Here is a 57,671-nt window from a genome sequence, read left to right as displayed (position 1 = left end):
CGGGCGGCCCAGCACGTTCGCCCGGCCGGCGCCGAGCACCCGCGCGGCCTCGCTGTTGACCACGGCCGGACGCAGATCCACATCGACCATGACGACACCCCAGGACGCGTCGTCGAAGAGCGCCTCGCTCAGTGCGATGGACCGCTCCAGATCGATCTGGGCATGGACCTCGCTGAACGCGCAGTACACCCCGGCCGGCTTCCCGTCGGCGCCGAGCACCCGCGCGGACTGCGTGCGCACCAGCACCCGGCCCCCGTCCTTGCGCAACAGCGCGAACTCGTGGACCTGCCGCCCCGGCACGGCCATCGCGGCCATCAGCCGCTCCTGCACCTCGTCCGCGTCGGCCCGGCGGACCGCCCACCCGGCGAACCCGCGCCGGCCCACGGCCTCCTCGGCGGTCCAGCCCAGAATGCGCTCCGCCTCGCGGTTCCAGTGCGTGACGGTCCCTTCGGCGTCGAACGCGCACAACGCCGCGTCCATCCCGTCGAGCAACGCCGCGAGCAGGTCGGCACCGGGCGGCCCCGTGGCCCCGGCCCCGGGCTCCGGCTCCCCGGACCCGAGCGCGTCGGTGATCTCACTCCTGGAAGCACTCATCCCGGCACCCCTTGCAGGACGTGTCCACGTGTACTGACGCACCTAGGCCCATTGAACTTCAACGTGACACAGGACACACACCGTTCCCCGAAATCGCCCCCACCCCGAGAAAGTGAGCCTCCTAATTCGCTTGAACCGTGCCGCAGCGCTTCTTAAGGTGTGGGCACACGCGAAAGGAGGTGATCCGAAAACATGGTTTCTTTTCGGACTCGTGAGGTGACTGCGGGCTAACGGCCTGCCGTCGCACTCTGTGCACCTCGGCAGGCCACCTGCCGAAACCCAAGCAGTCACCCGACCCGTGGGCCGCCGGTAAGTCCGGCCGGCTCCCTCCGTCCGGACGGAGGGACCAAGGCCCACGGGTCGTCTGCGTCTCCGGGCGTCCGCGCAGCGGCTCGGGCCGGGCGCAGGGCGCCGTGGAGCGCCGGGCCTCAGGGCGCGAGGCGTTCCACGCGCCAGGCGCCGTCGGTGCGCACGTAGCGCAGGCGGTCGTGCAGCCGGTTCTCGTGGCCCTGCCAGAACTCGACCGCGTCCGGCACGACCCGGATGCCGCCCCAGTGCGCGGGGGCGGGGACCTGCTCGCCCTCGGGGTAGCGTGCGGCCAGCTCCTCGTAGCGGCGCAGCAGTTCGGCGCGCGAGGCGATCACCGACGACTGGTCGCTCGCCCAGGCGCCGAGCTGCGAGCCGTGCGGGCGGGTGCGGAAGTACGCGGCGGTCTCGTCGCGGCCGATGCGGGCCGCGGTGCCGGTGACGATGATCTGGCGCTCGAGCGGGTGCCAGGGGAAGAGCAGCGAGACGTACGGGTTGGCGTCGATCTCCCGGCCCTTGCGGGAGTCGTAGTTCGTGAAGAACACGAAGCCGCGCTCGTCGTACTGCTTGAGCAGCACCGTCCGCGAGGAGGGCCGGCCGTCGGGCGTGGCCGTGGCGAGGATCATGGCGTTGGGCTCGTGCAGCGCCGCCGCCGCGGCCTCGGCGAACCAGCGGGAGAACTGCTCCATGGGTCCGGTGGCCAGTGCCGACTCGTTCAGCGGTGTGGAGCGGTACTGCTCGCGCATGACGGCGGGGTCGGGGACGACGAGCTCGGTCTCGGCCGGGTCCGGCAGGGGGAGGCCGGAGACGGTCACGTCCGGCGCGGCGTGGTCCGGGCCCGGGCGGCGCGGGCCGGCGGCATCGTGGGCGGCGTGGTCGGTCACGGGGACATCCTGCCGCAGGCCCCAGTTTGCCCGGCACGGAGTGCCGCCAATCCTCCCTGGGCGAATCGGGGCAGTGTGCCGGATGTCACGCTTCCCCGCATCGGACGGACCGGCCAAAATCTTGGGTCGGGCCGCTGTGACCTCCCTACAGCAGGGGATATCGTGCCTGCCTCCCGGCGGTTGGATGACCACCGGCCGCACGGGGCAACACCGGGGTGACCGCCCCCGCCGTCCATACGGCACACGCACACCACCCGTGCACACCATGTCGTACACATCTCGAGGAGCCGCCTGATGTCCGACTTCGTACCTGGACTCGAAGGAGTCGTCGCGTTCGAGACGGAGATCGCCGAACCGGACAAGGAGGGCGGCTCGCTCCGCTACCGGGGCGTCGACATCGAAGACCTGGTCGGGCACGTCTCCTTCGGCAATGTGTGGGGTCTGCTCGTCGACGGCGCCTTCAACCCCGGTCTGCCGCCCGCCGAGCCGTTCCCGATCCCGGTGCACTCGGGTGACATCCGCGTCGACGTCCAGTCCGCGCTCGCGATGCTCGCTCCGGTGTGGGGTCTCAAACCGCTCCTCGACATCGACGAGGCGCAGGCCCGCGACGACCTGGCCCGCGCGGCCGTGATGGCGCTGTCGTACGTCGCCCAGTCGGCGCGCGGTCAGGGCCTGCCGATGGTGCCGCAGCGGGAGATCGACAAGGCCGAGTCGGTCGTCGAGCGCTTCATGATCCGCTGGCGCGGCGAGCCGGACCCCAAGCACGTCAAGGCGGTCGACGCGTACTGGACCTCCGCCGCCGAGCACGGCATGAACGCCTCGACGTTCACGGCGCGCGTCATCGCCTCCACCGGCGCCGACGTGGCGGCGGCCCTGTCCGGTGCCGTGGGCGCGATGTCGGGACCGCTGCACGGCGGCGCGCCCTCGCGCGTGCTCGGCATGATCGAGGAGATCGAGCGCACCGGCGACGCGGGCGCGTACGTGCGGCAGGCCCTCGACAAGGGCGAGCGTCTGATGGGCTTCGGTCACCGTGTCTACCGGGCCGAGGACCCGCGGGCGCGCGTGCTGCGCCGTACGGCAAAGGAGCTGGGCGCGCCGCGCTTCGAGGTGGCGGAGGCGCTGGAGAAGGCGGCGCTGGAGGAGCTGCACAACCGCCGTCCGGACCGGGTGCTGGCGACGAACGTGGAGTTCTGGGCGGCGATCATGCTGGACTTCGCCGAGGTTCCGGCGCACATGTTCACGTCGATGTTCACGTGTGCCCGTACGGCGGGCTGGTCGGCGCACATCCTGGAGCAGAAGCGCACGGGCCGCCTGGTGCGCCCGTCGGCGCGCTACGTGGGCCCGGGCACGCGCAGCCCGCGCGAGATCGTGGGCTGGGAGGACATCGCGGGCTGATCGCCGTCACCGGCGGGCGGGGTGCGCGTGACGGGTCACGCGCACCCCGGTGCTCAGATGCCGATGAGCCGGACCCGGCCCCCGCACAGGCGGGCCATGTCGTCGACGTCGGAGGTGAGCATCACGACCGGCCCCGGCTGGCGCAGAGCCGTCTCGGCGACCGTGGCGTCGATGGCGTACTTGTGGCCGTGCAGGCCGGTCTCCTTGAGGAGGCGGGCGGCGGCGCGTGCGGACTGTTCGGTGACGGGCTCGACCTTCACCCGCGACAGCAGCCACTGAAGCCGAGGAAGGCTCACTCCGTCGTACATCACCTCGACGATGGTGTTGGCGCAGACGACGATCCCCGCTTCTACGTTGTAGAAGTGCTGGATCTTCGCCGTGATTTTGCGGTCCTGCGCGATCCAGGCCGACAGCCCCTCGGAGTCGAGGACGACGGTGTTGATGCGGTCCGTCACGCTGCCGTGGCCGAGATGTTGTCGGGGTCCATCGCCTGGTCGATCTCTGCGCGCGCCTCGGCCAGCTCCTCCTCGGTGAAGGCGCCGTGCTCCGCCTGATAGCGCTGCAGTTCCTCACCCAGCAACACGTGCCTTATCCGGCGGTCGACCGCCTCGGCCACGAAGGCGGACACGTTGTCCGTGAGCTTCTTCAGCTCCTCCACATGCTCTGTGGGGAGAGTCACCGTGATACGCGTGGTCTCAGCCATGCGGTCAGCATACCGCGCGAATGCATACCCCCGGTATGCAGATACGTTTCACCCCAGCCCCTCCTCCACCAGCGCCGCCCACTGCGTCACCACCCGCTCGCGCCGGGCCGCGTCGTCGGTGAGGAGGTTGGCGAGGCCGAGGCCGCGGGCCATGTCGAGCAGGCCCTGGACCGTCTCGCGCACGCCGGGGCGGGACTCGTCGGCGTCCAGCAGGCGGACCGCGATGCGGTGGGTCTCGCGGCCGACCCTCGCCTCCAGCTCGGTCACGCGCGGACGCAGCTGCTCCTCGTTGGAGGCGGCCACCCACAGCTGGAGCGCGGCCCGGAACAGCGGGCCCGTGTACAGGTCGACCAGGGCCGCGACGACCGAGGCCCGGTCCTGGACGGGCAGGTCCCGCAGGGCCTGCGAGCGTTCCTCGGCGACGTATTCGACCGCGGCCGTGAACAGGTCCTCGCGCGTCGGGAAGTGGTGCTGCGCCGCGCCGCGGGAGACCCCGGCGCGCTCGGCGACCACCGACACGGTCGAGCCGGCCCAGCCGACCTCGGCCAGGCAGGCCACGGCGGCCTCCAGCAGCCTCTGCCGGGTCGCCCGGCTGCGGTCCTGCTTCGGGGCCTTCGCCGCCGGGGGCGGCGTCACAACACCCATGCGGGATCCCGTCGTTCGAGAAAGGCTGTCATCCCCTCGCGCGCCTCGGGCGACGCGAAGAGCGACGCCGAACGCCGGACCAGGTCTTCGGCGTCCCGGTCGAAGGTTTCCAGCACCCTAGCCGTGACCAGCGCCTTGGACGCGGCGAGCCCCTGCGGGGACGCCCTGCGCAGCCCCTCGACCAGCGGCGCCAGTGCCTCGTCCACATCGGCGGCGGCGAGCGTGAGCAGCCCGGTCCGGGCGGCCTCGGCGGCGTCGAACCGTTCTCCGGTGAGGTAGTAGCGCTCGGCGGCTCGGGGGTCCATCCGGGGCAGCAGCGGCAGCGAGATCATCGCGGGCGCCACCCCGATCCGCACCTCGGTGAACGCGAAGTCCGACGTGTCCGTCGCGGCGGCGATGTCGCACGCCCCGACCAGACCGAGCCCGCCGGCCCGTGCATGGCCCGCGATCCGCGCCACGACCGGTTTGGGCAGCGTCACGATCTGCCGCAGCAGGGCGACGAACGCGTACGGGCTCGGCGGCGCCTTCAGGTCGGCGCCGGCGCTGAAGGTGGTGCCGGTGTGCGTGAGCACCACGGCCCGTACGGTCTCGTCCTCGCCGCACCGGGCGAGCGCCTCGGCCAGCTCGCCGACGAGCCGCGCGGACAGCGCGTTGCGGCTGTCCGGGTCGTCGAGCGTCAGGGTGGTGATGCCGCGGTCGCGGTCGGTGCGGATCGTCATGGGGGTCTACTCCTTGGAACGGTTCTCGCGGTCCCTGAGCTCTCGCCGGAGGATCTTCCCCGACGCGGCGCGCGGGATGCCGGCGGTGAACTCGACGCGGCGCACTTTCTTGTACGGCGCGACGCGCTCGGCGACGAACGCGAGGACGTCGTCCTCGGTCAGTTCCTCGGCGTCCGGCTGCCGTACGACGTACGCCTTCGGGACCTCGTTGCCGTCATCGTCCGGGACGCCGATCACCGCGGCGTCGGCGACGGACGCGTGGGTGAGCAGCAGCGCCTCCAGCTCGGCGGGGGCGACCTGGAAGCCGTTGTACTTGATCAGTTCCTTGACGCGGTCGACGACGAAGAGCCAGCCGTCCTCGTCGACGCGCCCGATGTCGCCGGTGTGCACCCAGCCGTCGGCGTCGATCATGGCGGCGGTGGCGTCGGGCCGGCCGAGGTAGCCCTTCATCACCTGGGGTCCGCGGATGGCGATCTCGCCCTCCTGGCCGGCGCCGGCGTCCTCGCCGGAGCCGTCGAGGGCGAGGACGCGCATCTCGGTGTTCGGCAGGAGCAGCCCCACGGCGCCCGGTGGAGGGTTCTGCGCGGCGAGCGGCACGACGTGGGTGCCCGGGGAGAGTTCGGTCATCCCGTACGCCTGCCGCACCGGCGGCACGCCGAGGCGGCGCGAGCAGGCCTCGGCGAGCCGGGCGTCCAGCGGGGCGGCCGCGCTGACGATGTACCGCAGGGACGACAGGTCGTACTTCACGACGGCCGGGTGCTTGGCGAGCGCGAGGACGATCGGCGGGGCGACGTACAGGCCGCTGATGCGGTGCTCCTGGATCGCCGACAGGAAGGGGTCGAGCTCGAAGCGGGACAGCACGACGACGGTCGCGCCCTGCCGCAGCGGGGCGTTCATCAGGGCGGTCAGCCCGTAGATGTGGAAAAAGGGCAATACGGCCAGGATGCGGTCGCCGGGGCCCATCGGGATGAAGGGCTCCAGCTGCGCCAGGTTGGTGGCGACGGACCGGTGCGTGAGCATCACGCCCTTGGGCACGCCGGTCGTGCCCGACGAGTACGGCAGGGCCGCGACGTCCTCGGACGGGTCGATCGTCACCTGGGGCTCGGGGGCGGTGGAGCCGAGCATGTCGAGGACGCTCGCATGCCCGTCGGCGCGGTCGCAGACGAAGATCTCCTCGATCCCGGCGGCGAGTTCGGCGGCGCGGCGGGCGACCTCCAGCAGCGGGGAGACGGTGACGATCCAGCGGGCGGAGGAGTCGCGCAGCTGCTTCGCGAACTCCTCCGCCGTGGAGAGCGGATGGACGGTGGTCACCGACGCACCGGCCCGCGTCGCCCCGTAGAACACCGCCGGGTAGGCGACCGTGTTGGGGCTGTGCAGGGCCAGCACGTCGCCCTTGACGAGGCCGGCGTCGGCGAGGGCCGCGGCGATCCTGCGGTGGAACAGGTCGAGCTGCCGGTAGGTGACGGTGGTGCCGTTCGCACCGTCGACGAGGGCGACCGTGTCGCCGTACTCGGCGGCGCGGCCCAGCACGGCCTCGTGGATGGGTTCGACGACGGCCGGGACATCTGCGTAGCTGCTGCGGAACACCATGACGGCCCCCTCGGCGGGTGGATACGGACGGCCAGGATGTCGTCTGTCAGTACGACTTGGGGAGACCCAGGGACTGGTGGGACACGTAGTTCAGGATCATCTCGCGGCTGACCGGGGCGATACGGGCCACCCGGGCCGCGGTGACAAGCTTCGCGAGGCCGTACTCGCGGGTGAGCCCGTTGCCGCCGAGGGTGTGCACGGCCTGGTCGACGGCCTTCACGCACGCCTCACCGGCCGCGTACTTGGCCATGTTCGCGGCCTCTCCCGCGCCGGCGTCGTCGCCCGCGTCGTACAGGGCGGCGGCCTTCTGCATCATCAGCCGGGCGAGCTCCAGCTCGATGTGGGCCTGGGCGAGGGGGTGGGCGATGGCCTGGTGGGCGCCGATGGGGTCCTTCCAGACCTGGCGTTCCTTGGCGTAGTCGACGGCCTTGGCGAGGGCGTAGCGGCCCATGCCGATGGCGAAGGCGGCGGTCATGATGCGCTCGGGGTTGAGCCCGGCGAACAGCTGGAGCAGGCCGGCGTCCTCCTCGCCCACCAGCGCGTCGGCGGGCAGCCGCACGTCGTCGAGCACGAGCTCGAACTGCTTCTCCTGCGCCTGCAGTTCCATGTCGATGACCGAGCGGTGGAAGCCCTCGGCGTCGCGGGGGACGATGAACAGGCAGGGCTTCAGCGCCGGTGCGGCCCCCCGGGAAGATGCCGTCTCGGTCCGGCCGACGATCAGGGTGGCGTCCGCGATGTCGACCCCGGAGACGAAGACCTTGCGGCCGGTCAGCGACCAGCCGTCGGCGGTCCGGCGGGCGGTGGTGGTGATGCGGTGCGCGTTGGATCCGGCGTCGGGCTCGGTGATGCCGAACGCCATGCTCAGGCTGCCGTCGGCGAGACCGGGCAGCCAGGTGCGCTTCTGCTCCTCGGTGCCGAACCGCGCGATGACGGTGGCGCAGATCGCGGGCGAGACGATCATCATGAGCAGGGGGCAGCCGGCCGCGCCGGACTCCTCGAGCACGATGGACAGTTCGCTGATGCCGCCGCCTCCGCCGCCGTACTCCTCGGGCAGGTTCACGCCGAGGTAGCCCAGCTTGCCGGCCTCGGCCCACAGCGCGGCGCGGTCGTAGGACTGGCCGTGGCGCCTGCCGAGGGCGGCGACGGCGGCGCGCAGGTCCCGGTGGTCCTGGCTCTCGATGACGGTCATGACGCGATGTCCTCCTGGGCTTCCGGTACGTCCTGTACGACGGCGAGCAGGGCCCCGACCTCGACCTGGCGGCCGGGGCGGGCGTGGAGCGCGGTGAGCGTGCCGGAGGCGGGCGAGACGATCCTGTGCTCCATCTTCATGGCCTCCAGCCAGACGAGCGGCTGTCCCTGGACGACCCGGGCGCCCTCGTGGACGCCGTCCCCGACGCGCACGACGGTCCCGGGCATGGGAGCGAGGAGCGAGCCGGGCTCGGCCCGGGCGGTGGGGTCGGTGAACCGGGGGCGCGCGGTGAGGGTGTGGGCGCCGGAGGGGCTGTCGACGTACACGGTGCCGCCGTGGACGGCGACGTCGTAGGCCCGCACGACCCCGTCGGTCTCCAGGCGCACGCGGGCCGGGGTCGCCTCGACGACGCGTACGCCGGGGGTGCCGGGGAGCTCGTAGCCCCCGTCGCGGGCGGGCCGGTAGCGGACCTCGTGGCCGTTGTAGGTCTTGGCCTGGTCCTGGGAGGCGAGGTTGCGCCAGGCGCCGCCGAACCGGCCGCCGCGCGCGGCGGCGTCCGCGAGCGCGGCCGCGACGGCGGCGTGCTCCTCGCCGGGCCGGGGGGCGGTGAGGTCGCCGAGGTGGCGCTCGTAGAACCCGGTGTCGAGGCGGGCCCCGGCGAAGTCGGGGTGTTCCAGGGACCGCACGAGCAGGTCCCGGTTGGTGACGGGTCCGTGCAGCCGGGCCCGTCGCAGGGCGTGCGCGAGCCTGCGGACGGCCTCGGCGCGGGTGGGCGCCCAGGCGACGACCTTCGCGATCATGGGGTCGTAGTGGACGCCGATGGTGTCGCCGGACGCGTACCCGGAGTCGACGCGGACGGCCGGGGGGCCGCCGGGTACGTCGAAGGCGTGCAGCACCCCGGTCTGCGGGGTCCAGCCGGAGGCCGGATCCTCCGCGTACAGGCGGGCCTCCACGGCGTGGCCCGCGGCCTCGGGCGGGGCCGGCGGCAGGGCCGCCCCCTCGGCCACGGCGATCTGGAGGGCGACGAGGTCGATGCCGAAGACGGCCTCGGTGACCGGGTGTTCGACCTGCAGGCGGGTGTTCATCTCCAGGAAGTGGGCCCGGCCGTCCCGGCCCACCAGGAACTCGACCGTGCCCGCGCCCGTGTAGCCCACGGCCCGCGCCGCCCGCACGGCCTGCCCGTGCAGCGCGTCGACGAGCCCGTCCGGCAGTCCGGGCGCCGGTGACTCCTCGATCACCTTCTGGTGGCGGCGCTGCAGCGAGCAGTCCCGCGTGCCCAGCGCCCACACCGTGCCGTGCGTGTCGGCGAGGATCTGGACCTCCACGTGGCGGCCGTCCTCCACGTACGGCTCGACGAACACCTCTCCGTCGCCGAACGCGGACGCCGCCTCCGAACTCGCCGCCTCCAGTTCGCCCGGCAGCGCGGACAGGCAACGGACGATCCGCATCCCCCGGCCGCCGCCGCCGGCCGCCGCCTTCACCAGGACGGGGAGGTCGGCCTCGGTGAGCGTGCCGGCGTCCAGGGGCGTGAGGCCCATCAGCTCCTTGGCCCGCGTCTTCGAGGCCATCGCCTCGATGGCCTCGGGAGGCGGGCCGATCCAGATCAGGCCGGCGTCCAGCACGGCGCGCGCGAAGTCCGCGTTCTCGGACAGGAATCCGTACCCCGGGTGCACCGCGTCCGCGCCGGCCGCCAGCGCCGCCTTCACGATCAGTTCGCCGCGCAGGTACGTCTCCGCGGGCGCGGCGCCCGGCAGCCGTACCACCGCGTCCGCCTCGCGCACGTGCAGGGCGGAGGCGTCGGGGTCGGAGTGGACCGCGACCGTCGCGATCCCGAGGTCACGGCAGGTGCGGAAGACGCGGCAGGCGATCTCGCCGCGGTTCGCGACCAGGACAGAAGCAATCACGGAAGGGTCCTCACATCCGGAAGACGCCGAAGCCGCCGCGGGCGCCCTCGACCGGTGCCGTGTGGATCGCGGACAGGCACAGGCCGAGCACCGTCCGCGTGTCGCGGGGGTCGATGACCCCGTCGTCGTAGAGCCGCCCCGACAGGAACACCGGCAGCGACTCGGCCTCGATCTGCTGCTCGACCATCGCCCGCAGCCCGGCGTCCGCCTCGTCGTCGTACGGCTGTCCCTTCGCCGCCGCCGACGCACGGGCCACGATCGACAGCACGCCGGCGAGCTGCTGCGGGCCCATCACCGCCGACTTGGCGCTCGGCCAGGCGAACAGGAACCGCGGGTCGTACGCCCGTCCGCACATGCCGTAGTGCCCGGCCCCGTACGAGGCGCCCATCAGCACCGACAGGTGCGGTACGCGGGAGTTGGACACCGCGTTGATCATCATCGCGCCGTGCTTGACGATGCCGCCCTGCTCGTACTCCTTGCCGACCATGTAGCCGGTGGTGTTGTGCAGGAAGACCAGGGGGATGTCGCGCTGGTTGGCGAGCTGGATGAACTGGGCCGCCTTCTGCGACTCGGCGCTGAACAGCACGCCCTGTGCGTTGGCGAGGATCCCGACGGGGTAGCCGTGCAGCCGCGCCCACCCGGTCACCAGGCTCGGCCCGTACAGCGGCTTGAACTCGTCGAAGTCCGAGCCGTCCACGATCCGGGCGATGACCTCCCGAGGGTCGAACGGCGTCTTCAGGTCCTCCGGCACGATGCCGAGCAGCTCGTCGGCCGCGTACTTCGGAGGCTCCGCCGGAAGGGGATCCGCGTGCGCCTTGCGCCAGTTGAGGCGGGCGACGATCCGCCGCGCCTGACGCAGCGCGTCCTGCTCGTCGAGCGCGTAGTGGTCCGCGAGCCCGGAGGTGCGTGCGTGCATCTCCGCGCCGCCCAGCGACTCGTCGTCGCTCTCCTCACCGGTCGCCATCTTCACCAGCGGCGGCCCGCCGAGGAAGACCTTCGACCGCTCCTTGATCATCACGGTGTGGTCGGACATGCCCGGGACGTACGCGCCGCCGGCCGTCGAGTTGCCGAACACGACCGCGATCGTCGGGATGCCGGCCGCCGAGAGCCGGGTGATGTCGCGGAACAGCGCCCCGCCGGGGATGAAGATCTCCTTCTGGGACGGCAGGTCCGCGCCGCCCGACTCGACGAGCGCGATGCACGGCAGCCGGTTGGCGTACGCGATCTCGTTGGCGCGCAGGGCCTTCTTGAGCGTCCACGGGTTGGACGCACCGCCGCGCACCGTCGGGTCGTTGGCGGTGATCAGGCACTCGACGCCCTCGACGACACCGATGCCGGTGACGATCGACGCGCCCACGGGACAGTCGCTCCCCCACGCGGCGAGCGGTGACAGCTCCAGGAAGGGGGTGTCGGGGTCGAGCAGCAGCTCGATCCGCTCGCGCGCGAGCAGCTTGCCCCGCTTGCGGTGCCGGGCGACGTACTTCTCGCCGCCGCCCGCGAGCGCCTTGGCGTGCTCCGCCTCCAGGTCTGCGATACGGGCGAGCATCGCCTCGCGGTGGGCGGCGTATTCGGGGCCCGTCACATCGAGGGCCGAGCCGAGGACGGTCACAGCAGTGCCTCCGGGATGTCGGCGTAGCGGGCGCGCAGCCATTCGCCCAGCGCCTTGGCCTGCGGGTCGAAACGGGCCTGCGCGGCGACGCCTTCGCCGAGGATCCCCTCGACGGAGAAGTTCAGGGCGCGCAGGTTGGGCAGCACGTGTCGGGTGACGGGCAGCCGGGCGGTCTCCGGGAGCAGGACGCGCAGCCGCTCGGTGGTCAGCTCGTGGGCGAGCCAGCGCCAGGCGTCGTCGGTGCGGGCCCAGACGCCGATGTTGGCGTCGCCGCCCTTGTCGCCGCTGCGGGCGCCCAGGACGAGACCGAGGGGAGCGCGACGGGTCGGGCCGGGCGGCAGGGGGTCGGGCAGCGCGCCGGGGGGCACGTCGCCGTCCGGCTCCGTGCCGGCGGCGGACGGGATGTCCACGCGCTCCCCGTCCGGCAGCACGGCGGTGTGCGGGACCGTGGCGGCCGGGACGTACGCCGCGTCGAACACCCCGTACGGCGCGCCCCTGCCCGGCGGGGCCGTCACGTGGAAGCCGGGGTAGCTGCCGAGCGCGAGCTCGATCGCGGCGCTGCTCACCGCGCGCCCGACGCGTTCGGCGTCCGGGTCGCGCACCACGAGCCGGAGGTAGGCGCTGGCGCGTTCCTCGGTGTCGGCGTCGGCCGCCTCGGTGCGGGCCAGCTCCCAGCGCACCTCGGCGGGCCGCTGCTTGCCGAGCGCGTCCTCCAACTGGTCTCGGACGAGGCGGGCCTTGGCCTCGACGTCGAGACCGGTCAGCACGAACACGACCTCGTTGCGCCAGCCGCCGATGCGGTTGAGCCCCACCTTGAGGGCGGGCGGCGGGGCCTCGCCGCGTACGCCGGAGATCCGCACCCGGTCCGGGCCGTCCTCCTCCAGGCGTACGGTGTCGAGCCGGGCGGTCACGTCCGGCCCCGCGTACCGGGCGCCGCCCGTCTCGTACAGCAACTGCGCGGTGACGGTGCCGACGTCGACCAGGCCGCCGGTGCCGTCGTGCTTGGTGACGACGCAGGTGCCGTCGGCGTGGATCTCGGCGAGGGGGAAGCCGGGGCGGCGCACGTCGTGACCGGTGAAGAACGCGTAGTTGCCGCCGGTGGCCTGGGTGCCGCATTCGAGGACGTGCCCGGCGACGACCACGCCCGCGAGCCTGTCGTACTCCTGCGGTCCCCAGCCGAAGTGGGCGGCGGCGGGGCCGGTGACGAGGGCCGCGTCGGTGACGCGGCCGGTGACGACGACGTCCGCGCCGGCGCGCAGGCAGGCGGCGATGCCGGCGCCGCCGAGGTAGGCGTTGGCGGTCAGCGCGTCGGGGAAGCGGGCGGACAGGTCGTCGCCCTCGACGTGGGCGACGCGGACGGGGACGCCGATCCGTGCGGCGAGGGCGCGGACGGCGTCGGCGAGTCCGGCGGGGTTGAGCCCGCCCGCGTTGGTGACGATGCGGACGCCGCGTTCGCGGGCGAGGCCGAGGGTGTCCTCCAGTTGCCTCAGGAAGGTCTTGGCGTAGCCCAGGCGCGGGTCCTTGAGGCGGTCGCGGCCGAGGATGAGCATGGTCAGCTCGGCGAGGTAGTCGCCGGTGAGCACGTCGAGGGGGCCGCCGGTGAGCATCTCGCGCACGGCGTCGAACCGGTCGCCGTAGAACCCGGAGGCGTTCCCGACGCGCAGCGGCGCGCTGCTGCCGAGGCGGGCCTCGCCGTCGTCCGGGGCCCGGTTCACCGGCGTCCCCCCTCGTCGGCGGTGCCGCCCGTGGAGCGGCCGGCACCGGGCTCCCGGTCCGGGGCCGCGCCCGCGCCGGGCTCGTCGGCCCGCGGTTCGCGTCCCTTGCCGGGCGGGCCCGCGAACGCCTGGGCGATGTCGAGCCAGCGGTCGGCGTCCGGACCCGTCGCGTGCAGCGACAGGTCCGCGCGGTGCGCCCGCTGCGTGACCAGGAGGCAGAAGTCCGACGCCGGGCCCGAGACCCTCTGGGCCGCGTCCTCGGGGCCGTGAACCCACAGTTCCCCGCCGGGTCCGGTCAGTTCGACGCGGAACGGCTCGGCCGGCGGGGTCAGTCCGTGCACCCGGTACGCGAAGTCCCGCGTCCGCACGCCGATGCGCGCGATCTGGGCGAGCCGTGCCGTCGGTTTCCGTACGACGCCGAGCGCGTCGGCGACGTCCTGGCCGTGCGCCCACGTCTCCATCAGGCGCGCGGTCGCCATCGTCGCGGCGCTCATCGGGGGCCCGTACCAGGGGAACCGGGCGCCGGGCGGGGCCTCGCGCAGGGCGGTCAGCAGCAGTTCGCGGCCCTCGCGCCACCGGTGCATCAGGTCGGCGGGTGGCAGGGCCGCGCCTTGGGCCGCGCCGTCGTCGACGAACGAGTGCGGCGCGGCGAGCGCCTTGGTGATCTCCGCGGCGAAGGAGTCGGGATCGGTGACCGCCGTCAGCGCGGCCCGGTCCGTCCAGGCGAGGTGGGCGATCTGGTGGGCGACGCTCCAGCCCTCGGCGGGGGTCGCGGCGGCCCACGCCTCGGGGGTCAGACCGGCGACCAGCCGGTCGAGTTCATCGCTTTCGTCGCGCAGGTCGTCGAGCACGGCAGTCGGATCGGACACGTAACGCTCCCTGGTGGGCACGACGGTTCGTGCCCCGGAGCATGGCAGCGTTCCAGAAAACAAGCAAGCGTGCTTGCTTTGAATTTTTGGCCTGCCGTCCCGGCCTTTCCGGCCGCAGCATGTATCAGGACGTCAAGAACGAACCCGGCTGCCTCGCCCCATCAGGACTGCAGCGACCACCGGCACCCACCACCAACGGCCCCTGCCCCGGTCAGGGACGGACCCGGCTGCCCCGCACGGCTCCCATGCTCGCCACCACGACCAGCGCGATCGCCACCACCTCGGCGGGCGCCAGGCCCTGCCCCAGGACGAGGAATCCGGCCGTCGCCGCGATCGCGGGCTCCAGGCTCATCAGCACGGCGAACGTCGCCGCGGGCAGCCTGCGCAGCGCCAGCAGTTCGAGGGTGTACGGGAGGACCGACGACAACAGCGCCACCGCGAGGCCGAGCCCCAGCGTGGACGGCACCACCAGCTTCGACCCGGCCTCCATCAGGCCCGGCGGCAGACTGAGCAGCGCGCCCACGGCCATCGCCAGCGCGAGCCCGTCCGCCTGTGGGAAGCGCCTCCCGGTGCGGGCGCTGAAGACGATGTACGCCGCCCACATCGCGCCCGCGCCCAGGGCGAACAGCGCGCCCACGGGATCGAGCCGGTCGAAACCGCCGCCGCTCAGCAGGAACACGCCCGCGAGCGCGAGTCCCGCCCACAGCAGGTTGACGAGCCTGCGCGAGGCGATCACGGACATGACGAGCGGGCCGAGCACCTCCAGGGTGACGGCCGCGCCCAGCGGGATGCGGTGGGCGGCCTGGTAGAAGAGGACGTTCATCGCGGCCATCGCGGCGCCGAAGGCGACGACCGTGCCCCAGTCGGCGCGCGAATGCCCCCGCAGGCGCGGCCGGCACACGAGGAGCAGCACGAGCGCGGCGAGCACGAGCCGCAGCGTGACCACGCCGAGCGGGCCCGTGCGCGGCATCAGCATCACGGCGATCGCGGCGCCGAACTGTACGGAGAGCGCGCCCGCCACGACGAGCGACACGGGCCCGAGCTTTTGCCGCGACCGTCCCGCCTGCGCCTCGGCCACGGGCCCGGCCCCCTCGGGCAGCACGACGACGGCCCCGGCGGCGCCGGGCCCGCCCGCCCCCGCCGGACCGCGCCCCGTGGATACGCCCGCGCGCCCGTGCGCGGACCCCGCCTCGTTCACCGCCCGGCCTCCCTGCTCACCTCGTCCCACGACCATCCCCTCCACGCTACGGACCCGCCACGTGCCCCGTGAAATGCCGATCTCGCTGCTCTTATGCTCGGGACGTATGAGCATCGAGCTGCGTCACCTCCGCTGCTTCCTCGCCATCGCCGAGGAGTCGAGCGTGACCAGGGCCGCCGCCCGGCTGAACCTCACCCAGCCCAGCGTCTCCCGCTCGCTCGCCGCCCTCGAGAGGCACCTCGGCACCCGGCTCGTCGACCGCTCCACGCACCACCTCGCCCTGACCGCCGAGGGGCGGGCGTTCCGCGACAAGGCGTCCGCCGCCGTCACCGCGTTCGACGAGGCCCTCGACGCGGGCCGGCTGCTGCGCACGCCGCTGCGGCTCGGCCACGCCTGGGCCGCGCTCGGCCCGTACACCACGCCGCTGCTGCGCCGCTGGGGGCGCGAGCACCCGGAGACACCGCTCGAACTGCTCCGTATCGACGACCGCACGGCCGGGCTGACCAGCGGCCGGGTCGACGCCGCCGTCCTGCGGGGTCCCGTCGACACGCCGGGGCTGGTCACGGCGCTGCTGTTCACCGAGGCGCGCGTCGCCGCGGTCACGGCGGACGGCCCGCTCGCGGCGCACGCCACGCTCACCCTCGCCGAGGTGGCCACCGGGCCCGTCGTCCTGAACACCGTCTCCGGCATGACGACCCCCGATCTGTGGCCGCCCGACGCCCGGCCCGCCGGCACGCTCACCGTCGGCAACACCGACGACTGGCTGACCGCGATCGCGGCGGGCCGCGGCGCGGGCGTCTCGGCCGCCTCCACCGCCGAGCTGCACGCCAACCCCGGCGTCGCCTACCGCCCCCTGACCGACGCTCCGCCGGTCCCGGTCCTGCTCGCCTGGCGCGCCACGTCACCACACCCGGCGATCACCGCCTTGCTGCACCTGGCCCGGCAGGTGGCGACCGCGCCCCACTGACGGGATCCTGCGGCAGCAGTGTGCGGACGAAGCCCCGCGGCCCGCGCCCGCCGGCGCGCACGTCGCGCAGGCCCGGCCCGAGAAGCGCTCACAGACCGTCCGCCAGCACCTCCGCCAGGTGCCGCGCCCGGCGGTCGGCCAGCTGGTCCAGTTGGGTGCGGCAGGAGAAGCCGTCCGCCAGCAGCACTGTCTCCTGCGACGCCGCCCGCACCGCCGGGAGCAGCTGCTCCTCCGCACACGCCACCGACACCTCGTAATGGCCCGCCTCGAAACCGAAGTTGCCGGCCAGGCCGCAGCAGCCGCCGCTCAGCTCCCCGCTCAGCCCGGCCTTCTCCCGCAGCGCCCGCTCGGCCGCGTCGCCCAGCACCGCATGCTGGTGGCAGTGCGTCTGGCCCGCCACCGGGCGGTCCAGACGCGGCGGGCTCCAGTCCGGGGCGCACTGCCCGAGGGTCTGCGCGAACGTCCGCACCGAGGCCGCGAGCCGGGCCGCCCGCGGATCACCGCCCATCAGTTCCGGCAGGTCCGTCTTCAGCGTCGCGGCGCAGCTCGGCTCCAGCACCGTGACGGGCGCGCCCAGTTCGAGCAGCGGCTCCACCGTGTCCAGGGTGCGCCGCATGACCGAGCGTGCCCGGTCCAGCTGGCCCGTGGAGACGTACGTCAGCCCGCAGCAGACCCGGCCGGGCGGCATCACGATCCCGACGTCCGCCGCCTCCAGGACCCGAACCGCCGCCATGCCCACGGACGGCGACAGCCGGTCGGTGAAGGTGTCCGGCCACAGCACCGTCGTACGGCTCCTCGCGAACACGCCCGTGCGCTCCCGCAGATGCTCCCGCAGCAGGCGGCTCAGCGGACGGGGCGCGAGGACCGGCAGCCGCCGCTCCGGCGCGATCCCGCACATCCGCTTGGCCGACGCGGCCACCGGGCCGAAGCGGGCGAGCGCGTTGACGGCCGGCGCGAACGGTCCGGCGAGCCGCAGCCACTCCGGCAGCCTGCCCATCGCGTAGTGCGCGGCGGGCCTGCGGCGGCCCGCGTAGTGGTGGTGCAGGAACTCCGCCTTGTACGTGGCCATGTCCACGCCCACCGGGCAGTCGCTGCGGCAGCCCTTGCACGACAGGCACAGGTCGAGCGCGTCCAGCACCTCCGCCGACCGCCAGCCGTCCGTGACGATCTCGCCCGCCAGCATCTCGTGCAGCAGCCGTGCCCGCCCCCGCGTCGAGTGCCGCTCCTCGCCGGTCGCCCGGTACGAGGGGCACATCACGCCGCCGCCGGCCGCGGCCTGCTCCGTACGGCACTTGGCGACGCCGACACAGCGCCGCACCGCGCCCGCGAAGTCGCCGCCGTCGTGCGGGTAGCCGAACGCGACGTCGACCGGCCGCCTGGGCAGCACGTCGAAGCGGAGGTCGGTGTCGAGCGGGCCGGGGCGGACGAGCACGCCCGGGTTCAGCAGGCCGTCGGGATCCCACAAATCCTTGAAGGCGCCGAAGAGGCCGACGAGTTCGGGCCCGTACATCCGTGGCAGCAGCTCCGCGCGCGCCCGGCCGTCGCCGTGTTCGCCGGACAGCGACCCGCCGTGCGCGACGACGAGGTCCGCCACCTGTTCGGAGAATGCCCTGAAGCGCGCCACCCCCTGTCGGCTCATCAGGTCGAAGTCGATGCGGACGTGGATGCAGCCGTCGCCGAAGTGGCCGTAGGGGGTGCCGCGCAGGCCGTGCGCGGCGAGCAGGGCGCGGAAGTCGCGCAGGTACGGCCCGAGCCGCGCCGGCGGGACGGCGCAGTCCTCCCAGCCGGGCCACGCCTCGCCGCCGTCCGGTGTCCGGGTCGCGGTGCCGGCCGCGTCCTCGCGTACGCGCCACAGCGCCCGCATGCCGGCCGGGTCGTCGACGACCGCGCCGTCGAGCGCGTCGGCGGCCCGTACGATCCGCGCCGCGCGCGAGCGCGCCTCGACGGCGGTGTCCCCGCCGGTCTCGACGAACAGCCAGGCCGCGCCGCGCGGCAGGCCCGCCGCGTCCGGCACGAGGTCGTCGGCCATGCCCTCGACGGTCAGCGGCCGGTGGGGCAGGAGGCCGGGGGCGGCCTCGGCGGCGGCGCTCTCGTCGGGGTAGCCGAGCACGGCGAGGGCGCGGGCGGCCGGGGTCTCGACCAGGCCGACGGTCACCTCGGTCAGGACGGCGAGGGTGCCTTCGCTGCCGCAGAAGGCGCGGGCGAGGTCGGCGCCCTTCTCGGGAAGCAGCGCGTCGAGGGCGTAACCGGAGATCCGGCGCGGCAGGCCGTCGGGATAACCGGTGCGCAGGAGCGCCAGGTTGGCGCGGACGAGGTCGTCGAGGCCGGGCGGGACGCCGCTGGAGCCGGTGCCCCGGCCGAGGGTGACGGGGACGCCCGCCGAGGTGACGGCCTTCAGGCGGCGGACGTTGTCCGCCGTGGTGCCCCAGCGCACGGAGTGGGCGCCGCACGAGTTGTTCCCCACCATCCCGCCGATCGTGCACCTGCTGTGCGTCGACGGGTCCGGCCCGAAGGCGAGGCCGTGCGCCCGCACCGCCGCCTGGAGCGTGTCCAGCACCGCTCCCGGCTGCACGACGGCCGTACGGGCCCGGGGGTCGACGGAGACGATCGCGTTCATGTGGCGCGTGAAGTCCAGGACGACGCCGACGCCCGTGGCCTGGCCGGCGATCGACGTACCGGCGCCGCGCGCCACCACCGGCACCCCGTGCTCGCGGCACACCGCCAGCGCCGCCGCCACGTCGTCCGCGTCGCGCGGCGCCACCACGCCGTCCGGGACCCGCCGGTAGTTGGAGGCGTCCATGGTCATCAGGGCCCGTGCCGCGACGCCGAAGTCGACGTCGCCGCGCACGGCGGCTGTGAGCGCCCGCGCCACGTCGTGCGTATCCCCTGTCATGTCTCCCAGGATGACCCGCGCTGCACGCCTCACACCTGCGTCTCCCCCGGCGAGCCGGTCCCGGTCACGCACGGAGTCCGGCGGAGAACGGAAAGAGACGCGCCGGACCCCTTGCCCAAGTGATCGCCAACTCTCCTATAGTGACCTCCACTTGATCAGCATGCAGCGGCTTCGACACTCCCCACCGCATCCCCGGAAGGCACCGTTCGATGACCGGCACCGACGAGAAACGATGACCTGCGCCGGGGCACAGCTCAGCGCGATGAAGATCGTGGTGGCCGGTGGTACCGGCACGGGAAGCACGACGATGGTGCGGTCCGTCAGCGAGATCCGCCCGCTGCACACGGAGGAGCCGATCAGCGTCCCCGCCGCCGTGCCGGGCCGGACGGTGACGACGGTCGCGCTCGACTTCGGGCGCCTCACCCTCGACGAGCGCACGGTGCTCCACCTCTTCGGCATGCCCGGGCAGGACCGGTTCCGCTTTCTGTGGGACCCGCTCATGGACGGCACGACCGGCGCCGTCGTCCTCGTCGACACCCGCGCGCTCGACGGCTCGCGGTACGCGATCGACTGCCTGGAGGGCCGCGACACGCCGTTCATCGTCGCCGTCAACGACTTCGGCGGTCCCTTCCGATCGGAGGACGAGATCCGCGGGGAGCTGACGCTCGGGCCGGACGTCCCCCTCGTCGAGTTCGACGCCCGGGACCACTCCTCCAGCAAGTTCGTCCTGATCGCCCTGCTCAAGCACCTCAAGGAGCTCGCCGGCTGATCCCGCAGCTCAGGGCCGCGCCGTCGTCTCATGGTCCGGACCGGGTCGGCGTCGGGCAGCCTGAGGGGATACGCTCCGGCTCGTGGCTGATATCCAGATTCCCGCTGACATCAAGCCCGCCGACGGCCGTTTCGGCGCGGGCCCCTCCAAGGTGCGTACGGAGGCGCTGGACGCCCTGGCCGCCACCGGCACCTCCCTGCTCGGCACCTCCCACCGCCAGGCTCCGGTCAAGAACCTGGTCGGTGAGGTGCGCGACGGTGTGCGCGAGCTGTTCTCCCTGCCCGAGGGCTACGAGGTGATCCTGGGCAACGGCGGCTCCACCGCCTTCTGGGACATCGCGACGCACGGGCTGATCGAGAACAAGTCCCAGCACCTGTCCTTCGGCGAGTTCTCGTCCAAGTTCGCCAAGGCCTCGAAGCTGGCGCCGTGGCTGGCCGAGCCGACGGTGATCTCCTCCGACCCCGGCACGCACCCCGAGGCGCAGGCCGAGGCGGGCGTCGACGTCTACGCCCTGACCCACAACGAGACCTCGACCGGTGTCTCGGCCCCGGTCAAGCGGGTCGCCGGCGCCGACGAGGGCGCGCTCGTCCTGGTCGACGCCACCTCGGGCGCGGGCGGTCTGCCGGTCGACATCGCCGAGTCGGACGTCTACTACTTCGCCCCGCAGAAGTCCTTCGCCGCCGACGGCGGACTGTGGCTCGCCGTGTTCTCCCCGGCCGCGATCGAGCGCGCCGAGCGCGTCCACGCGTCCGGCCGCCACGTGCCGGAGTTCTTCAGCCTGCCGACGGCGATCGACAACTCCCGCAAGAACCAGACGTACAACACCCCGGCGCTGGCCACCCTCTTCCTGCTGAACGAGCAGCTGAAGTGGATCAACGGCCAGGGCGGCCTCGACTGGTCGGTGCGCCGCACGGCCACGTCGTCGCGCACGCTCTACGGCTGGGCCGAGGCGTCGAAGTACGCGACCCCGTTCGTCGTGGACCCGGCGAAGCGCTCGCAGGTCATCGGCACGATCGACTTCGCGGACGAGATCGACGCGTCGGCGGTGGCGAAGGTGCTGCGCGCGAACGGCATCGTGGACACCGAGCCGTACCGCAAGCTGGGCCGCAACCAGCTGCGCATCGCGATGTTCCCGGCGGTCGACCCGGCGGACGTCGAGGCGCTGACGGCGTGCATCGACTACGTGATCGAGAAGCTGTAACGCGGACTGTACGGCGAAGGGCCCGGCGGCCGAACACCGCCGGGCCCTTCGCGTCACCCGTGCCCCCCTCGGGCCCTCATCCCATGTGCGCCTTGACGTGGTCGATGACCTCGTCGAACTCCTTGGTCGGCGAGAAGTCCAGGTACTCGCAGTCCTCCAGCGCCTCCGGCACGTGGCCGGCCGGCCAGTAGAAGGCCTGGCCCGCCTCGTAGATCTCGTCGCCGGAGGCGGTGCGCATCTTCAGCCGCCCGGAGAACAGATATCCCCAGTGCGGGCACTGGCACATGTCACCGGGCAGGCCCTTGACCGCCTCGGTCATGTCGGTGCCCTTGGGGAAGCGGACGAACGCGGCGGTCATGTCACCGCCGACCTCCGTCATACGGAGTTCCACGCCACCGCCTTCGATGGCTACGGGGGTGTCGTCGCGGGTGGCTGCCGTCATGTTTCCTCCACTGCCGAACGCGGTCCCGGCACCGGGTTCTCCGGCCTCCTCTCCAGTCTCGGCCCGGTGGCGCGAGGGGTCGACACGGGAGAAGACCCCCAGGTCAGCGGCAGCGGCGCGGTGATCACTCGAAGTATGACGATCGGCCTACCGAACACCTGGCGGCCCCGCGCCCTACGATGATGCTCTCGACACCAGCCACCAGGAGGCCCGCATGTCTGCCGCAGCAGTCGAGCACCCCTGTGACCCCTGTGACGGCGAGCCGCCGACGCTGCTCGAAGAGGCCAACCGCCTCATGGAGCTGCTTCCCGGCCACCGAGTCGAGATCATCGGAGGCATCCTCACCGTGACGCCCTCTCCGGACAGCGCGCACGCCAGGGCGCTCACCAAGATCATGCGTCCATTCATGCTGGCCGGACTGGACGGCGAAGGAACCGAAGTACTCCAGGGCGTGGGGTTGTGGCTTCCGGACGGCCCCGAGGATTACGCCATCCCCGACATGGCCATCGTGGATGCCGACATCGACGAGCACCTGATCCAGAACAACTACTACGACCCCGCCGTCTTCCGGCTCGTCGTCGAGGTCACCTCCAGCAACTACCGCAACGACCTGCGGAACAAGGTCACCGCCTACGCCCGGGCCAAGATCCCGGTCTATGTGATCGTCGACCGCAAGCACAACCGCGTCCATGTCCTGACCGAGCCCCTCCCCGACGGATACGACAGCCACGAGGTCTACGCCCCCGGCCAGCAGGTCACTCTCCCCGACTCCATCGGCGCCGAGGTGAAACTGGACGTTGCCGAGGTCCTCAAAGCCGGGCAGCGCCGGGCCCCGGACAAACCCGTCACCGACTGAGCCGCCGGAAGCGCCGCACCGCGAGTGGCAGGAACACCGCCGTGATCGCGAGCGGCCACACCACCGCTGACCGCGCTCGGGGGCATGGGCCTGTGGGTACCTCCGGCTCGGGTCCGGTCGGCGGTCCGACGCGGACAGCGGTCAGCCCTTGAACAGGTTCGAAACCGTATGTCGTGCGGTGATCCCTCCTGCTACTGTCGCCCTGCTCGCGCAGGGACGAGCGGCGGTTCCGTGAGCGCCCCCCCTGCGTCGATCGCCCTGGGGAGGGACTTTTCGTGATTCGTCCGCTGAACAGGCGGGCCACGCGCCACCAGCGCGCGCTCGGCCGTATCGCTCTCACCGTCACGCTTGCCGTGACCGCCGGAATCGGCACCGCCGCGGGGACGGCCGTCGCCGAGATCCCCGGCGCGGCCGCCGATCCCGTCGTCATCAGCCCGGGCGCACGCTTCGTGCCCCGCGCCACCATCGTCCTGAACGCCGGCGAGACCGGCTTCCTCACCGCCCAGGAGGGTGACGACCGCCTCCGCTGGATCGACTACGCCACCGGCACGACGACCGTCCTCGACCACCGGCTGCCCGAGCCGCTCGCCTACGACGTGGACAACTTCCGCTTCACGAAGTACCCGGCGGACTTCGGCCACGGCTCCGACACCGTCGCCCTCTACACGGAATCCCCGGCCCCGCACGTGACGCTCCAGCAGCGGGCCGGCGGCGGACCGTCGGCCACGGTCCCGATCCCGGAGGGCCAGTCGTACGTCGCGACCTACGGCGACACCGTCATCACCCGGACCGGTGCCGCGAACGCCGTTACCAGCCTGCACCTGCTGCGACTGGAGAACGGCGAGGTGCGGGACCGGGAACTGGAGGGCCTGCCGGTGGGGTGGAACCTCACCATCAGCGAGGGCGACGCCCGGTCCGTGGCCGTCCGCGGCATCAAGTGGGAGGACAGCACGATGTCCCAGGGGTGGTGGGTCGTCGACCTCGCCACCGGGAGCCTGAAGGCGCTCTCCACGCAGGGTGAGAGCGTCTCCTTCGACCGGGACACCGTCTTCCACCTCGGCGCCCCGTCAAGCTACGCCGCCCAGGTGTACCGCCGTGACGACCTGGACGCGGAGCCGACCACCCTCGACCTGCGGGACGTGGCCTACGACGACATCGTCCGGCGCTTCGGCGACGGCTTCGTCACCGTGTCCCCGCCCAACCCGGGCAACAACGAGTACCGGGGCAACCAGCTCGTCCTGCGCGACGCCACGGGGAGCCGGCATTCGCTGCTGGCCGTCGCCTCCCCCTCGGTGCACCGCACGCCCGACGGCTCGCTCCTGGTGGCCGGAGCGGAGGAGAGCACCGCCTACGGCGCACTCGACTGGGGGTACTACCTCTTCACCCCTGCCGGGGACGGCGTCACCCGCAAGCGCCTCGCGGACATCGAGGACCGGGAGGCCAAGCCGGCCGGCATCTCGCTGGGCAGCGGCATCCTCACCACGGCCGACGACTCGCAGTACTACAGCCCGGGCACCTACATCGGTGGCTATCGGAGCACCTGGCTGAAGACCGCCGGCCGTCCGGAGGAGCTGAACTCGACCGTCGACGGCCTCGTGTCCGGCCGGGACGCCAACTGCAGCCCCTCCGAAGGCATCTACTGCGTGACCATGTTCGCGAGCGGCGACGGCCATCACGGCCGCAAGGCCGCGACCGAGCAGGACGTCACCATGCTCTACCGGAACGGCGCCGCCTCGTGGGGTCCGAGGGTGACCTCCGGACTCGGCAGCCCGGAACTCGTCGACCTCTCCGGCCGGTTCGGTGTCGTGAACCAGGCGTGGGGCGGCCAGCAGGCGGTCCTCCACTTCAAGGACGCCGACACCGGGAGCGTGCTCCTGAAGCGGGAGCCGGTCGCGGCCTCCGTCTGGGGCAACACGCTGTGGAGCGCCGACGGCGGCTGGGACGACCCCAGCTCGGACGTGCCGACCACGGTGGCGGCGAAGAACCTGTCGACGGGTGCCGCCGGTGAGACCTTCGACGCGGGTTGCGTCCCCCGCGAGCTCCAGGCCGTGGGGCGCTGGGTGTACTGGCAGTGCGACGACTCCTGGCCCAACTACAAGGGCGGCGGTGTCTACGACCGGCAGGCCAAGCGCTCCCTGAGGCTCGGCACCGACTCGACGCTGCTCGGCGACGGCTACCTGGTCCGCCGCTCGGACACGGCCGGTCTCACCCTCGTCGACCTGCACAACGGCCTCCCGGCCGGCGGCACGGAGGCGGACCTGCCCCAGCGGGTGGTCGCCAGCGCCGCCGAGCTCGGAGACCGGACCGGGCGCCGGTCCGGGTGGACCGTCGACCGCTTCGGTGGTCACGTCGCCTACACGGGCGAGGACCGCCGGGTGCGGATCGTCCCGTCGGGCGTTCCGGCCTCCCGGATCGCCGTCATCGACGCCGACACGCCCGCCATGAACATCAAGGCGGGCGTGTGGAAGCCGCGTTGGTGGCTGTCGAAGCCGGCGGCCTCGTGGTCGCTGACGCTGAGGAACAAGGCGACCGGGAAGACCGTCCGGACGCTCTCCGGCGGGGAGGCCCGGGGACTGGTCGCGCCGTCGTGGGACGGCAAGGACGCGGCCGGGAAGTACGTTCCGAACGGGGCCTACACCTGGGCCCTGACCGCGAAGCCCGCCGACGGCGTCCAGGCGGATCTTTCCGTCCTCGGGACGGTGCCGGTGACCGGCGGTGCCGCCGTGTGGCGGGACATGGTCGGCGACGACGGGTTCGGCGACCTGCTGGCGATGGACACGACCGGGGCAGTGTCGCTGTACCGGGGTACCGGTACCGGTGCGCTGTCGTCCCGTATCGCCGGGTCGGGCAGCAAGTTCGCCACCGATTCCGTGCTCGTGCCCGTGGGGGACGTGGACGGGGACCGGTGCGCCGATGTGTTCGTGCGGGTGGGTGACCAGCTGCGGGCCCACCGGCCGGGCTGCGGGAAGATCGTCACCGCCTCGTCGCCGTACACACTGATCGGTGCCGGCTGGGCCCAGTACGACCAGTTGACGTCGCCGGGTGACGTGAACGGGGACGGGTTCGTCGACCTGATCGCACGTAAGGCGTCCACCGGTGATGTGTACTTCTATGCCGGCACGGCTGATCACCGGCTGAAGGCCCGGGTGCGGATCGGGACGAACTGGAAGCTGTACAAGCGGATCGTCGGGGCCGGGGACCTGAACGGGGACGGGCGCGGCGACCTGCTCGGGCTCGACTCAGCCGGTGTGCTGTGGCGGTATTACGGGACCTCCACCGGTGGCGTGACCACGCGGGTGCGGGTCGGCGGCGGGTGGGGCGGTTACTCCGCTCTCGTCGGAACCGGTGACCTGTCCGGTGACGGACGCGCCGATCTGCTGGCGCGGGACACCGCCGGGAAGCTGTGGCGGTACGCCTCCACGGGGGCCGGTACGTACGGCGGCCGCGTACTGATCGGCACCGGTGGCTGGAACGGATTCAAGGGCCTGTTCTGACGCCGAGGTGAGGGGAGTTCGCCGTCGGCGCAGTGACTGCGCCGACGGCGAATTCCGTCCGAACGAATCGGCCTAGCCGCGCCTGCGGCGGCGCAGGGCGAACACCAGCAGCGCACCTCCGCCCAGCACGAGCAGGCCGTACGTCGTCACGTCGGCCTCCTCGTCCCCGCCTCCGGCACCGGACGCCTCGCCGCCGCCGGGCCGGGCCGAGCCGCCGCCGGAACCCTCTTCCTCCCGCGGCAGCTCCACCCGCTCGACGGTGCTCTGCTCGCCCTCCGTGCCGAACAGCAGCGCCTTGCCGTCGAGCGTGTACGTCACCGACTCCGCCTGCCCCTGGATCGGTGCGCGCACCCGGTGGTCGGCGCCGAGGCGGCCGTTCTCCCAGGCGTAGCCGCGGGCGCTGAAGTACGAACGCAGCACCAGCTCCTCACCGTCCGGGGAGAACGCGCCGTCGGTCACCCACGGCACCTCGCCGATCCGCCGGAAGGTGTTGGTCCCCGAGGCGCTGAGCCGGGCCGGGCCCTCGTAGAGCCCGCCGCCCTCCTCGTTCTTCGAGGCGATGTACACGCGGCCGGTCTTCGGATGCACCATCAGGGCCTCGGCGTTGCGCGGCCCGTCGGCGTACTTCACGACGAACTGCGTGGCGTGCACCGTCTGGTCGTGCAGCCGCGACGGCTCGCGGAAGCGGTAGATCCACACGTGGTCCCAGCCGCCGTCGAGGTTGTCGCCGATGTCGCCGACGTAGACGTTCCCGTCCGCGCCGACGGAGACAGCCTCCATGTCCCGAGGTGTGCCCACGCCTTGCAGGGTGATCGTGGCCACCGTCTTCCCGGTCGCCGAGTCGACGGCGAAGACGCGGGGCTCGTCCTGGTCGTTGTGCGTCCAGTAGATCCCTGGGTGCGCCCGGCTCGCCGCGAGTCCGCTGGACTCGGTGATCCTCGGGTCCTCGATGGTGAACCTGCCGTCCTCGTCCGCCCCGGCGGGCACGGCGGCGGCGAGGACGAGCGCGGCGGCGAGGCCGGTGACGTACGGAAGCGAACGCATGCCCCCAAGCCTGCCACCTCCTCCGCCGGCCGCCAGGACGCGGAAGAGGCGCCCTACGGGTGCACGCCGGTGACCAGCCAGGCCGTGCTGCGCATCCGGACCGCGCCGTCCCTCTCGTACGCGCGCAGGACGTCCACGAGCTCGCGCCGGGCCCGCTGCCCCGTGGCCTCGTCGACCTGGGCGAGCAGATGCCGTCCGGGCCCGGAGCCCATCAGGAACGCGGTGGCGTCCTCGGCGTCGCTCCCCCACCTCCCGTCCGCCTCCACCCGCTCGACGGCGACCCCGCCGAACCCCGCCCCCGCCAGCACCTCGTGGACGCGACCGGGGTCGGCGAGCGAGAACATGCCGGGCCCGCCGGTCACACCGAAGCCGCCCAGGGGCAGCAGGCCGCGCAGCCGGGCGAGGGCCTGGAGCCACTCGTTGTCCTCGGCGGCGGCCGCGACGACGAACGCGGCGCGGCCGCCCGGCCGCAGGCCGGCGCGGATGTTGGCGAAGGCGGCGACGGGGTCGGCGAAGAACATGACGCCGAACCGGCTGATGGCCACGTCGAAGGCCCGGCCCTCCAGCGGATGCACCTGGGCGTCACCGCGCTCGAAATCCACGTTGCCGAGGTTCTCGGCGCGGGCCGAGGCGCGGGCGCGCTCCAGCATCGGGGCCGACAGGTCGAGGCCGGTGGCCCGGCCGCCGGGCGCGCACCGGGCTGCGAGACGGGTGGTGGCCCCCGCCCCGCAGCCGATGTCGAGGACGGTGTCATCGGCGAGGATCGCGGCGGCCGCGAGCAGGGGCTCGTCGAACCCCTCGTTGACGGCGTCCCAGCGCTCCTGGTGACGGGCCCAGTGGGCGCCTTCGTCACCGTTCCACGCCTGCTCCTGCTCGGTATTGACGACGTTCTGCACGGCAGTGCCTCCCGACTAGTATGGGCGTACGCCCAAACAGTATGGGCACATGCCCATACTGTCCACTGGAAGGGAACCGGATGTCACCGCGTGGAGTCGCCGTACCCAACGCCCGCGAGCGGCTGTTCGCCGCCGCCGAACGCGTCGTCGCGGCGGCCGGCCCCGGCGCCCTGACCAGCAGGGCGATCACCGACGAGGCGGGCTGCTCCAAGGGCCTGCTGCACGCGCACTTCGCGGGCGGACTGGACGAGTTCGTCGCGGAACTGGTCCTGGACCGCTTCGCCCGGACGGCCGCGCTCGCGGCGGACCTCCCGGCCCACGCGGGCACGGACACGGTCGCGGCCAACCTCACCGGCGTCGCGTCCGCCCTGCTCACCGCCACCGGCCCGGTCGTCTCGGGCCTCGCCCTGACCCGCCCCGGCGCCGCCGAACGCTTCCGCGACGCGATGGCCTCCGGGGCGCCGGGCTTCGCCGCGATCCAGGAGTCCGTCACCCGGTACCTGGACGCCGAGCGGTCCCTCGGCCGCGTCCCCGCGGACCTGGACACGGCCGCCGCGGCACTCGCCCTGGTGGGCACGGTCCACCACCTGCTGATGACGACGTGGCCAGGCGCGCCGGACCCGCGCGAGCAGGTCGAACGACTGGTGGCGCTGCTGACCCGTACGTGACCTCACGGGACCGGACCGGTCGCGGGTTCGGTCAGCGACCCGGACCGCCGGTCGCCCGAACCGTCAGCGCCCCGACGGCTCCCACACCGCGCAGTCGTGCGCGAACAGCACCCGCGCCGGGTCGAAGCCGGCCAGCCGCTCCACCCACGCCGGGTACGGCGGGAGCGGCTGCGCCACGCCGTCACGGGCGGCCCGCCGCGCGAGGCCGACCGCACCCAAATCACCCGCGGTGTCATACGCCTGCCCGGCCGGCACGTATGCCCCGCCGAGGTGCTCGACACCAGGGACTGGTGCCCCAGCGCCTCGACGAGCGGTCTGCGCCGCGGCCGGTACCGCGCCCCGACACCGTCGTGCTGCGCACCGACCCCTGTGTCGAAGAGGATCAACTCGCTGTCGGTGCACACCGGATACGCGAGGACGGGCTCGACCCGAGGATGCGGGCCGCCGCCCGCCTCGTCAGCCGAGCGGACGAAGGAGCCGAGATGGAGCCGGTGCACCCCGGTGTCGGCCGCCATCGCCCCGTCCTCCCCTTGCGGGTCGGGGCCGTGTCCAGCCTCACATCGCAGATCGCTGACGGGTTACCGACGAGTTCGGCGATGATGACGCCCATGCGTTTCCTGTTCGTCGGCGACTCCATGACCATCGGACGCGCCGGCGACTACAGCTGGCGCTACCGGATGTGGCAGCACCTCACCTCCCTCGGCGAGCCGTACGAGATCGTCGGCCCGCGCACCACGCTCTACGACACGGAGGCGAACGCCCCCGTGTCGACGGCGTACGCCGACCCGTCCTTCCCCGCCGAGGCGCGCCGCCACCTGGCGGGCTGGGGCGAGGGCTGGCTCCACATGGCCCCCGTCATCGGCGAGACGGTCGCCGCTCACCGGGCGGACATCATCCTGGCCTCCCTCGGCCTGATAGACCTCGGCTTCTACACCAGCAGCGACCAGACGGCCGCGAACGCACGGGAGTTCATCGCCCAGGCACGCCTCGCCGACCCCCATGTCCGCATGGTCCTGCTCCCGGTCATCCCCAACGTCCGCGCCGAGTCCGACGCCCCGTTCGCCGCCGAGTGCGACCGCTTCAACGTGCTCCTCGCGAAGGCGGTCGCGGACCTGGACACACCGGCGTCCCCGATCCTGCTGGCCTCGCGCCCGCCGTCGTACGACGTCCATCGCGACACGTACGACGGCACCCACCCGGGCCCGACCGGCGAGCACAAACTGGCGGCCGCGTTCGCCGACGCGATGCACCAGGCATGGGGGCTGGGCCGACCGTACCGGGCGACGGCCTGAGGGGTACGGTGCGGCCGGGGGACGCCGAACCGGAAGGGCACGCAGACGGACTCCTCCCTGCTGGAGGAATGCGTTCTGGGCGAGACAAAGGCCGGGGCGGAGGAGTTGCTCCACGTCCGCGCCTTCTTCGGCCCCTTCGCGCAGGCCCAGTACCCGGACTACGAGTCCACCCGGGACGCGGGTCGATCCGGAAACAACTTCTCCTGGGCCACCGCCAAGTGCCCCGGCACCAGCGCCCGCGCGCTCTTCACGGTCTCCGCCACCCAGTACACGGACGAAGAGGTCGAGGACTTCGCCCGGTCGGCGCTGACGGAGTTCGCCGAACGCTCGGCGAAGCAACACGGCTGCACGGACCTGAAGCTCCCACGCTGACGCGGGGTCGGCGTTCCGCCTCAGTCCTCGACCTGCGCCTCCGTGAGTCCCGCGCCGTCGGCCGACCGGACAAGTGCGCCTTCGCACGTAGGGGGATTCCGGCCGCGGGGAGACCTCACGCGGCGGCCCCGCCGGACCACATGTCGGTGGCATGACTTACTCTTCGCTCACTCGCCACCCGCGGCACACAGGTCGTACACATCGGCTGTCACCTGTCGGATGCCGCGGCGGCACCATATCTTTTTCGTTCCGGGGGGTTCGAAATCACCGTGCGTATGCGCACTCTCCCGGCCGCCACAGCGCTGGCGGTCCTCTTCAGCTCGGTGGCGCTCGTCGCCACACCGGCGTACGCCGACACAACCAGGCCCATCGCGGTCTCGGACGCGGACGACACTGTCGTCGACGGCGTCCACCAGCGCCTGTACTTCAGTGACAGGTACCAGAACAAGATCGTCGTCACCGACTACACCGGCACGGTCGTCACCACGCTCACCGGGCTGCCCCAGGTGCGCGACCTCGAACTGAGCCCCGACTCCGGCACGCTGTACGCCGCGGTCCACGGCGCAGACAAGATCGTCGCCTTCGACACGGCGACACTCACGCAGACCGCCGAGTACCCGACCGGCGACAGGACCATCCCCTCCCGGCTCGCCCTCGCGGGCGGCAAGCTGTGGTTCGGGTACGGCGACCAGTGGGACTCCGGGCTCGGCGCGGTCGACCTGACCGCCGAGACGCCCACCGTGACGCTCGACCTGGCGGCCGGCCACGACTGGGCCAGCCCGCCCATGCTCTACGCCGACCCCGACAACGCGGGCACGCTGCTGGCCCTCGACGGCGGCATCAGCTCCGCCCCGATCGTCGTCTACGACATCTCCTCCGGCACTCCGGTCGTCCGCGTCTCCGCCGAGAAGGGCGGGTTCTACAACGACGCCGCCCTCACCCCGGACGGACAGTCGGTCGTCGTGGCCGGCCCTGGGAAGCGGGCGCTCACCGAGTACCGCCTCTCCGACCTGGAACAGGTGCGCACATACCCGGTCCCGGACGAACCGGAGACGGTCAGCGTCGCTGCGGACGGCACGGTCGCGGCGACCGTCCTCGATGTCGACGACCTGGGCGATACGTACGTGTTCAGCGGCGGTCCCGACCGGCCCGCCAGTATCCGCAACCTGTCGCACAACTGGATGCCCTGGTTCGGGCACTCGATGAGCTGGTCGGCCGACGGCGGGAAGCTGTTCGTGCTGAGCGGGTCCAACGACTCCACCCGGTTCCACGCCGTCGACGAACCCCGCAAGTACCTCGGCACGCTGAAGGTCGACGCCCCGGCCACCGCCGCCCGCGCCAAGTCCCTCACCGTCAAGGGCTCGCTCGCCTCCGCCCTCGCGCTGCCCGCCGGGACCCCGCTGAACGTCACCCGCACCGACATCGAGTCGCCGGGCGGCAAGTCGCTCGGCACCAAGGCCCTCGGCACCGGCGGCACGTTCTCCTTCACCGACGTCCCGCCGGCCGGCGGCAAGGTGAAGTACACGGTGAGCTACGCGGGCGACGCCTCGCACATCGCGGCGACCGCGTCCGACACCGTCGACGTCTCCCGGGCCACGCCCACGCTGACGCTGAACAACAACGGCAAGGTCTACGCCCACGGCACCGACGTCGACTTCGCCGCGCACCTGGGCACGACGTACAAGAACCGCACGGTCGAGATCTGGGCCGACCCGTACGGCGCGGACAAGCCCAAGCGGCTGGTGAAGAAGGGAACGGTCAACGCGAACGGCAACCTGTGGGTGACGCTGGACATGTCCCGCGACACCACGCTCACCGCCGTGTTCGCCGGCGACGCCCGGTACGCGCCGAGGTCGGTCAAGTCCACGGCGTACGCCAAGGTGCGGGTTTCTACGGCGCTGTCCAAGCACTACAAGACGGGCAAGATCGGGTCCACGACGTACCACTACTTCCACAAGAACACCGACGTCATCTCCACGACGACGATGAGCTACCACACCGGCCGCAAGCAGCGGCTCGAGCTCCAGGTGTACTACGACGGCAGGTGGGTCAGCGGCGCCACCGAGTACTTCGCGCTCGGCACCAACGGAAAATCGGTCGTCAACCTGGGCCATTCCGGCAGGTCCGGCATCCGTGCCCGGGTGCGGTCGTCGTACATCAACGGCACCTCCGGTGACACGGTCAACTCGACGACGCACGGCGCCTGGAAGTACATCTACTTCTCCAACTAGCCCGCGGCGACCGGTCGGACCGGGCAGGCCCGCGCGTGCGAGGACCTGCCCGGGACGTGATCCCGGCCGGCGTCCGGCGTCAGAAGACGAACGGCCCCGGGTTCTGCGGCGACGTCGCCGTGCACTGCACCGTGACGCCGAAGACCACCACCGTCAGGGACGTCGCCTCCAGGCTGTCGCCCGAGGCGACCGTGCCGTTCAGCGGGCCCGTCGAGACCGCGCCGCCGGCCGGGATCGCCGGGTTGGCGTTACCGGTGAACGTCGTGGTTCCGGAGCCGTTCTTCGTGAGGGTGAGCGTGGACTCGACCGAGTTCTCCGAGAGGGCGATGGGCGCGGTGATCGCCTCCGTCGAGACCTCGATCGTGGCGGCCGTGCCGTCCTGCGTGGCCTTGAGCGTCGCCGTACCGGAGCCGTAGGAACCGCAGTCGAACGACAACGTCGCCGTCTCCGGCGTCACCCGAGGCGCGGCGTATGCCGTGGTCGCGGTCGCGAGCGTGCCGGTGGCGAGCAGGGCGGTGAGAAGCAGGGTGCTGTGTTTCATGGGGGGATCCCGCCTTCGTGTGGGGGTCACGGGCTGGCGGACGTCATTGCGGCACGGAGGTCCCAAGAAGGGAAGGGGCACACTCCGGCGCGCCCCCACAACGGCCGGAATCCGCCCTCGCCACAGGAGCGGCTAGGGTCTTTCGTTTGGATCAGGCCGGATCAGAGAGCGGGGGCTGGTGCGTGCGATCGCAAGGCGGAGGAGGGAGACAATGGCGGAGCCATGGCGACCGACGACAACGCGGCGAGCGTGCGTGCCAGGGCCCGCGAGCCTGGCATGATCCAAACGAGAGGCCCTAGGCGCGCACCAGCCGGTTGGCGAGCGTCGACATCGTGTACGTGCCGATGCCCATGACCACCTCCAGGGCGTTCTGCGCGGTGAACCCGTGGGCGAGGAAGGCGCGCAGCCCGGCGTCGTCGACCGCGCCCGCCGTGCGCAGCACCTCCAGCGTGAACTGCCGTACTCCTTCCAGTCGTTCGTCGGCCAATGGGCGCTGTTCGCGCAGCGCCGCGATCACGTCGCGGTCCGCGCCGAGCGCCCGCAGCTTGCCGGTGTGCATGGCGATGCAGACATGGCAGTCGTTGCGCACGGCGACGGTCATGACGACGGTCTCGCGGGCGAGCGGTTCGAGCGTGGTCCGCTCGAAGGCGGCGCTGAGCGTCAGGAACCCGTCGAGCAGGTGGGGCGAGGTCGCGAGCCGGGCGACGGCGGCCGGCAGGTGGCCGAGCCGCTGGGCGGTGGCCTCCATGGCGGGACGGGAGGCGGGCGGGGCGGTGGCGAGGGTGTGCTCGACGAACATGACCGGCTCCTACAATGGACAACATGGTTGACGATCCCGATGCCGAAAACGTAAACCAGGTTGTCGAAGTGCGCAAGGCGGTTTCCGAGACGCCCGGTTACGAACTCCCGCTGCTCCTCTTCGCCGGGTTCCGCTCGCTCATCGACAAGCTGCATGCCGAGCTCGCCGAGCAGGGGCATCCCGACGTGCGGCCCGCGTACGGCTTCGCCATGCAGGCGATCGGCCCGGCCGGCGCGAGCGCGAGCGACATCGGACGGAGGCTGGGAGTCACCAAGCAGGCGGCCGGCAAGACCGTCGACCGCCTGGTCACGCTCGGCTACGCGGAACGCGCCGACGACCCCGCCGACGCCCGCCGCAAACTGATCCGCCTCACCCCGCACGGCCTGGACGCCCTGGCCCGCTCGGCCGCGGTCTTCGACGAACTGCGCGCGGAGTGGGCGGCGTCGATGGGCCCCGACCGCCTGCGCGACCTGGAGGACGCCCTGCGCACCGTGACCGGGCCGGAGAGCTTCCGCCTGGACGCGGCGGGGTGGCTGGGCGGCGCGTGACGGCAGCGGTGTGACGGCAATCAAGGGCGTGACCCGGTCACCGTGCGTATCGTTGTCCTGCGCGGCTGCGTGCGTTCGAGCGGCAGCCGGGGAGGAGCGCCACGATGACCGTCGCAGATGTCGTAGAGACCGACAGGATCGACATGGCCGAAGACAACGACGAGCGAACCTTGGACGAGATGTTCAGGTGGCTCGAATCCGCCCCCGAGGGATTCAAGGTCGAGGTCGTCGAGGGGGCCGTCTTCATGTCGCCGCAGCGGGACAACCACTGGGAGATCATCGCGGATATCTACGAGCAGTTGCGGACCAAGTATCCGCGCAAGCGCGTGAAGTCCGACGTGCGCGTCGACTACCCAGGCCACCTCAACGGATTCGCCAGCGACGTGACCGTCATGGCGGAGGGCGCGAACAAGACACCCGAAGGCCGCTGGCGCTATCAGGACGTCGAGTTCGTGGCCGAAGTGATCTCCAAGGGCACCGGCCACAACGACTACGGCCCCAAGAAGGCCGCGTACGCCGTCGCCCAAGTTCCCGTCCTCCTGATCGCCGACCCGTACCAGGGCAAGGTTCACCTCTACACCGATCCCAAGGACGGCGACTACACCACCGAGACCACCGTCGCCTTCGGCACCGACGTCGACCTCACCCACACCCCCGTCGGCCTCACCCTCACCACCTCCGAATTCCCCCGCGAATAGCGGCGGTTGCGGCTCCACCCGGCTCGGGCGTTACCCTCCGGAGACGGCATCCCCCCACGCACGTCTCCGCCGCCCCGCGTCCGATGGAGTCCCACGTGGCCGATGACATACCGCAGTTGACCGTCACGTCCCAGGAGGCCGGCCGCCTGTGGACCCTGCGGGCCCCGGCCGGGACGCTGCTCGGGCCCGTCGTCGCGGGCGGCGCCGTCTACGTGCCCCTGGCGGGGGGCCGCATCGCCGCCCTCGACGCGAACAGCGGTCACCTCCTGTGGTGCAGCAGGCAGCTCACCGATCCCGGCACCCGCGCCCTGGCACGGGCGGACGACACGATCGTGCTGCCCGTCCAACGGGACACCGAGCGCAGCGCGTTCACCGCCCTGGACGCCGCGACCGGCGAGGTGCTCTGGACGCGGCGCAAGAGCGCACTGAACAGGTTCGCGACCGCCGGTCCCACCGTGGTGCTCTGGGGCGAGGCCGGAGAGGACCGCGGCAGGATCGCCGGCGTCGACGCGCGGACCGGCGAGACCCTCTGGGAGGACGAGTTCAGCCGGATCTGGGGCCTGCTGGTGCGCGGCGTACGCGTCGTCCTGGACGTCGGCGGGCTCCGCGCCCTCGACACCCGCACCGGCGAGGAGCTCTGGAACCAGCCCTCCGCCGGATACGGCTCCCTCATCCGGCCCGCCGGCCCGAACGACGCCGCCCTCTTCCACAGCTGGAGCACCTCCGCGGTCCTCTCCGTCCGCGCCACCGGCACCGGCGAGGAGGTGTCCCGCACCCGCTTCCCGAAGCGGACCGTGCAGCGCTTCACCTACGACCCCGTACTCCTCGACGGGGGCCGCGCCCTGTTCTCCGCGTCCCTGAAGCGCGGGGCCCTGCTGTACGCGTACGCGGGCCGGGACACCGCCGAACCACTCGCGACCCCGCGCCTCGGCTGGTGGCGCTTCACGTCCTTCAACGGCCCCGCCGCCTGCGTCGGCGACCGGCTGTACGCCGTCACCTGGCGCGACCGGCTCTACGAGGCCGACGCGAGCGGCGGCCGACGCGGACTGCGTCCCGTCCCGCTCACGGCGCCGGACGGCCGGACGCTGCGCCGTCCGTCCGAGCCGGTCGCCGGACCGGGGCACCTGTTCGTCGGCGGGAAAGAGGCGGTCGCGGGCGTCGTCGACGGGGAGGTCCGCTGGGTCGTGCCAACGAACCTGTGGAGCAACACCCCCGTCCCCCTCGGCGCCGACCGGGTGCTGTTCCTGTCCCGGAGCAAGGACGGCACCACGGCCCGACTGCACTGCGCGGACGCGGACACCGGCCGCCGCCACCCGTGACACCGGGCCGCGCGCCCTTGCCTGGAGTGGACTCGAAGCAGTTGGCTTGGGATCCATGAGGTACACGCAGCTCGGACGCACCGGACTCAAGGTCAGCCGACTCGTCCTGGGAACGATGAACTTCGGGCCCCAGACCGACGAGCCCACCAGCCACACCATCATGGACGCCGCACTCGACGCGGGCCTGAACTTCTTCGACACCGCCAACGTCTACGGCTGGGGCGAGAACAAGGGCCGCACCGAGGAGATCATCGGCAACTGGTTCGCCAAGGGCGGCGACCGCCGCGACAAGGTCGTGCTCGCGACCAAGGTCTACGGGAACATGGCCGCCGACGGCGACCCGTGGCCCAACCACGACCGGCTCTCCGCCCTCAACATCCGCCGCGCCGTGGACGCTTCGCTGAAGCGGCTGCGGACCGACTACATCGACCTGTACCAGTTCCACCACATCGACCGCCGCACCCCCGTCGAGGAGATCTGGCAGGCGATCGAGGTCCTGATCGGGCAGGGCAAGATCCTCTACGCCGGCTCCTCCAACTTCCCCGGTTGGAAGATCGCCCAGGCCAACGAGACCGCGCGCAGGCTCGGCTCGTACGGGCTGGTCAGCGAGCAGTGCCTGTACAACCTCGCGGAGCGTCGCGCCGAGATGGAGGTCATCCCGGCCGCACAGGAGTACGGCCTAGGGGTCATCCCCTGGTCGCCGCTGCACGGCGGACTGCTCGGCGGCGTGATCAAGAAGGAGAGCGAGGGGGGCCGCCGCACGAGCGGCCGCTCGGCCGACGCGCTCGCGAACTCGGCCGTGCGCGAGAAGGTGCAGGCGTACGAGGACCTGCTCGACAAGCACGGTCTGGAGCCGGGCGAGGCGGCGCTGGCGTGGCTGCTGACGCGCCCCGGCGTGACCGGCCCGATCGTCGGCCCGCGCACGGCCGGCCAGCTGGAGTCCGCGCTGAGGGCGGTCGAACTGGAGCTGTCCGAGGAGGTCCTCACGTCCCTGGACGAGATCTTCCCGGGGCCGGGGCCGTCGCCGGAGGCCTTCGCCTGGTGACGCCGTCACCGCGCCGTGGCGGCCGTGACCGGGCTACTTGCCGGCCAGGGCCGCCACCGCGACGATCACGAACATCAGCACCAGAACGGCGGCCATGATCTGATTCCGGGTCTTCGGGTTCACCCGTCGAGGTTAACCCGCGGGCCTCAGCGGCCAGGAATCGACCACCTCGTAGCGGGGGCCCGCGCCCGGCACGCCGCCGCCCGGGAGGTTGCTGCGGACCAGCGAGAGCTCCTCCACGTGCCAGGGGGAGCCCTCGAAGTCGTCGAGCGCCTCGACGTACGGGCGCAGGTCCGTGTCCTCACGGGCGCGGGCGATGGTCAGGTGGGCGTGGTAGCTGCGGTGCTCGTTCATGTCGATGCCCGAGCGGCGGGCGGCCGCGTCGGCACGCTCGGCGAGCAGCCGCATCGCGTCCAGCCCGCCGGCGGCCCCGGCCCACAGGGCGCGCCGCCCGAAGCGCCCGCCGCGGTGCAGGCGCAGGGGGAACGCCTCGGTCCGGTGCGCGGCCCGCGCGAGGCGCTCCCGCAGCTCGGGCACGAGCTCGTCGCCGACCTCCCCCATGAACGCGAGCGTGAAGTGCCACCCGTCCCGCCCGGTCCACCGCAGCCGGTCGGCCCCGGCCATGCTGCTCAACCGGTCGACGGCGAGCCCGAGTTCGTCGACGGCGGGGTCGGGCGGGAGGACGGCGGCGAAGAGTCTCATGCGCCCAGTGTGCCGCGTCCCCCCACCCGGGGGCTCGGCCCCCGAAGCCCCCGCGCCTCAATCGCCGGCGGGGCTTCTTGCGCGCGGCGCTCGCGTTGGGACTCCGCCCCAGGCCCCGCGCCTCAATCGCCGGCGGGGCTGAATTCAGGGGCTCTGCCCCCGCGCCCCCGCGCTGCCCCTGGAGGGTTGGACTTCGCTGAGCGAAATCCAGCCCGTCCGGGGGCACCTCCCACGGCCGCCAGGCTGTAGGGAGGGCGGGGTGGGGAAGAGCCCTCCGCAGGCCCCACCCGCGGGAGCCACGCCCCTGGGCGTGAGCCCTGAACGGGGCCCGGGGGTAGCGCCCCCGGGTTCGGGATGGAGGTACCGCCCACGGCCGCCAGGCCGTAGAGGGAGGGCGGGATAAAGGAGTCCACGGGGGCAGCGCCCCCGGTTTCGGGCTGGCGTCGCCCACGGCCGCCAGGCCGTAGGGGGAGGTTGAGGACACCGCGCGAAGCGCGGTACGGGGTCTGGGGCGAAGCCCCAGTCCGGGGAGGGGCAGGGTGGGGGAAGGGCCCACCGCTAGGCCCCACCCGCAGGGGCCACGTCCCGGGGCCAGCCCCGAAAAGGGGCACAGGGCGCAGCCCCGAAAGAGGCCCGGGGCAGCGCCCCCGGCTTCGGGGTGGGCACCGCCCACGGCCGCCAGGCCGTAGGGGACAGGCGGGGTCGGGGAAAACGCCCCCGTACCGCGGCCCCCGGGCCGCCTACGCCGCAGTCGTCAGGCGGTCCCGTTCCACGAAGCGCACCTGTGGGTGGCCGCGGTGCCAGCCCACCGAGAGGCGCAGGCCGCCGACCCGCGCCAGCATCACGCCGACGCCCGCCGCCGCGAGCGCCGCCACCGCGCCGCCCGCCGCGAAGCCGACGCGCGCGCCGTACGTGTCGGTGACCCAGCCCACCAATGGCGCGCCCACCGGCGTACCGCCCGTGAACACCATCATGAACAGGCTCATCACACGGCCCCGCATCAGCGGATCCGTCGCCATCTGGATGCTGGAGTTCGCCGTGACGTTGACCGTCAGGCCGAACATGCCGATCGGGACCATCAGCGCCGCGAAGATCCAGAAGGCCGGGGCGAACGCCGTCACGACCTCCAGCGCACCGAACAGCACCGCCGCGCCCACGAGCATCCGCAGCCGGGACGTGCCGCGCCGGGCGGCGAGCAGGGCGCCCGCCAGCGAACCGGCCGCCATCAGGGTGTTCAGCAGGCCGTAGGTGCCGGCTCCGGAGTGGTAGACGTCGTCGACGAAGGCCGACAGCCAGATCGGGAAGTTGAAGCCGAAGGTGCCGATGAAGCCGACGAGCACGATCGGCCAGATCAGCTCGGGCCGGCCCGCGACGTAGCGCAGGCCCTCGCGCAGCTGGCCCTTGCCGCGCGGCGCGCGCTCCACCTTGTGGAGTTCCGAGGGCCGCATCATCAGCAGGCCGGCGACGGGCGCGACGAAGGACAGCCCGTTGAGCAGGAAGGCGTAGCCGCTGCCGACGGCGGTGATCAGCACACCGGCGACGGCGGGGCCCACCAGCCGCGCGGACTGGAAGTTCGCGGAGTTCAGCGAGACGGCGTTGCGCAGCTGGTCGGGGCCGACCATCTCGGCGACGAACGACTGCCGTGCCGGGTTGTCGACGACGGTGACGAGGCCGAGCAGGAACGCCGTGAGGTAGACGTGCCAGACCTGGACGTGGCCGCTGAGCGTGAGCACGGCGAGCGCCAGGCCGGTGAGGCCCATGGCGGCCTGGGTGACGAGGAGCAGCCGCCGCTTGGGCATCCGGTCCGCGATCACGCCGCCGTACAGGCCGAACAGAAGCATGGGGAGGAACTGCAGCGCGATGGTGATGCCGACGGCGGAGGCGGATCCGGTCAGGCTCAGTACCAGCCAGTCCTGGGCGATGCGCTGCATCCAGGTGCCGGTGTTGGAGACCACCTGTCCGGTCGCGAAGAGCCGGTAGTTACGGATCCTCAGCGAGCTGAACATGGTCTGCTTGCGGTCGGGTCGGTCGGTTGTGGAGTCGTTGGCGGTCGGTGCGGGGGCGGAGTCTGCTCCGGATCCCGTACTCAAAGGGGTTCGCCTCCTCGGCGTCGGCGGTCACTGCAGGTGTGCGAGCTTCTCCAGCACGGGGGCGGCGGCGCGCAGCGCGGCCCACTCGTCCTCGTCGAGGCCCTCGGCGAGGGACGCCAGCCAGGCGTTCCGCTTGCGGCGGCTCTCTTCGAGCATGGCCTCGGCCTGCTCGGTCTGGCTGACCACCTTCTGCCGGCGGTCCTCGGGGTGCGGCTCCAGCCGGACCAGTCCCTTGGCCTCCAGCAGCGCGACGATCCGGGTCATGGACGGCGGCTGGACGTGCTCCTTGCGGGCCAGCTCACCGGGAGTGGCCGAGCCGCAGCGCGCCAGGGTGCCGAGCACGGACATCTCGGTCGGACTCAGCGATTCGTCGACGCGCTGGTGCTTCAGGCGCCGGCCCAGCCGCATGACGGCGGAGCGCAGGGAGTTCACGGCGGCGACGTCGGCGTCAGTACCGTGGGACAGGTCAGGCATGTTCATTAGCATAACTCATTACCCTCCCTAAGGACCAGTCCCCTTCTGCTCCACCGGTCACGGCTGCGATCGATGCATCACCCATATGAGTGAGAGTGAGTCCGAAAGTGACGCGCGGTCTCCGGCGGTGCGGCGACCCTGGCTCGCATGGGATCGACAGTGCTCAGCCTGCGGATGGACGGTGAGCTGCTCGACCGGCTCCGGCAGCACGCCGCCAAACGACAAATGAGCGTCCAGGACTACGTGGTCCGGACGCTCATTCGCGACGACTTCGACGAACGCTTCAAGGCGGCCGTCGACGAGACGGAGAAGTTCTACGGGATGGCCTGAGGGCCCGGGCTCACGTCAGACCGAGCGCCGGCATCGCGTAGAAGAAGACGAACACGGCCGACACCGCGTACATCGCGACGGGCACCTCGCGCCCGCGCCCCGTCGCCAGCCGCAGCACGCTGAACGCGATGAAGCCGAGGCCGATACCGTGCGTGATCGAGTAGGTGAACGGCATCATCACCATCGCCAGGAACGCGGGCGCGGCGATCGTGAAGTCGCTCCAGTCGATGTCCTTGACGGAGCCGGCCAGGATCAGGAAACCGACCGCCACCAGCGCGGGCGTCGCCGCCTGGGACGGGACCATCGTCGCGAGCGGCGTGAGGAACAGCGCCAGCGAGAACAGCAGACCTGACACGACGGACGCGAGTCCCGTACGGGCGCCCTCGCCGACACCGGCCGTGGACTCCACGAAGCAGGTGTTGGCGGAGCAGGAGGCTGCGCCGCCCGCGGCGACGGCGAGGCCGTCGACGACCAGCACCCTGTTGATGCCGGGGTAGTTGCCGTCCTCGTCCATCAGCTCGGCCTCGTCGCCGACGGCGAGGATCGTGCCCATCGCGTCGAAGAAGCACGACAGCAGCACGGTGAAGACGAACAGGACACCGGTCAGCACGCCGACCTTCTCGAAGCCGCCGAACAGGCTGACCTGGCCGAGCAGCCCGAAGTCGGGCGTCGAGACCGGGTTGCCGGGCCACTCGGGCGTGGTCAGGCCCCAGGACGCGACGTCCGCCACGGCGTTGACGATCACCGCGAGGACGGTCATCACGACGATCGAGATGAGGATCGCGCCCGGCACCTTGCGGATGATCAGCGCGAGCGTGAGCAGCGTGCCGAGGGCGAAGACCAGGACCGGCCAGCCGAGCAGGTGACCGCCGGTGCCCAGCTGGAGCGGCACGGTGGTGTGGGCGGCGTCGGGGATACGGGTGACGAACCCGGAGTCGACGAGACCGATGAGCATGATGAACAGGCCGATGCCGATGGCGATCGCCTTGCGGAGCCCGAGCGGCACCGCGTTCATCACGCGTTCGCGCAGGCCGGTGGCCACCAGCAGCATCACCACGAAGCCGGCGAGCACCACCATGCCCATCGCGTCGGCCCACGCCATCTGGGGCGCGAGCTGGAGGGCGACGACCGTGTTCACGCCGAGTCCGGCGGCGAGCGCGATCGGGACGTTGCCGATGACGCCCATGAGGAGCGTGGAGAACGCCGCCGCGACCACGGTGGCGGTGACGAGCTGGCCGCCGTCGAGCTGGTGACCGTACATGTCCTTGGCGCTGCCGAGGATGATCGGGTTCAGCACGAGGATGTAGGCCATCGCGAAGAAGGTGGCGAACCCTCCGCGGACCTCGCGCGCGACCGTGGAGCCGCGCTCCGAGATCTTGAAGAAGCGGTCGAGACCGCCGACGGGCTGCGGGGGCGTGGGAGGCAGGCCGGGGGAAGCGACCTCGGCGGTGACCGTGGGGGACATGCGGGACCTTTCTCGCCCGGTTCCGTGGGGGTCTCGTACGGAGGTTCATACGAAGGAAACCGGTCTGACGCAAACTCGTTCAGTATGAACGTATAAAGTTGAAGATCGGTATCTTCGCGCGTAGACCCCTGTGGGGACCGGCCCTCGCAGCCGCCTCGGCCCCCGGTCCTACACTGTGCGCATGGCGAAATGGACCCCCAGGCACGAGGCACCCCCGCCCCTTGAGGGGCCGGTCGTCGCCACCATCACCGGCGGCACGATCCTCTGGTTCGTCATGTTCCTCGTCCAGGTCCCCTTCTACGGCTGGTTCGCCGACCGCGACCTGACCTGGTGGGTGTGGACCTGCCTGGCCGGCGGCGGCCTCGGCCTGATCGGCATCTGGTACGTACGCAGCCGGGACGCGGCGATCAGGCGTGACCAGGCGGCACGGGAGGCCGAAGCGGCGGGGCCGCAGGAGACCGGGCCGCGGGAGGCCGGGCCGCAGGCCTGACCCGACGACCGTCGGCTCCGCGAGCTGCCGCAGACCCGCCCGCGGACCCCGTCGAACGACCCGGCCCGTAGTACCCGGGACCCTTCGCGTCCTCCCCCGGTCCTCTCTTCCGCCTGCCCGGGGGGTGAAGCGGCCGCGTCCGCCGTACCGTCGAAACCATGACGCAGCGGGCGGAGATCGACATGGACGGACAGGAGCCCCGCAGACCCGTCATCGACGCGGGTGCCGAACTCGACCCCGTACACCCCCGGCAGCCACCGCGCCCCAAGGCTTCGGCCACCACGCCCGTGACCGGGCTGACCACGGACCAGGTCGCCGAGCGTGTGGCCCGCGGCGAGGTCAACGACGTGCCGGTGCGCAGCTCCCGCTCGGCCGTCGACATCGTCCGCGCCAACGTCTTCACCCGCTTCAACGCGATCATCGGCGTGCTGTGGGTGATCATGTTCTTCGTCGCGCCGATCCAGGACAGCCTCTTCGGCTTCGTCATCATCGCCAACACCGGCATCGGCATCGTCCAGGAGCTGCGCGCCAAGAGGACCCTCGACTCCCTCGCCGTCATCGGCGAGGCGAAACCGCGCGTACGGCGCGACGGGGTCGCCACCACCGTCTCGACGTCCGACATCGTGCTCGGCGACCTCGTCGAACTCGGGCCGGGGGACAAGGTCGTCGTCGACGGCGAGCTCACCGAGGCCGACAACCTGGAGATCGACGAGTCGCTGCTGACCGGCGAGGCCGACCCGGTGCTCAAGCAGCCGGGCGACCAGGTGTTGTCCGGCAGCTTCGTCGTGGCCGGCGGCGGCGCGTTCACGGCGACCAAGGTGGGCCGGGAGGCGTACGCGGCTCAGCTCGCGGAGGAGGCGTCGCGGTTCACGCTCGTCCACTCCGAGCTGCGCTCCGGTATCTCCACGATCCTCAAGTACGTGACCTGGATGATGGTCCCGACCGCGATCGGCCTGATCATCAGCCAGCTCGTCGTCAAGGACACCGACCTCAAGGACTCCGTCGCCCGCACCGTCGGCGGCATCGTGCCGATGATCCCCGAGGGGCTCGTGCTGCTGACGTCCGTCGCCTTCGCGATCGGCGTGATCCGCCTCGGCCGCAAACAGTGCCTCGTCCAGGAGCTTCCCGCGATCGAGGGCCTGGCCCGCGTCGACGTCGTCTGCCTCGACAAGACGGGCACGCTCACCGAGGGCGGGATGGACGTCACGGAGCTGCGGCCGCTGGGCGGGACGGAAGAGGCGTACGTACGGCAGGTGCTCGGTGCGCTCGGGGAGTCCGATCCCCGGCCGAACGCCTCGCTGCAGGCGATCATCGAGGCGTATCCGGACAGCGAGGAGTGGCGCTGCACGGAGTCGCTGCCGTTCTCCTCGGCGCGCAAGTACAGCGGGGCGAGCTTCAGCGAGGGCAACGGGGAGACGTCCACATGGCTGCTCGGCGCGCCCGACGTCCTGCTGCCGGACGACGACCCGGTCCTCGACGAGACCGACGCCCTCAACCGGCAGGGCCTGCGGGTCCTGCTGCTCACGAAGGCCGCCGAGGAACTCGACGCGCCGTCCCCGGCCGACGGCGCGAAACCGGCGGCCCTGATCGTCCTCGAACAGCGGCTGCGCCCGGACGCGTCGGAGACCCTGCGCTACTTCGCGGCCCAGAACGTCGCGGCGAAGGTCGTCTCCGGGGACAACGCGGTCGCGGTCGGCGCGGTCGCGGACAAGCTGGGGCTGCCGGGCTCGGAGCGTACGGTCGATGCCCGCCGGCTGCCGGCCGAACGGTCGGCGATGGGCACGGAGATCGACGCGAACGCGGTCTTCGGCCGGGTCAGCCCGCGGCAGAAGCGCGACATGGTGGGCGCGCTCCAGTCCCGCGGCCACACGGTCGCGATGACCGGCGACGGCGTCAACGACGTCCTCGCGCTGAAGGACGCGGACATCGGCGTCTCGATGGGCTCCGGCTCGGAGGCCACGCGCGCGGTGGCGCAGATCGTCCTGCTCAACAACAGTTTCGCGACGCTGCCGTCCGTGGTGGCCGAGGGCCGCCGGGTGATCGGCAACATCACCCGTGTGGCCACGCTCTTCCTGACGAAGACGGTGTACTCCGTCCTCCTCGCGATCCTCGTGGTCTGCTCCCAGGTGGAGTACCCGTTCCTCCCCCGGCATCTGACGCTGCTGTCCACGCTCACCATCGGCGTCCCGGCCTTCTTCCTCGCCCTGGCGCCCAACAAGGAGCGGGCGAAGCCCCACTTCGTACGGCGGGTGATGCGCTACGCGATCCCGGCGGGCCTGATCGCGGCGGCGACGACGTTCTCCACGTACCTGCTGGCGCGCTCGCACTACAGCGGCCCGGGCGCGCTGGACGCGGAGACGAGCGCGGCGACGCTGACGCTGTTCCTGGTCGCGATGTGGGTCCTGGCGATCATCGCCCGGCCCTACACATGGTGGCGGATCGGCCTGGTGGCGGCGATGGGCGCGGGCTTCCTGCTGGTGCTGGTGGTCCCGTGGCTCCAGGACTTCTTCGCGCTGAAGCTGGTCGGCGTGACGATGCCGTGGACGGCGGTGGCGATCGCGGCGGGCGGCGCGGCGCTGCTGGAGTTCGCGTGGCGTGCGGTGGGGCGGCGGGTGCCGGCGTAGGGGGCGGCGGGGCCCGGACGTTCCCCGACGTGGCGACCATCTGCTCGGATCCCGCGCCGAGCGCGGCGGCGAGGCTGTCCCCTCTGGAGCTCCCGGACGACCCGGAGGCCCCCAAGTACGCGGCGTCTATTTCGCGTCAGAATTCCCCATGGCGCACGGTGACTTGGCAACATCTGAGGCTTTGACAGCGATTCGTCCGATATCCACGGTTCGCTCTCGGGGCGCTCACGGATCGCCCGTGAATCGGCCACCGGCAGGGCGCTGAGGACAACTCCGCCCCGCGGCGCCATGTGATCAATCCGATGTTTGAGACACCGCACCTCTGCAGGACCAACGCCGCCACGGCCCGCGCAATCCGAAGCCGCCCGCACGGCCAGAAGTGCCCTACTGCCCTCCTCTTGACGCGCATAGCGTCCTTCAACAGTGCGTCCCGCACATGTGTTTGAATTTCCAAGAGGAAGGCATCACTTCGTGTCTCCTGACACACAGATCTCCGGGCACGGACGGCGCAGACGGATGTCCCGGACGGCGGCCGCGGCAGCGCTGCTGCTGGTCGCCGAGGCCGCGTTCGTCGCCGGCGGCACGGTCGTCGCGGCGAACCCCCAGACGAAGGCGGCGGCCCTGACCTCGGGTCACCAGCCGTCCCAGGCCGAGATCCTCGCCTCCGACATGGCGTGGGCCGCCGCACACGCCAAGGGCTCCAAGGCGTGGGCGATCCTGGAGGCGGAGAAGACCGGCAAGAAGGTCGTCGTCACCGACGAGACGACCGAGACCACGTACACCGTCGCCAACCCCGACGGCACCTTGACCACCGAGCTCACCTCCGGCCCCGAACGCGTCTGGCGCGGCGGCACGTGGCAGAAGGTCGACGTCACCCTCGCGCGCGGCGCGGGCGGCAGCGTCCAGGCGAAGAACCACCCCAAGGGCCTGCGCCTCGGCGGCAAGGGCGGCACCAGGGCCACCTCCTTACGCGCCGCCAAGGACGCCGCCCCGCGCGACCTCGTCACCCTCGGCCAGGGCGACGAGAGCGTGACCCTGCAGTGGAAGGGCGGGCTGCCCGCCCCGGCGATCGACGGCACCACGGCCCGGTACCGCGAGGCCGTGCCGGGCGCCGACGTGATCGTCGAGGCGACCCGCACCGGCTTCGAGCAGTTCGTGGAGATCCGTGAGCGGCCTGCCGCCGACGGCTACTCGTACACCCTCCCCGTCCGGGCCAAGGGCCTCAAGGCCAAGGCCCACAAGGACGGTTCGGTCACCTTCACCGACGCGAAGACCGGTGCCGCACGGGCCACCATGCCCGCCCCGGTCATGTGGGACGCGTCGGTCGACAAGCGGTCCGGGAAGCACGAGAACCGCGCCCGCGTCGGGATGAAGGTCGTCGACAAGGGCCGCGGCCTGATCGACCTCGTCGTCACCCCGGACGCGAAGTTCCTCGCCGACCCGAAGACCGTCTACCCGGTCACCGTCGACCCGTCGACCTCGGCGCTGGCGAACACCTTCGACACGTACGTCCAGCAGGGCGAGACCGTCGACTGGTCGGCCGACACCGAGCTCGACTTCGGCAACCCCGGCACCAAGAACGCCGACGGCACCTACCGCACGGCCCGTTCCTTCATCACCTGGAACACCTCCGCGATCGCGGACTCGCTGATCGTCGACACCAACCTGTCGCTGTACAACTTCCACTCGGGCAACAGCGACTGCACCGCGCAGAGCTGGACCGTGTGGGACACCAGTGCCCCGTCCACCGCGTCCCGCTGGAACAGCCAGCCCGCGTGGAACCAGCAGTACCACTCCTCCACCGAGACCAAGGGCAACCCGTCCTGCGGCGCCGACGGCTGGATCAACGCCGACGTCGACACCCTCGTCCAGACCTGGGCGTCCGCCAAGGCCACCCGCGGTCACATGGGCCTGCGCGCCGCGACGGACGACACCCGGGCGTGGAAGCGGGTCAACTCGGCCAACAACGCGGCCAACCAGCCCAAGCTGTCGGTGACGTACAACTACCGCCCCTCGGACGGCACGGCCCGCCAGGCCGGCGCCCCGTTCAAGTCCTACGCCGGTGTCTGGGCGGTCAACACCACCACCCCGATCCTGCGCGACACGTTCACCGACCCGGACGGCGACCAGGTCAACGGCACCTTCCAGGTCTACGACGCCGCGACCAACACGCCCATCACCACGCCGCTCGGCGAGGGCCTGCTCCTGTCCCCGTACGGGGACCAGGGCAAGCCGGTGAGCGTGACGGTGCCCGCCGGGCAGCTCAAGGACGGCCGGACCTACAAGTTCCGCACCAACGCCTACGACGGCACGCACTACAACCTGAACTGGTCGCCGTGGACCCAGTTCGTCGTCGACACCACCGCACCGGTGGCCCCGGCGAAGATCGCCTCGACCGACTACCCCGAGGGCGCGTGGACGCCGAACAACGGCGCCGGCAGTTTCCAGATCACACCTCCGGCCGGTGACGATGTCCGAGGCGTCGAGAGCCGTACCAACGGTGGCGCCTGGACTGCGGAGAAGCCCGCCGTGGCCGGTCAGCCCACCACGGTGACGGGCACACCGGACGAGCGGGGCATGAACCGTACCGAGGGCCGTGCCGTCGACCGGGCCGACAACAAGGGATCGCAGAAGGTCTACGACTACGGCACCGGCAAGGCGCCGATCAGCGGCGACACCGCCGTCCCGGACGGCGGCGCCGACCCCGACCCCATCCCGGACGAGGAGCCCTACGAGGCGGAGGACACTCCCGAGAAGCAGCCGAGCCCGCATGGCGCTCCTCCGGAGCCCGGAAGCCGGGACAACTGCTACACGACCGACAACCCCGAGATCGAGATGTGCCAGAGTCGTCAGTACGACGCCGGGATCGCAAGGGCGGCAATGGCACTGCCGGCGCCCACCGATCCTCTCGTCTCCTGGTGCAGTGACCCGGCGATCGGTGGATACACGCTCACCCGCCGTGAAGGCTGCCACAAGGTCGGTGTCGTGGCCGACTGGTGGCAGATCAGCAACAACCAGCCGCCCAAGCACATCGGCACCGCCATCTTCCTCGTCCGCGAAGAGATGAAACTGGACAACACGGGTGCCTGGCACCAGCGGAACTTCATCGCTCCGCTTTCCGTCGACGGTGCGCTGGGAACGGTGACCCTCGACTACTGGGACGCCACGTGTGGCGGTGACACCGTCTGCGATCGGGCGTTCGTCGGCCCCGAATTCACCGGACCGACTTCCTGGACCACCACCTCGCCGGTGACCGAGCAGACCGTCCAGACGCGCAAGTTCACCTGGAAGACGGCTGCCCTTGGCAAGTCCCAGGAGTTCGACCGAGGCAGCTTCCTCGGTTTCAAGGCGTCCGCTGCTCCTGGCGCGGTGAAGGTCACCGAGCCGAGCTGGGTGTTCTGGGACCAGATCCGCTGTGACCAGATGATGCCGAACGCGGCGTCCGTCGGCTGTGTGTTCCCCAAGTACACGCCGACGTTCGAGCTGAAGCACAAGTACGCCGAAGGTGCCGCGCTGTACTACATGGAGATGCGCGACAAACTCGACTGGCATCCCGGCAGCAAGGCACACAACAGTCCGCTGCACCGCGAGTTCGACCCGGCCAAGCGAGACGCGAACCGCGCTGTCGTCTGCCCGGACAGTGGTCAGTACGCGCTGGTCCTGCACCCGCTGGCGACCGGGGACAAGAAGGCAACTCAGTGCGACGAGTATGCCTTCGCGGCCTCCAAGGAGAGCGGTGGATCGCAGGCGGGTGTCACCAACGGTTCACAGTGTCTCCAGGCGTATGCCCGTAAGGACGCTGACGGCAAGTGGCGTCTCTACGACGACCTGAGGGCGCCGAACACGGCACCCACGTACAAGGAGAAGTGCGCCCGCGCCACCATGGCCGGTGCCCAGAACGAGCGTGCCGGCTCCCGCCTCTCGGGCTTCTACACCAAGAACCGAATGCTGGACAATGACGCCTACTTCATCGATGTCCCCGGTCTGGTCAGGCCGTAGCAAGTAGACGGAAAGAAGCCCCCTCCTACCGGCCGGCGGGAGGGGGTCTTCTCGCGTCCTTGGTGCTAGGCCTTCTCCAACTTCCAGTTGAGGTGCCTGGGTGGGCCTTCGTCCAGTTGAGGAACGCGGGAGTACTGGCGCGAGTACGGCATAGGGGATCCGGACTCCAGGGACTCGGCCATCAGCCCGATCATCTGCCCCAGAGTCTTCCAGCGGACTGCGGTGACCTCGTTGCCCTCGTAGTCGAGCTCGATGATGTTGCCGTAGGTGTCGCCGGGCCGGTGGTCGATGATCAGGCTCTCCCCCGTGTTCGTACCGGCAATGGGGAGCCACAGCGGGTCCGCCCACGGATCCAGAATCCAGTGCTCGGGATCCTCGTCCCGCTGCTCGTCGAACTCTTCGAGCATCTCCTCCATGTACTCCGGCCCGCCCTTGAGTCCGTCGATGCCGTACGGGACGTAGCCGCCCGGCCAGATGGGAGCGTCGTACAGGGGGGCGCCGTCGTGGATTCCGAGCCACTGCACGAGATGCGGGTGGAGCGGGTACGGGATGGCGTCCCGGAGGGACTGGATGGCCTCTTCGGAGGCAGGCGGGTGCAGCTCGGACAGAGCACTGGTGCACTGGTGCTCCCCGAGCCAGGTCTCGATGCGTTCCCAGGCACGTATGAGATCGTCCACCAGCGCATCCTGACACGTTGGTGGCGAGTCCGCCCCGGCGGCAGCCGCTACGCGTCGAACCAGCGCGCCCGTTCCAGCTCCGCCGTCCGGGACGCGTCCTCCAGCAGCGCCGCCACCTCGAAGCGGCGCGGCCACTGGGCCGTCGACCAGGCCAGGGCAGCCGCCACGCCCTCCAGCGTCGCGGCGTGCAGCACACCGTCCGGGGTGCGGCGCCAGTCGAGCTCGACGCCGCCCGCCATCAGCTCCTCGTGTTCGACGTACGTCGCGGGCGTGGAAGGGCCCAGCAGGGTCCGTACGGACTCGGGGACCTCGTGCACCTCGCCCTCGGTCGTGACCTCCGCCGTGACCGCCTCGCTCAGGCGGCGCACCTGGAACAGGTCGGCAAGGTCCGCGGCGCGCGAGGGCGCCACCGGGAGCAGGGGCAGCCCGGCGGTGAGCGGCAGCAGGTCCGGGGTGTCCGCGACGACCGCGTCCCCCGCGTCCACGACCACCACCTCGCCGTCCACCACGGCCCGCAGCTCGTCGGGGAGCGTGACCTGCTCCGGGTCGAGCTCGGCCAGCGCCGTGTACAGGGCGTGCAGCCGGTCGGCGCGCACCTGGCGGCCGGGGTCGGCGAGACGGGCCAGCAGCTCGGCCGCACCGCCCGGCTCGTCGAGCAGCGCCGCGACGGACGTCCGTACGCCGAGGGCGTGCAGCACCTGCGCGTCCTCGAAACCCGTCGTGTCGGCCGACTCGTACAGGCCCTCCAGCAGCGGGTCCGCGGACGCCGCGCGCAGGCCGGCGGGGCGGCGACCGTCGAGCACCGGATGGTCGCGCAGCCACCACGCCGTGTACGGCCGCACCGTCTCCGTCGTGCCGTCGGGCAGCAGGATGCGTACGGGCTGCGTCAGCGCGTCCCGCAGCGGCGGCTGCGCCAGCAGGGCGAGGGCCTGCGGCCAGCGGTCGTCGTCCACCAGGTCCAGGTCGCGCACCGCGACGATCTCCGTGGCGACCGGCGGCACCGGCGTGTCGGGCAGCCGGTCGAGCACGTCCTCGCACCACACGTCGACCGCGTCGAGCAGCCCTGCGTCGTCGGGCTCGGCGAAGTCGCCCCCGCGAGGGTCCAGTTCGTCGGGGTCGAGCACGACGTCCGTGGCCCGGACGAGGGCGAAATTCGCCAGGACACCGCAGGCGGCGAGCGGCTGCTCGCCCCAGCGTTCGGCCAGTTCGGCGTCGCACAGCGCGAGTTCGCCCTCGCGCATGACCGAGGCGAACGGGCTGCCGGGCAGCACGAGTTCGCCCGCGGGCGCGAGCTCCCCGTCCTCGTCCGTCAGCGCCAGCGCGCCCAGCCACGGCTCGTCACCGGGCTCCAGCTCCGCGTCCCGTACGAGCGCGAGGACCGTCTCCGCCAGTTCCTCGGCGTCGAGGGTGTCCGCTTCCTCGTCCCAGATCTCGCCCTCGTCGAGCGACGCCGCCACCGCCGCCCGCACCTGCGGCGTCGTCAGCACGGCGCGCGGGGTCGCGGGCAACGCCCCCAGCTTCTCCAGCAGGGGGTGCGCGGCGTCCGGGTGGACGACCTTCAGCCCGAGACGGGCCAGGTGGGGCGGGGTGTCCGCGAGAGGGAGCAGCGTCTGACGGGGGCCGATGGTCGTCCGGTCGTCCGCCAGCGGCACCGGCAGACCCGACAGCCGGTCCGGGTCGACGCCCGCGAGGCTGTCGTAGAGCCTGCGCCACCAGCCCGGTTCGCGTTCCAGACCGGCGAGCCGGTCGATCGCCTCCGTCAGCGGCACCCGCGCGACACCGAGCGTGCGCAGCTCGACCCGGCGCTCGAGACCGGCGGGCAGCAGGCTCGGCAGCACGTCGGCCATGACGCGTACGGTCTCCGCGCCGGCGCCCTCCAGGACCTCCGCCTCGATGGGCCGCAGAGCCCGGGGCGCCTCGCGGCCGGGCAGACCGGAGTCGTCGTCCGCCTGCTCCCGCGGCGCGGCGGCCTCCAGGAACGCCGTGCGCGGCAGCCGCGTGAGGATCGCCGCACGCAGCGCCCCGTCCAGCTCGCCCTTGCCGAGCGGGCCGGGCACCAGGTCGATCGTGCCGGTGCTCACCGGCTGCCACTCGCCGAGCAGTTCGGCGTACGCGTCGGCCGCGCGCTCCACGAGGAAGTCGGTCAGCGGTCCGGGCGCCGGGTGCCGGCGCGTCGTGTCCAGCGGCAGCGAGGCGATCAGCAGCGCGGGTACGCCCAGGGGTTCGTCGGTGGGCGTCGGCGCGTGGACGACGGGCGCGGTGCCCGGACGGGCCGGTGCGCCGTCGACCTCGACGGGCACGGCCCAGGTGACGGACCAGTGCGGGCGCAACCGCTCCTCGACGGGCCGGTCGGCGAGCAGCGCGGGCTCGATCGGCCCGGCGTGGCTCACCACCCGCCAGCGCCGTTCGCCGCGCGCACTGTCCTCGACCCGTACGTACGCGCCGTGCGTGCTGCGCCGCAACTCCCGTACGCCGTCCGGCGTCTCGACCACGACCTCGGCGAGTCCCGGGAGCGTCAGCAGGAGCGCGTCGTCGATCCCGGCGAGCAGCCGCTCCACGAGATCGACGGCGGCCCCGTCCCGCAACGGCAGCACCACGACCGTGTCGTACCCCTCGGGCGCGCTGCCCTCGGCGGGCAGCGGCAGCCGCAGCAGCGGTACGTGGCCGTCCCGGCGGCGCAGCTCGTCGCCGAGTCCGGGGCTGGCCACGGCCGCCTGCCAGGCGAGCTCCCGCGCCTCGGCCAGGGACCAGCGCACACCGCCGTGGCGGCCGACGACGGCGGGCTCGTCGCTGACCGCGAGGACGGCGGCGAAGCCGACGCCGAAGCGGCCGACGGACGTCTCGTGGCCCTCGCGCTTGGCGGAGGCGCGCAGGGTGCTCAGTGACTCGACACCGGTCGCGTCGAGCGGCGCGCCGGTGTTCGCGGCGGCCAGCACGGCGGGCTCGCCGCCCGTGCCCGGCCGCAGCGTGAGGCGCAGCCGTCCGCGCACCTGGGCGCGGGCCGCGGCGTCGGCGGCGTTCTGCGCGAGCTCGACGACGAGCCGGTCCCGGTAGCCGCCGAGCGCGAGGTCCTCCTCGGCGTTGGCGTCCTCCCGGAAGCGGGCCGGGCTGGCCGCCCACGCGTCGAGCACACCGCGCCGCAGCCGCGCCGTCCCGAACGGGTCGGCCCACTCGGTCGTCCTGACGCTCACGCTGTGACTCCGCCCTGCCGGTGCCGCATGCCTGCGGCGGCCTGTGTGTTGCTGCTGGGGCCGAAGGTACCGCGTACGGGAGTTCCCTAACGTGGCGGGCGGCTGCGGGGGCGTGCCTTTCAGCCCGTCCGGCGATGGAAGGCACGCCCGCAGGACATGCGCTGTCCACCGGCCGACAGCCGTGCCCGATCGCGCAACCCACTCCGCGGGGCCCGCGCCTCACACGCCGGCGAGGCTGAAATCGCCCGCCCCCGCAGGCCCGACGCGCTTGCTCCCAGCCTGTCTGGGGGGCTCTTCCCACGGCCGCCAGGCCGTAGGGGAGATGGAGAACACACCCGCAGGTCATGCCCCCGCCCATCGGACAGCAGCCCGATCCCCACGCGCAACGCAGGCCGCGCGTCCCGCCGGGCACAGCGCCGACGAGGCTGATTCAGCCCGGTCCGCGGGCGCAGCGCGCTTGATCGCGGCCCGCCCTCGGGTGGGACCCCGTGAGGGCGGACCTGCCGGCCGGAGAGGCTAGGAGTGGCCCAGGTCCTCCGACTCCGCGTCCGTCTCCGGCGACACCGACCCGCTGTCGCGCGCCGGCCGCAGCGGGAACTCGTCCGCCGCCATCGAGTCGAGCACCGGCGGCGGCGGCACCGGCGGCTTCGGCATCACGGCCGCCTCCGAGTGACCACCGCAGCCGTACGCCAGCGACACCACGCGTCCGTCCGCCGGCGAGAACTCGTTCGCGCACACGCCGAACGCCTGCCGCAGCGACCCCGCGATCGGCACCAGGAAAGCGCACGTCACGCACGCCGCCGGCGCCGCCTGCGCCATCGCGGTCTTCGGGCCGAAGGCCTCGTCCCAGCGGTCCGCCGCCGTGTGCAGCCCGTACCGGGACAGCACCCGGGCCCGGCGCATGCCGAGCTCCTCGGCGAGCGCCGCGATCTGGCCGCGCCCGCTGTTGTCGGTCGCCTCGATCGCCGGCCTGCGGTCGGTGAGCTCGGCGTCCTCGGCGTCGACCCGCTCGGCCAGGTCGTGCGAGGGCGGGTGCTCGGCGAGCACCGAGTTCGGCGGGGGCTCGTCCTCCCCCGTGTAGCCGGGCTCCAGCCGCAGGTCGTCCGCCTCCGTGGGCAGCAGGTCCCCGGGCCCCATGTCGCCCGGCCGCAGCCGCTCGCTCCACGGCACCCATTCCGGCGCGAGCAGCGCGTCCGGACCGGGCAGCAGGACGGTTTCGTCGAGCGTGACCACCTTGGCGCGGGACGCGCGGGCGACCGTGACGGCCCAGCGCCAGCCCCGGTAGCCCGGTTCCTTGCACTCGAAGAAGTGGGTGACGACCCGGTCTCCCTCCGAGACGAGGGACACATGCTCGCCCACCACTCCAGGTGCAGCGGCCTCCTCGGCCGCCTCCCGGGCGAGGTCTACCGCCTCGGCGCACAGACGGTCGGGGGTACGGCTTCGCGTCGTCGCACTCACAGGTCTCGCTTCTCTCCTACGCCGTCTCACGGGTGCGCCTGCCAGGCCGACAGGTACGGGGCCGTGGGCGGAGCGGACCAGAGGGCCGCATCGACGTCCACGCCCGGACCGATCCGTTTTCGGGCACACCTGACGTCATCCATTCTGCGGGATGCCGAAGAGGCGCGCGGCCGAGAACAACCGCCGGTGGCGCGCTACGCACGCTACCCCCTTCACAGCTCCCCGCCCACCTGCCCGTCGCAACACGGGATGAACCGACGGGCCGCGCTGTCCGCATCGCGGACGCGATCGGCGGCCAACACGCGGCCCGTCGGCGCGGAGCACGGTTCGCGCCGAGGGGGCTTGGGGCACTATGACGAGGTGGCAGCCGCGAGGTCGTCCGAGGCGTCCGGGCCGCTCCGAGGAGCGGGCCGGAAGGTCGGGCGTGCCCTGCACCTGCCGTTCACCGGCACCGCGCGCGGCATCCGCAAGGCGACCCACGCGCACGGCGCGGGCGAATCGGGCCTCGGAAAACTGATCGAACTGCACGCGGTCAACGGCGCGGGTGACGTCATGATCACCGTCGCGCTCGCGTCCACCGTGTTCTTCTCCGTGCCGACGGACGAGGCCCGCGGCCGGGTCGCGCTCTACCTCGCCGTCACGATGGCGCCCTTCACGCTGCTCGCTCCGGTCATCGGCCCGCTGCTCGACCACCTCCCGCACGGACGGCGCGCGGCGATGGCGGGCGCGATGCTCGCCCGCGTGCTGCTGGCGTTGCTGCTGTCGGGCGCGGTCGCGACCGGTGACCTGGAGCTGTATCCGGCCGCGCTGGGCGTGCTCGTGTCGTCCAAGGCGTACGGCGTGGTGCGCAGCGCCGTCGTGCCCCGACTGCTGCCGCCGGGGTTCTCGCTGGTGAAGGCGAACTCCCGGGTCACGCTCGCCGGCCTGCTCGCCACGGGCATCGCCGCGCCCGCCGCGGTGGGGCTGCAGCAGATCGGGCCGCAGTGGCCGCTGTACGGGGCGTGCGCGCTGTTCCTGCTGGGCACCTACTGGGCCTTCACGATGCCGCCCAAGGTGGACTCGGCGAAGGGTGAGCACAAGGCGCACATGCTGACGCACGGCGAGAAGAAGCCGAGCCTGCGCACGGTGGGTCCCTCGGTGCTGCACGGCCTCCAGGCGAACGCGGCGCACCGCGCGCTGTCCGGGTTTCTGATCTTCTTCCTGGCGTTCCTGCTGCGCGACCATCCCCTGGGCGGCCAGTCGGCCGCGGTGTCGCTCGGCATGGTGGGCGTGGCGGCGGGCGTGGGCAACGCGCTGGGCACGGCGGTGGGCGCGTGGCTGAAGGCGCGCGGCCCCGAGCTGATCATCGCGACGATGCTGGCGCTGGTGCTGACCGCGGCGATCCTGGCGGCGGTGTTCTTCGGCGCGGGCATGGTGGCGATCCTCGGCGCGGCGGCAGGCTTCACGCAGGCGCTGTCGAAGCTGTCACTGGACGCGCTGATCCAGCGGGACGTGCCGGAACAGGTCCGTACGTCGGCGTTCGCGCGCTCGGAAACGCTGCTGCAGATGTCGTGGGTGCTGGGCGGGGCGATCGGCATCTCGCTGCCGCTGAACGGCTCGCTGGGGATGTCGGTGGCGGCGGCGATCGTGGCGGCGGGTGCGGTGTCGGCGGGCCCCGGCCTGTTCTCGTCCGCCCGCCGCAGCGACGCCCCTCGCACCCGCGTGGCGTGACACGCCCGCCGCACTCGCGGACCGGGCCCTTCCACCCCCGCGGGCGCGCCGTCCAGCTTCGTCAGCGGCTGTGCCTGCGGACCGGCCCATTCAGCCCCGCGAGACCGCCGCGCCTGCGGACCCGGCAAGTCCAGCCCCGTCGGCGATTGAGGCGCGGGGTCCGGGGCAGAGCCCCGCAGGTGCGCCGCGCTGCCGGGCCCGTCCGGCCCCCGCAGGTGCGCCGCACTCGCGGACCCGGCAAGTCCAGCCCCGTCGGCGATTGAGGCGCGGGGTCCGGGGCAGCGCCCCGGCAACCCGGCCGAGGCATCGGACCCGGCCACCACCCGGTGGCACGGCATGCCCTGGGGGCAGCTCAATCTCCAGGGGGACTCAGGCCGGCTGGAACCGCACGCCCCGCCTGCGCAGCGCATCCGGGCGGGGCCCGGGCGGGCCGGAAGCAGCCCGCCGGCGAAGGCCACCGGGCTGAAAAGGCCGCCGCGCCGTACCCCCGCGCCGCCGTGCCCGTCGCGCCCGATAGCCTTCGGGCCATGACCGTTGCGTTCTTCTCCGGCAAGCGCCGCCGGACCGCTGCCGCTCTCGGCGCTGTCTCCGCCGGGCTCCTCGTCCTCTCCGCCTGTGGTGACAAGCCGACCCCGCTCGCGACCGTGACGGTCGGATCGGACTCGGTCCACACCGAAGCGACCTGCTACAACGACGGCGAGGCGCTCAAGGAGTCCGAGATCCAGAAGTGCCTCACCAAGGGCACTCCCACCAAGATCAAGTTCGCCGCCGACGACAAGGTCCGCCTCGGCGTCGACCCGGAGATCGCCGACAACGGCTGGACGCTGCTCTTCGGCGTGCAGCCCGTCGAGCAGGAGCCGTACAAGAAGTCGTACCGGACCATCCCGGGCAACGCCTTCTTCTCGTCGCAGACCGGCGAGCCGACCACCAAGGCCGACGTCAACATCATGGAGACGAAGGGCAAGAAGGTCATCGGCATCTACCGCTTCCAGTTCGAGAAGGCCTCCTGACCCGGAGGACCCGCAGGACCCGGAGGGCACCCTCGTGCGCGTCCTTGTCGTGACCG

At 72.3% G+C, this 57,671-nt stretch carries 47 protein-coding genes (2 of these 47 cut by a window edge); 21 read left to right on the top strand and 26 right to left on the bottom strand.

From position 1 onward, the window contains the following. On the bottom strand, window positions 1–594 hold the 5' end (the start) of the coding sequence (locus HW130_RS16730; RefSeq protein WP_177150371.1) for a PAS domain-containing protein. It extends 819 nt beyond the left edge of the window; only the first 594 of its 1,413 coding nucleotides appear in the window; the start codon lies at window positions 592–594; its stop codon lies beyond the left edge, outside the window. 428 nt (window positions 595–1,022) lie between these two features. Next, entirely contained in the window at window positions 1,023–1,646 is a 624-nt protein-coding gene (pdxH, locus tag HW130_RS16725; protein WP_177150400.1) for a pyridoxamine 5'-phosphate oxidase, read from the bottom strand. A 432-nt stretch (window positions 1,647–2,078) separates the two neighbouring features. Between pdxH and HW130_RS16720 the strand changes: the two genes are divergently transcribed. After that, a complete protein-coding gene (locus HW130_RS16720) occupies window positions 2,079–3,179 on the top strand; it encodes a citrate synthase 2 (RefSeq protein ID WP_177150370.1) in 1,101 nt (366 codons plus the stop codon). A 53-nt stretch (window positions 3,180–3,232) separates the two neighbouring features. Here HW130_RS16720 and HW130_RS16715 read toward each other — a convergent pair whose 3' ends face one another. The 11 genes from HW130_RS16715 to HW130_RS16665 all read right to left on the bottom strand — a co-directional run bounded on the left by HW130_RS16715 (window position 3,233) and on the right by HW130_RS16665 (window position 15,356). Then, window positions 3,233–3,634: a PIN domain-containing protein gene (locus HW130_RS16715; RefSeq protein WP_177150369.1), complete on the bottom strand. Its 402-nt coding sequence runs from the start codon at window positions 3,632–3,634 to the stop codon at window positions 3,233–3,235. Further along, window positions 3,631–3,882, bottom strand: a complete 252-nt coding sequence (locus tag HW130_RS16710) for a hypothetical protein (protein WP_177150368.1) — start codon at window positions 3,880–3,882, stop codon at window positions 3,631–3,633. The genes HW130_RS16715 and HW130_RS16710 overlap by 4 nt, the downstream gene beginning before the upstream one ends. A gap of 48 nt (window positions 3,883–3,930) precedes the next feature. Continuing rightward, window positions 3,931–4,527 (bottom strand): TetR/AcrR family transcriptional regulator, encoded by a 597-nt coding sequence (locus tag HW130_RS16705; protein WP_177150367.1) that lies wholly within the window; start codon window positions 4,525–4,527, stop codon window positions 3,931–3,933. Next, entirely contained in the window at window positions 4,515–5,246 is a 732-nt protein-coding gene (locus HW130_RS16700; protein WP_177150366.1) for an enoyl-CoA hydratase family protein, read from the bottom strand. The genes HW130_RS16705 and HW130_RS16700 overlap by 13 nt, the downstream gene beginning before the upstream one ends. A gap of 6 nt (window positions 5,247–5,252) precedes the next feature. Further along, on the bottom strand, window positions 5,253–6,836 hold the full coding sequence (locus HW130_RS16695) for a 4-coumarate--CoA ligase family protein (protein ID WP_177150365.1): 1,584 nt from the start codon (window positions 6,834–6,836) through the stop codon (window positions 5,253–5,255). Between the two features lie 46 nt (window positions 6,837–6,882). Beyond that, a complete protein-coding gene (locus HW130_RS16690) occupies window positions 6,883–8,025 on the bottom strand; it encodes an acyl-CoA dehydrogenase family protein (protein ID WP_177150364.1) in 1,143 nt (380 codons plus the stop codon). Then, window positions 8,022–9,929, bottom strand: a complete 1,908-nt coding sequence (locus HW130_RS16685; protein ID WP_177150363.1) for a biotin carboxylase N-terminal domain-containing protein — start codon at window positions 9,927–9,929, stop codon at window positions 8,022–8,024. The genes HW130_RS16690 and HW130_RS16685 overlap by 4 nt, the downstream gene beginning before the upstream one ends. A 10-nt stretch (window positions 9,930–9,939) precedes the next feature. After that, window positions 9,940–11,538, bottom strand: a complete 1,599-nt coding sequence (locus HW130_RS16680) for a carboxyl transferase domain-containing protein (RefSeq protein WP_177150362.1) — start codon at window positions 11,536–11,538, stop codon at window positions 9,940–9,942. Further along, window positions 11,535–13,253 (bottom strand): acyclic terpene utilization AtuA family protein, encoded by a 1,719-nt coding sequence (locus tag HW130_RS16675; protein ID WP_177150361.1) that lies wholly within the window; start codon window positions 13,251–13,253, stop codon window positions 11,535–11,537. Before HW130_RS16675 ends, HW130_RS16680 begins: the two co-directional genes overlap by 4 nt. Next, window positions 13,250–14,122, bottom strand: coding sequence for a TIGR03084 family metal-binding protein (locus tag HW130_RS16670; protein ID WP_177150360.1), 873 nt, complete (start codon window positions 14,120–14,122; stop codon window positions 13,250–13,252). Before HW130_RS16670 ends, HW130_RS16675 begins: the two co-directional genes overlap by 4 nt. 211 nt (window positions 14,123–14,333) lie before the next feature. After that, a complete protein-coding gene (locus tag HW130_RS16665; protein WP_177150359.1) occupies window positions 14,334–15,356 on the bottom strand; it encodes a DMT family transporter in 1,023 nt (340 codons plus the stop codon). A gap of 70 nt (window positions 15,357–15,426) precedes the next feature. Between HW130_RS16665 and HW130_RS16660 the strand changes: the two genes are divergently transcribed. Then, complete coding sequence (locus HW130_RS16660; protein ID WP_177150358.1) at window positions 15,427–16,287, top strand: LysR family transcriptional regulator; 861 nt, start codon at window positions 15,427–15,429, stop codon at window positions 16,285–16,287. 88 nt (window positions 16,288–16,375) lie between these two features. Here the strand turns inward: HW130_RS16660 and HW130_RS16655 are convergent, their stop codons facing one another. Then, complete coding sequence (locus HW130_RS16655) at window positions 16,376–19,180, bottom strand: FAD-binding and (Fe-S)-binding domain-containing protein (protein ID WP_256356122.1); 2,805 nt, start codon at window positions 19,178–19,180, stop codon at window positions 16,376–16,378. Window positions 19,181–19,412: 232 nt separating this feature from the next. Between HW130_RS16655 and HW130_RS16650 the strand changes: the two genes are divergently transcribed. Continuing rightward, window positions 19,413–19,949: an ATP/GTP-binding protein gene (locus HW130_RS16650; protein WP_256356121.1), complete on the top strand. Its 537-nt coding sequence runs from the start codon at window positions 19,413–19,415 to the stop codon at window positions 19,947–19,949. Window positions 19,950–20,031: 82 nt separating this feature from the next. Further along, window positions 20,032–21,150, top strand: coding sequence for a phosphoserine transaminase (gene serC, locus HW130_RS16645; RefSeq protein WP_177150357.1), 1,119 nt, complete (start codon window positions 20,032–20,034; stop codon window positions 21,148–21,150). Between the two features lie 76 nt (window positions 21,151–21,226). Here the strand turns inward: serC and HW130_RS16640 are convergent, their stop codons facing one another. Further along, on the bottom strand, window positions 21,227–21,592 hold the full coding sequence (locus HW130_RS16640; RefSeq protein WP_177150356.1) for a hypothetical protein: 366 nt from the start codon (window positions 21,590–21,592) through the stop codon (window positions 21,227–21,229). Between the two features lie 214 nt (window positions 21,593–21,806). On the opposite strand from HW130_RS16640, the gene HW130_RS16635 reads away from it, so the two are divergent. Beyond that, on the top strand, window positions 21,807–22,448 hold the full coding sequence (locus HW130_RS16635) for a Uma2 family endonuclease (RefSeq protein ID WP_177150355.1): 642 nt from the start codon (window positions 21,807–21,809) through the stop codon (window positions 22,446–22,448). Window positions 22,449–22,723: 275 nt separating this feature from the next. Next, window positions 22,724–25,942: an FG-GAP-like repeat-containing protein gene (locus HW130_RS16630; RefSeq protein WP_177150354.1), complete on the top strand. Its 3,219-nt coding sequence runs from the start codon at window positions 22,724–22,726 to the stop codon at window positions 25,940–25,942. A 72-nt stretch (window positions 25,943–26,014) separates the two neighbouring features. On the opposite strand, the gene HW130_RS16625 is transcribed toward HW130_RS16630, so the two are convergent. Next, on the bottom strand, window positions 26,015–26,986 hold the full coding sequence (locus tag HW130_RS16625) for a WD40 repeat domain-containing protein (protein WP_177150353.1): 972 nt from the start codon (window positions 26,984–26,986) through the stop codon (window positions 26,015–26,017). 53 nt (window positions 26,987–27,039) lie between these two features. After that, complete coding sequence (locus HW130_RS16620) at window positions 27,040–27,882, bottom strand: class I SAM-dependent methyltransferase (protein WP_177150352.1); 843 nt, start codon at window positions 27,880–27,882, stop codon at window positions 27,040–27,042. 80 nt (window positions 27,883–27,962) lie between these two features. Between HW130_RS16620 and HW130_RS16615 the strand changes: the two genes are divergently transcribed. From HW130_RS16615 to HW130_RS16595, 4 genes are all read left to right on the top strand, one after another. Next, on the top strand, window positions 27,963–28,550 hold the full coding sequence (locus tag HW130_RS16615; protein WP_177150351.1) for a TetR family transcriptional regulator: 588 nt from the start codon (window positions 27,963–27,965) through the stop codon (window positions 28,548–28,550). A gap of 596 nt (window positions 28,551–29,146) precedes the next feature. After that, the gene (locus HW130_RS16605) at window positions 29,147–29,842 is read left to right on the top strand and encodes a GDSL-type esterase/lipase family protein (RefSeq protein ID WP_375256543.1); all 696 of its coding nucleotides are present in this window, start codon (window positions 29,147–29,149) and stop codon (window positions 29,840–29,842) included. A 105-nt stretch (window positions 29,843–29,947) separates the two neighbouring features. Further along, on the top strand, window positions 29,948–30,214 hold the full coding sequence (locus HW130_RS16600) for a hypothetical protein (protein WP_177150349.1): 267 nt from the start codon (window positions 29,948–29,950) through the stop codon (window positions 30,212–30,214). 269 nt (window positions 30,215–30,483) lie between these two features. Further along, complete coding sequence (locus tag HW130_RS16595) at window positions 30,484–32,445, top strand: YncE family protein (RefSeq protein WP_177150348.1); 1,962 nt, start codon at window positions 30,484–30,486, stop codon at window positions 32,443–32,445. A 79-nt stretch (window positions 32,446–32,524) separates the two neighbouring features. On the opposite strand, the gene HW130_RS16590 is transcribed toward HW130_RS16595, so the two are convergent. Together HW130_RS16590 and HW130_RS16585 are read right to left on the bottom strand one after the other, a co-directional pair. Continuing rightward, on the bottom strand, window positions 32,525–32,986 hold the full coding sequence (locus HW130_RS16590) for a hypothetical protein (RefSeq protein WP_177150347.1): 462 nt from the start codon (window positions 32,984–32,986) through the stop codon (window positions 32,525–32,527). 295 nt (window positions 32,987–33,281) lie between these two features. Then, the gene (locus HW130_RS16585; protein ID WP_177150346.1) at window positions 33,282–33,785 is read right to left on the bottom strand and encodes a carboxymuconolactone decarboxylase family protein; all 504 of its coding nucleotides are present in this window, start codon (window positions 33,783–33,785) and stop codon (window positions 33,282–33,284) included. Window positions 33,786–33,808: 23 nt separating this feature from the next. On the opposite strand from HW130_RS16585, the gene HW130_RS16580 reads away from it, so the two are divergent. The 4 genes from HW130_RS16580 to HW130_RS16565 all read left to right on the top strand — a co-directional run bounded on the left by HW130_RS16580 (window position 33,809) and on the right by HW130_RS16565 (window position 37,395). Then, entirely contained in the window at window positions 33,809–34,333 is a 525-nt protein-coding gene (locus tag HW130_RS16580) for a MarR family winged helix-turn-helix transcriptional regulator (RefSeq protein ID WP_218183580.1), read from the top strand. 104 nt (window positions 34,334–34,437) lie between these two features. Beyond that, a complete protein-coding gene (locus HW130_RS16575; protein ID WP_177150344.1) occupies window positions 34,438–35,031 on the top strand; it encodes a Uma2 family endonuclease in 594 nt (197 codons plus the stop codon). Window positions 35,032–35,126: 95 nt separating this feature from the next. Beyond that, window positions 35,127–36,350 carry a PQQ-like beta-propeller repeat protein gene (locus HW130_RS16570; RefSeq protein ID WP_177150343.1) on the top strand — a complete coding sequence of 408 codons (1,224 nt, stop codon included), beginning with the start codon at window positions 35,127–35,129 and terminating at the stop codon, window positions 36,348–36,350. Between the two features lie 55 nt (window positions 36,351–36,405). After that, window positions 36,406–37,395, top strand: a complete 990-nt coding sequence (locus HW130_RS16565) for an aldo/keto reductase (protein ID WP_177150342.1) — start codon at window positions 36,406–36,408, stop codon at window positions 37,393–37,395. Between the two features lie 132 nt (window positions 37,396–37,527). Here HW130_RS16565 and thpR read toward each other — a convergent pair whose 3' ends face one another. The 3 genes from thpR to HW130_RS16550 form a co-directional block, all read right to left on the bottom strand. Beyond that, complete coding sequence (thpR, locus tag HW130_RS16560; protein WP_177150341.1) at window positions 37,528–38,097, bottom strand: RNA 2',3'-cyclic phosphodiesterase; 570 nt, start codon at window positions 38,095–38,097, stop codon at window positions 37,528–37,530. 740 nt (window positions 38,098–38,837) lie between these two features. After that, the gene (locus HW130_RS16555) at window positions 38,838–40,187 is read right to left on the bottom strand and encodes an MFS transporter (protein ID WP_177150340.1); all 1,350 of its coding nucleotides are present in this window, start codon (window positions 40,185–40,187) and stop codon (window positions 38,838–38,840) included. 27 nt (window positions 40,188–40,214) lie between these two features. Next, complete coding sequence (locus HW130_RS16550) at window positions 40,215–40,661, bottom strand: MarR family winged helix-turn-helix transcriptional regulator (protein WP_177150339.1); 447 nt, start codon at window positions 40,659–40,661, stop codon at window positions 40,215–40,217. Between the two features lie 147 nt (window positions 40,662–40,808). On the opposite strand from HW130_RS16550, the gene HW130_RS16545 reads away from it, so the two are divergent. After that, the gene (locus tag HW130_RS16545) at window positions 40,809–40,991 is read left to right on the top strand and encodes a ribbon-helix-helix protein, CopG family (protein ID WP_177150338.1); all 183 of its coding nucleotides are present in this window, start codon (window positions 40,809–40,811) and stop codon (window positions 40,989–40,991) included. A 10-nt stretch (window positions 40,992–41,001) separates the two neighbouring features. Here HW130_RS16545 and HW130_RS16540 read toward each other — a convergent pair whose 3' ends face one another. Continuing rightward, on the bottom strand, window positions 41,002–42,456 hold the full coding sequence (locus HW130_RS16540; protein WP_177150337.1) for an NCS2 family permease: 1,455 nt from the start codon (window positions 42,454–42,456) through the stop codon (window positions 41,002–41,004). A 181-nt stretch (window positions 42,457–42,637) separates the two neighbouring features. On the opposite strand from HW130_RS16540, the gene HW130_RS16535 reads away from it, so the two are divergent. From HW130_RS16535 to HW130_RS36735, 3 genes are all read left to right on the top strand, one after another. Next, window positions 42,638–42,946, top strand: a complete 309-nt coding sequence (locus tag HW130_RS16535) for a DUF2530 domain-containing protein (protein WP_177150336.1) — start codon at window positions 42,638–42,640, stop codon at window positions 42,944–42,946. Window positions 42,947–43,104: 158 nt separating this feature from the next. Then, a complete protein-coding gene (locus tag HW130_RS16530; RefSeq protein ID WP_177150335.1) occupies window positions 43,105–45,570 on the top strand; it encodes an HAD-IC family P-type ATPase in 2,466 nt (821 codons plus the stop codon). 471 nt (window positions 45,571–46,041) lie between these two features. Beyond that, complete coding sequence (locus HW130_RS36735; RefSeq protein WP_375256542.1) at window positions 46,042–49,569, top strand: DNRLRE domain-containing protein; 3,528 nt, start codon at window positions 46,042–46,044, stop codon at window positions 49,567–49,569. A 65-nt stretch (window positions 49,570–49,634) separates the two neighbouring features. Here the strand turns inward: HW130_RS36735 and HW130_RS16520 are convergent, their stop codons facing one another. The 3 genes from HW130_RS16520 to HW130_RS16510 form a co-directional block, all read right to left on the bottom strand. Further along, entirely contained in the window at window positions 49,635–50,246 is a 612-nt protein-coding gene (locus HW130_RS16520) for an SMI1/KNR4 family protein (RefSeq protein ID WP_177150334.1), read from the bottom strand. A gap of 47 nt (window positions 50,247–50,293) precedes the next feature. Next, window positions 50,294–53,437, bottom strand: coding sequence for a sacsin N-terminal ATP-binding-like domain-containing protein (locus tag HW130_RS16515; RefSeq protein ID WP_177150333.1), 3,144 nt, complete (start codon window positions 53,435–53,437; stop codon window positions 50,294–50,296). A 516-nt stretch (window positions 53,438–53,953) separates the two neighbouring features. Next, window positions 53,954–54,895, bottom strand: a complete 942-nt coding sequence (locus HW130_RS16510) for a DUF3027 domain-containing protein (RefSeq protein WP_177150332.1) — start codon at window positions 54,893–54,895, stop codon at window positions 53,954–53,956. A gap of 360 nt (window positions 54,896–55,255) precedes the next feature. Between HW130_RS16510 and HW130_RS16505 the strand changes: the two genes are divergently transcribed. The 3 genes from HW130_RS16505 to HW130_RS16495 form a co-directional block, all read left to right on the top strand. After that, window positions 55,256–56,605, top strand: a complete 1,350-nt coding sequence (locus tag HW130_RS16505) for an MFS transporter (protein WP_177150331.1) — start codon at window positions 55,256–55,258, stop codon at window positions 56,603–56,605. A gap of 527 nt (window positions 56,606–57,132) precedes the next feature. Next, window positions 57,133–57,615 carry a DUF2771 domain-containing protein gene (locus tag HW130_RS16500; protein ID WP_177150330.1) on the top strand — a complete coding sequence of 161 codons (483 nt, stop codon included), beginning with the start codon at window positions 57,133–57,135 and terminating at the stop codon, window positions 57,613–57,615. Window positions 57,616–57,649: 34 nt separating this feature from the next. Then, a protein-coding gene (locus tag HW130_RS16495; protein WP_177150329.1) for a futalosine hydrolase crosses the window boundary here: on the top strand, window positions 57,650–57,671 show its beginning. It continues 650 nt past the right edge of the window; 22 of the gene's 672 nt are visible here — the first part of the coding sequence; the start codon lies at window positions 57,650–57,652; its stop codon lies off the right edge, out of view.

It is taken from the genome of Streptomyces sp. PKU-EA00015 (genome assembly GCF_013387495.1).
GTDB lineage: Bacteria > Actinomycetota > Actinomycetes > Streptomycetales > Streptomycetaceae > Streptomyces.
The sequence above is the reverse complement of the archived record's forward strand: the minus strand, read 5'-3'. Positions and strand labels throughout refer to the sequence as shown.

What these genes read in the sequence shown, in the direction of transcription:
- pdxH (WP_177150400.1), bottom strand. Translation starts at nt 1,646, where the DNA reads ATGCGCGAGCAGTACCGCTCCACACCGCTGAACGAGTCGGCACTGGCC.
- HW130_RS16720 (WP_177150370.1), top strand. Translation starts at nt 2,079, where the DNA reads ATGTCCGACTTCGTACCTGGACTCGAAGGAGTCGTCGCGTTCGAGACG.
- HW130_RS16710 (WP_177150368.1), bottom strand. Translation starts at nt 3,882, where the DNA reads ATGGCTGAGACCACGCGTATCACGGTGACTCTCCCCACAGAGCATGTG.
- HW130_RS16705 (WP_177150367.1), bottom strand. Translation starts at nt 4,527, where the DNA reads ATGGGTGTTGTGACGCCGCCCCCGGCGGCGAAGGCCCCGAAGCAGGAC.
- HW130_RS16700 (WP_177150366.1), bottom strand. Translation starts at nt 5,246, where the DNA reads ATGACGATCCGCACCGACCGCGACCGCGGCATCACCACCCTGACGCTC.
- HW130_RS16695 (WP_177150365.1), bottom strand. Translation starts at nt 6,836, where the DNA reads ATGGTGTTCCGCAGCAGCTACGCAGATGTCCCGGCCGTCGTCGAACCC.
- HW130_RS16690 (WP_177150364.1), bottom strand. Translation starts at nt 8,025, where the DNA reads ATGACCGTCATCGAGAGCCAGGACCACCGGGACCTGCGCGCCGCCGTC.
- HW130_RS16665 (WP_177150359.1), bottom strand. Translation starts at nt 15,356, where the DNA reads ATGGTCGTGGGACGAGGTGAGCAGGGAGGCCGGGCGGTGAACGAGGCG.
- HW130_RS16660 (WP_177150358.1), top strand. Translation starts at nt 15,427, where the DNA reads ATGAGCATCGAGCTGCGTCACCTCCGCTGCTTCCTCGCCATCGCCGAG.
- HW130_RS16655 (WP_256356122.1), bottom strand. Translation starts at nt 19,180, where the DNA reads ATGACAGGGGATACGCACGACGTGGCGCGGGCGCTCACAGCCGCCGTG.
- HW130_RS16650 (WP_256356121.1), top strand. Translation starts at nt 19,413, where the DNA reads ATGACCTGCGCCGGGGCACAGCTCAGCGCGATGAAGATCGTGGTGGCC.
- HW130_RS16640 (WP_177150356.1), bottom strand. Translation starts at nt 21,592, where the DNA reads ATGACGGCAGCCACCCGCGACGACACCCCCGTAGCCATCGAAGGCGGT.
- HW130_RS16635 (WP_177150355.1), top strand. Translation starts at nt 21,807, where the DNA reads ATGTCTGCCGCAGCAGTCGAGCACCCCTGTGACCCCTGTGACGGCGAG.
- HW130_RS16625 (WP_177150353.1), bottom strand. Translation starts at nt 26,986, where the DNA reads ATGCGTTCGCTTCCGTACGTCACCGGCCTCGCCGCCGCGCTCGTCCTC.
- HW130_RS16615 (WP_177150351.1), top strand. Translation starts at nt 27,963, where the DNA reads ATGTCACCGCGTGGAGTCGCCGTACCCAACGCCCGCGAGCGGCTGTTC.
- HW130_RS16605 (WP_375256543.1), top strand. Translation starts at nt 29,147, where the DNA reads ATGATGACGCCCATGCGTTTCCTGTTCGTCGGCGACTCCATGACCATC.
- HW130_RS16590 (WP_177150347.1), bottom strand. Translation starts at nt 32,986, where the DNA reads ATGAAACACAGCACCCTGCTTCTCACCGCCCTGCTCGCCACCGGCACG.
- HW130_RS16585 (WP_177150346.1), bottom strand. Translation starts at nt 33,785, where the DNA reads ATGTTCGTCGAGCACACCCTCGCCACCGCCCCGCCCGCCTCCCGTCCC.
- HW130_RS16580 (WP_218183580.1), top strand. Translation starts at nt 33,809, where the DNA reads ATGGTTGACGATCCCGATGCCGAAAACGTAAACCAGGTTGTCGAAGTG.
- HW130_RS16575 (WP_177150344.1), top strand. Translation starts at nt 34,438, where the DNA reads ATGACCGTCGCAGATGTCGTAGAGACCGACAGGATCGACATGGCCGAA.
- HW130_RS16565 (WP_177150342.1), top strand. Translation starts at nt 36,406, where the DNA reads ATGAGGTACACGCAGCTCGGACGCACCGGACTCAAGGTCAGCCGACTC.
- thpR (WP_177150341.1), bottom strand. Translation starts at nt 38,097, where the DNA reads ATGAGACTCTTCGCCGCCGTCCTCCCGCCCGACCCCGCCGTCGACGAA.
- HW130_RS16550 (WP_177150339.1), bottom strand. Translation starts at nt 40,661, where the DNA reads ATGCCTGACCTGTCCCACGGTACTGACGCCGACGTCGCCGCCGTGAAC.
- HW130_RS16545 (WP_177150338.1), top strand. Translation starts at nt 40,809, where the DNA reads ATGGGATCGACAGTGCTCAGCCTGCGGATGGACGGTGAGCTGCTCGAC.
- HW130_RS16540 (WP_177150337.1), bottom strand. Translation starts at nt 42,456, where the DNA reads ATGTCCCCCACGGTCACCGCCGAGGTCGCTTCCCCCGGCCTGCCTCCC.
- HW130_RS16535 (WP_177150336.1), top strand. Translation starts at nt 42,638, where the DNA reads ATGGCGAAATGGACCCCCAGGCACGAGGCACCCCCGCCCCTTGAGGGG.
- HW130_RS16530 (WP_177150335.1), top strand. Translation starts at nt 43,105, where the DNA reads ATGACGCAGCGGGCGGAGATCGACATGGACGGACAGGAGCCCCGCAGA.
- HW130_RS16500 (WP_177150330.1), top strand. Translation starts at nt 57,133, where the DNA reads ATGACCGTTGCGTTCTTCTCCGGCAAGCGCCGCCGGACCGCTGCCGCT.